Genomic DNA, 57,671 nt, shown 5'->3' with positions numbered 1-57,671 from the left:
GGACTGCGCCGAGAAGGTGTTGACCCGGAAAATGTTGATCCCATTGAGAATCTCCCGGTGCACGTCCCGCGACAGCAGATCCTGCATCACGGTGTTCTCGACGTAATTGTTGAACGCATTCTGGTCGGCCGCGGTATTGGCAAAGCCGTCCCCGATCACGACGAAGTTGAACTTCGACGCCCGCGGACCGCTCCGGAACAACTGCGTCACCGTCGGCGCCGGCAGCCCCGCCGCCAGGGAGGCCCCGCCTCCCGTCCGTCGCGGCTCGGTCTCCCTCGCCACCTTGACCAGGTCATCCCCGGTGGTCCTGCCGATCGACTTGAAGCTGTCCTGGTGCTTCGCAAACGTCTCCGGATCCAGAACCTCGATTTCCGCCGGGCCCATGTACCGGAAGAACTCGATCGTCATCCCCTGAAGCGCCGTGTCCTTCTCCAGCACCGGAATCGGCACCCGCACATCGGCCGCGGGCTGTTCCTCGCTCCCATGCGATCCCCGATATGGCGGCGGAGGATCGTACGACCGGATCTCGAACGGATTGTCCAGGGCCCCGATGAAATAGATCTGGTTCAGGAAACGCTCCCGATCGGCCACCGGCGACCGCACCACCCATACCAGCGAACCCACGCTGGGGTGTTTCGGCCAGTGGGGGGTCTCCACCAGAAGCGGATCCAGCCGCCACGCGTCGCCCGCCACCAGGGCCGCCTCGACAATCGCCACGCCGCCGTCCGCCTTCACCTCCAACGCGGCCCTCAGGTGCCGGCCAGGCTCGACGAAGTTCGGGTTGATCTCCTGCGGCAATTCCTTCTCCGGATCCGGCACCTCCACCCGGAACACCTTGTCCGATGTCGATCCCGGCTCCGGCGGTTCCAGCGTGAACGCCTCCGGACGCGGGAAATTCGGGATTCCCTCGAAGCCGTCCTCGATCTTGCCCCGGCCAATGTCCGCCGGGTCGTCCGGAAGCTCCCGCTCCTGGAACCGCTCGATCCCGCTCCATCGCTCCGGCAGCGCCGGATCGTCCTTTTCCGGCGGGGTCGTCCAAACCCTGAAACCCCGGCTGGCCAGCGCCTCCCCGATCTCAACGCCCTCCATCTCCCCCGGCTCCCACGGTCGCCACGGATCGTACGGCTCGGTGGGAAACACGTCGCTTCCCAACTGCCGCCTCAGCGAAGCCAGCACCACCCCCGTCGGCGCGGCCTGGCCGACCTTCAGCACCGTCGCCTTGCCATCGTCCGTAACAACGATGTCGTAGGGAGTCACACTAAACCGGTAGAACCGGTACGGTACGGCCTTGGTCTCTTCCCCCTCGTGAGTCGGCACCGCCATCGTGACAGGCAGGCCCGCCGAGATGACCGGCTCACCCACATCCACCCACCGCGGCGTCGCCGGACTCTCCGAGGTTTGTAGCTGAATCACTGAGTCCGCCGGCGCGGACATCACCAGTTCTACGAATCCGCCTGAGCCGAATTCGTCCTCGTAGGGCGCAATGCGTGGAAAGACGGGCAATGCGTCCTGCCCAGTTACAGTAGGACTCAGGCCAAGAAGGCCCGCCGCCACGAACAACACCTGGGCACGGCAAAGGAATGAAGTGGAGTCTGTCATGAGTTCCTTGGTTCAACCGCCTTGTGGCCCGGGAAAGCCCTTGCTGTGATTGGCAACGAGTCCCCGGCTTGCCGGCCACCGTAGTGATTCGAATCCTGACGTCAAGAAAAGCTGCTCCCAAAACTCTTTCACATCGATCCGGGGTGGCTTCAACCCACCGGGCCTTCCGCCTCTCCTCCGTGCCTGGGTGTATCCGCTTTTTCCCGTGCCCCTTCCTTCCATCCGGCGATACCCTCCCCGCACGATGTCGTGTCTCCTCCGCTGGAGCCTGTTCTGCGTCCTTCTGGGTGCCTCCGTGCCATCCGGCGCCGAAGTGCTCTTCGATTTCCAAACCCCGTGGCGCTGGCGCAAGGCCACTTCCGAGCCGTCCTCCCCCGATCCCAGCGCCTGGCGGACCCCCGGGTTTCAGGACACCGCCTGGAACATCGGCCCCGCCCCGTTCTACTACGGGGAACCCCTCACCGGCACCCTGCTCGGCGACATGCGCGGCAATTACACCGGCATCTACCTGCGGAAAACCTTCGTCGTGGACGATCCAGCCGCCTTCACCGGACTTCGCCTCCACGCTCTGTCCGACGACGGCTTCGTCGCCTGGCTCAACGGTCATCCAGTCGTCCGCTTCAATGTCCCGGATGGCGAAATCCCCTTTCGCGGCACCTCCCGACCCGCCCTGGCGGAACCGATCCCCACGGAGTCCCACGAGATCCGGAACTTCCGCGAAATCCTGGCGCCGGGCCCCAATGTGATCGCCGTCCATGCCCTCAATGCGTCCCTCGGCGACAGCAGTGACTTCGTCTTCCAGGCGTCGCTCGAAGCGGACATCGACACCGATCCTCCGCAGGTGCTCGCGGTCGTTCCGGCCCCCGGCTCGCGTGTCCGCGAGCTTTACCGGCTGACGGTGATGTTCAATGAACCCGTCACCGGGGTGGATGCCGGCGACCTGCTCCTTGGAGGGCAGGCGGCCACGAATCTCATCGCCCTCGACGCCGATCAGTACGTGTTCGAGTTCCCGGCGGCGCCACCCGGGAACCTTGCCGCCGCATGGGTTCCCCACCATGGCATCCGCGACACCGCCCCTCTCGCCAACGCCTTCGCCGGCGGTTCCTGGGAATACACCGTCGATCCGGATCTGCCCCCTCCGGCGGTTTCCATCAGTGAGTTCATGGCCTCCAACCGGCGCACCCTGAACGACGAGGATGGAGACGCCTCCGACTGGATCGAGATCGCCAATCCCACCGCGGAACCGGTTTCGCTCGAAGGATGGACCCTGACCGATTCGGCGGCTCAATGGGCGAAATGGCGGTTTCCAGCCGTCACGCTCCCGGCCGAGGGATTCCTGGTGGTGTACGCCTCCGGGAAGGACCGCCGCGATCCGGCCCGACCCCTGCACGCCAATTTCAGCCTCGACCGCGCCGGCGAGTATCTCGGGCTCTACCGCCCCTCCGGGCAGGTGATGTCCGAGTTCGCCCCCGCTTTCCCCCCGCAGGAGGAGGACATCTCGTACGGACGCCTGCCCACCGACCCGCTCTTGTCCGGATACTTCGTGGAACCGACACCCGGAGCCCCCAACACCGAGGGTGGACCCGGATTCGCCCCGGCCGTGCGCTTCTCCCGGATCGGGGGGACCTTCACCCAGCGCTTCACCCTGGTCCTCTCCGCCGAACACCCGGAGGCCACGATCCGGTTCACCACCGACGGTTCCCTGCCCACCGGTCAGTCGCCCGCGTACGACTCGCCCCTGACCGTTTCCACCACCCTGCGTCTCCGGGCCCGGGCCTTTGTTCCCGGACTCCTCCCGGGACCGCCCTCGGCGGAATACTACGTGCAGGTCAACGCCTCGGCCCTGGGTGTCACCTCGCACCTGCCGCTGGTCGTCATGCACGGCTTCGGTCGGGGTACCGTGCCGGCCGATGGCGAATACCCTGCGTTCTTTTCCCTCTACGAACCCCGGGGCGGCGTGAGTTCTCTGACCAACGCCCCGGACCTCCGCACCCGCGCGCGCCTCAACATCCGCGGCTCGAGCACGCTGGGGCAGCCGAAAAAGAATTACAGTGTCGAGTTCCGGGATGAACTGGATGCCGCCCGCAACCTCTCCCCGCTCGGCATGCCCGCCGAGTCCGACTGGATTCTCTACGCCCCCAACAATTTCGAACCCATCCTCATCCACAACCCGTTCATGTACCAACTGAGCAACGAACTCGGCTGGTACGCCTCCCGCACCCGCTTCGTCGAGGTGTACTTCCAGCCCGGCTCCGGCGCGCTCGGGTCCAGTCAGTACGCCGGCATCTATGTCCTCATGGAAAAGGTCAAACGCAACGCCAGCCGCGTCGCCATCGACCGCCTCCAACCGGAGCACATCCTGCCTCCCCAGGTCACCGGCGGTTACCTCCTCAAAATTGACCGCCTCGACCCCGGCGATTCCGGACTGGGCGCCGCCGGCCAGACGATCGCCTACGTCGATCCCAAGGAGCGCGACATCCGCCTGCCCCAGCGCGTGGCCCAGCGCAACTACATCCGCGATTACCTCAACGCCTTCGGCACCGCCCTCAACGCCCCCAACTGGCAGCACCCAACGCTCGGCTGGCGGGCCTACGTGGACCAGGAATCCTGGCTCGATCATCACCTCCTCAACGTCCTCGCCTTCAATGTCGATGCCCTCCGCCTCAGCACCTTCTTCCACAAACCCCGCGAGGGGCGCCTGACCTTCGGCCCCATCTGGGATTTCGACCGCGCCCTCAATTCCACCGACGGTCGCGACGCCAACCCCCGTGTCTGGTCGGCCTCCGGCGGGACGGACTTCTTCAACTATCCGTGGTGGGGCCGTCTCTTCCGCGATGCCGACTTCTGGCAACGCTGGATCGATCGCTACCAGGAACTCCGCCTGACCTCCTTCTCCCAGGACCGCCTCTTCGCCCTCGTCGACGATCTCACCGACGAAGTGCGTCCCGCCCAACCCCGCGAAGCCGCCCGCTGGCCCGGTTTCACCACCCCGCGCGGCAGTTACCAGAACGAGATCCAGATCCTCAAGACCTGGCTCTCCCGCCGCCTCGCCTTCATGGACACCAACTTCCTCGCCGCCCCCACCCTCGGCCGCCAACCCGGTGTCGTCCCCCCCAACTCATCCCTCACCCTCTCGGGTCCCCCCGGCGCCCAGATCCACTACACCCTCGACGGCTCCGACCCGCGCGCACCCGGCGGCGCCGTGTCCGCATCCGCCCTGACCTACGCCGGCCCAATCCCGCTCGGCACCCGGGCCCTGGTCACCGCCCGCGCCCGCAATCTGTCGCACCGCAATCTGACCGGCTCGGGCAATCCGCCGATCTCGTCCCCATGGTCGGGCAGAACCCAGGCGCGCTTCTCCACCCTGCCCGCACCCGAACCCGGCGAACTCCGCATCACCGAGATCCATTACCGACCCTCGGCGCCCTCCGCCTCCGAACTGGCGGCTCTCCCCTCGCTCTCCCGCGGCGACTTCGAATTCATCGAACTGGCCAATCTCGGAACCCGCACCCTCGATCTCATCGATCTCCACGCCGTCCAGGGTATCCGCTTCGCCTTCGCCACCGGAACCCTCACCGTCCTCGGCCCCGGCGAACGCCTCGTCCTTGTCCGCAACCCCGCCGCGTTCACCCTCCGCTATGGCGCCGTCCCCCAGGTCGCCGGCGCCTTCGAGGGCGGACTCGACCGCACCGGCGAACGTCTCCGGTTCGCCACCTCCTCCGGACAGGTCATCGCCGAGGTCGAGTTCCGCGACGGCTGGCACCCGACCACCGACGGCTTCGGCTTCTCCCTCGTTCCCGTGGACGAATCCGCCCCGCCCCCGCCGCCAGGCCGGTTCCCGGAACTCTGGCGGCCCAGCGCCTTTCCCGGCGGTTCCCCCGGCCTCCCCGATCCCGCCCCCGTCCGTCCCGCCTCCGTGGTGATTCACGAAATCCTCACCCACACCGATCTGCCCCAGCGCGACGGCATCGAACTCCACAACCCCGGCCCCTTCCCCGTCTCCATCGGCGGTTGGTATCTCACCGACGACCGCACCGTGCCCGCCAAATACCGCCTCCCGCCCGGAACCGTCCTTCCCCCCGGCGGCTATCTCTGGCTCGACGAGGGCGATTTCGCCGATCAGGCCGCCCCACTCCCCGGTTTCCGCCTCGATTCCACCGGCGAATCCGCCTGGCTCTTCGGCACGGACCCCTCAGGTCAACTCACCGGCTACGCCCACGGATTCCGCTTCGGCGCAGCCGCCAACGGAGTGAGTTTCGGCCGCGAATTGACCTGCGACGGCCTCGAACGTCTCGTGCCCCAACGCGCCTTCACCCCAGGCGCCCCCAACGCCGGCCCCCTGCCCCCTGCCGTCGTCCTGTCCGAAATCCACTACCGCCCGCCGGACATCCGGCTTGGCTCCTACGGCCTCAATGACACCACCCTCGAATTCGTGGAACTGGTCAACGCCTCCCCACATCCCGTGCCCCTCTTCGATCCCGAATTCCCAACCCACACCTGGCGCCTCACCGGTTCCATCGACTTCACCTTTCCCCCGGACATCACCCTGCCCCCGGGCGCCATCCTCCTGCTCGTTCACTTCGATCCGGAGACCAATCCCCAGGCCCGCGTGCAATTCCAGACCACCTTCAACGTGCCTCCTTCCATCCCCCTCTTCGGACCTTTCGCCGGTTCCCTCCCCAATTCCGATGGAACCCTGGAGCTCGTCCGACCCGACCGCCCCCAGGGTCCGACCTCCCCGCAACCCGGCATGATCCCGGCCATCGTCGTGGACCGGCTGAACTATACGGACCGCGCTCCGTGGCCCGCCTCCGCCGATGGCGGCGGCCATTCCCTTCAGCGCGTGGAATTCGATGCCCTGGGCAATCAACCCCGCGTCTGGATCGCCGCCCCGCCCACCCCCGGACGGCTGCCCCCGCCCAACCTCGATTCCGACGGCGACGGCCTCCCCGACGCCTGGGAGGTCCGTCATTGCCTCGATCCCATGGACCCCGATGACGCGCTCCTCGACACCGACGGCGACGGGGCGACCAATCGCGACGAGTTCCTCGCCCGCACCCATCCGCAGGATCCGGACGATGTGCTCCGCTGGACCCATGCCGCCGCCACGCCTGACCGGCTGACCCTGTCCTTCATCGCCAAGGCCGGCCTCGCGTACCGCATCGAATCCCGGGACGGTTTCGAAACCTCATGGCAGACCTGGCAGCTCATCCCCGCCGCACCCGGGGACCGCACCCTCGAACTGCCCGATCAGCCTCCCGCCGCCGTCGCGCGCTTCTATCGCATCCGCATCGATCCCGCCCCTTGACCCCGCAGGATCGCACGGCCGCGGCCGCGCAAGTCCTCCAGGCTTCGACAACTCGAAGCCTGGTGCATCCCGGTCAGCACCTGCCCGGCAATCGTCGGTGCCATTCTCATCGCGAACGATGCCGGCATACCTCTTCCGGTCGGTTTGCGCTTTACCGGATGGATCGACGTCTATTCCATGCGATGAACTTACTCTCACCATGAGCGCAACCACTTCCACCCTTGAAGCTTCGGCATCCGTCACGCCGGTGTTTGCCCCGTCCGTTCAGGCGGGCGTATCGCCTGAACCGGACATCGTCGCGTTCCTGGCTTCGCCGCGTCCATTGTTGATCGACGGAGAATGGGTGGAGGCGGCGTCCGGGCGCACGTTTGACACCTTCAATCCAGCGACCGGCGAAGTTCTTGCCCGGGTTGCGGAAGCGGACGCCGAAGATGTGGATCGCGCGGTTGCGGCGGCGACCCGTGCCCTGAACGGCCCCTGGGGGAGTGTCACGCCTTCGGACCGATCTCGGATGCTGTGGCGATTCGCCGACTTGATCGAGCAGCACGCCGTTGCCCTGGCCACGCTGGAATCGCTCGACAACGGCAAGCCCTTTGCTTTGGCCCGACATGGGGACATCCCGTTCGCGGCCGACACGATCCGGTACATGGCGGGTCTGGCTCGGGGTCTCCACGGCGAAACCGTGCCGCTCTCGGCCCCGTTTCAACCCGGTCAGCGGTTCCTTGCCTACACCCTCAAGGAGCCGGGCGGCGTGGTTGGACAGATCATCCCTTGGAACTTTCCGATCCTGATGGCGGCCTGGAAACTCGGACCCGCCCTGGCCGCGGGATGCACGATCCTCCTCAAGCCCGCGGAACAAACACCTCTCACCGCCTTATACCTGGGCCAACTCGCACTTGAGGCGGAAATCCCACCCGGCGTGCTCAACATTCTCCCCGGCTACGGCGAGACCGCGGGAGCCGCGATCGCCGCCCACCCCGGCGTCGCAAAGGTCGCGTTCACGGGTTCGACCGAGGTGGGCAGGCGGATTGTCCAGGCCGCGGCCGGAAATCTGAAGAAGGTCACGCTCGAACTCGGCGGCAAGTCCCCCAATGTCATCCTCGAAGATGCCGACGTCGCCACCGCGACCGAGGGCGCGGCGGGCGGGGTCTTCTTCAATTCCGGCCAGGTCTGCACGGCGGGATCGCGGCTTTTCGTGCACACGCGACACTTCGATCAGGTCGTCGATGCCCTCGTTGCCGGCGCCAGGGCGACGCGTCTCGGTCACGGCTTCGACCCCCAAGCCACGATGGGACCACTGGTCTCGCGCGAGCAACTTCAGCGCGTATCGGGTTACGTGGATCACGCGGCCCGCGAAGGAGCCCGGGCGGCGGTCGGCGGCCGGAAGGGCGGAAGTCCGGGGTATTACTACGAACCCACCGTCCTGCTCCAAACCAACCCGGGCCACCGGATCGTACGCGAAGAGGTCTTCGGTCCCGTGGTCGCGGCGATCCCTTTCCGCGAAGTCGAGGATGTCATCGCCGCCGCCAATGACACCACCTACGGCCTGGCGGCCGGTGTGTGGACCCGCGATGTCCAGAAGGCTCACCGCGTCGCGCACGCGCTCCATGCGGGCACGGTCTGGGTCAACACCTATCACGTCTACGACAACGCCCTCCCGTTCGGCGGATACAAACAATCGGGGTGGGGTCGTGAACTTGGGAACGACGCCCTCGAAAACTACACCGAGACCAAGTCGGTGGTCGTCGCCCTGTAACCCGCCGCTCCAATCGTTCGCCAACCACCTCACACCATCCAATCCAAACCTCAACTCAACGGATTCATGAGACGATTCGCATCGCCGTGAAGACGCCAATGGCCGAAGAAGCTCTCTTCCAGGTCGCGGCACTCCTGCCCGCCGAGGAGCGGGCTGCCTTCCTCGACCGCGAATGCGGGGGGGACGGTGCCCTGCGCGCGCGCCTGGCCGCCCTCCTCGCGGCTCACGATCAGCCCGAAACCCTGGAGTGCCTCGGATCGGGCGGCCACCGGCCCACGATTGCCCTGGACCTGCCTGCCAACCCGGGCGCCGCCGATGATTCGGTCGGCCTTGTCATCGGCCGCTACAAGCTTCTTGAACGCATCGGCGAAGGCGGCTGCGGCGTGGTCTATGTCGCCGAGCAATCCGAACCCGTCCACCGCCGCGTCGCGCTCAAGCTGATCAAGCCGGGCATGGACTCCAAGGCGGTCATTGCCCGGTTCGAGGCGGAACGCCAGGCGCTGGCGATGATGGACCACCCGGGCATCGCCAGGGTCTTCGATGCCGGCACCACCAACGCCGGCCGCCCCTACTTCGTGATGGAATTGGTCCGTGGCATCCGAATCACAGAGTACAGCGACCAGGAGAAGCTCCCCCTCCGCGACCGGCTCGACCTGTTCATCAAGGTCTGCCAGGCCATCCAACACGCGCACCAGAAGGGCATCATCCACCGCGACATCAAGCCCTCGAACATCCTGGTCACCCTTCACGACGGGGTGCCGGTGCCCAAGGTGATCGACTTTGGCATCGCCAAGGCGACGGCGGGACGACTGACCGACGCGACGGTGTACACGCAATTGCATCAGTTCATCGGGACGCCAGCGTACATGAGCCCGGAGCAGGCGGAGATGAGCGGGCTGGACATCGACACCCGCAGTGACATCTACAGCCTTGGCGTGCTGTTGTACGAGTTGTTGACCGGGGTGACACCCTTCGACGCGAAGGAACTGATGTCGCAAGGGCTCGATGCGATGAGGCGCACGATTCGGGAAAAGGAACCGCTGCGCCCGAGCACCCGGCTCACACAGCTTCAGAGCGCCCGGTCCCATACCCCGTTCCCGATTCGCGATTCGCGATTCCCCTCCGACCTCGACTGGATCGTGATGAAATGCCTGGAGAAGGATCGTATCCGACGGTATCCGACTGCACAGGATCTGGCGGCCGATCTTCGGCGGCACCTCGGTCACGAACCGGTACAGGCTCGCCCTCCCAGTGCCTGGTACCAGGTTCAAAAAGCGTGGCGCCGACATCGACTGGTGTTCGCATCGGGCGCGACGGTGGCGGCCGTCCTCGTGGCGAGCGTCGTGGTGTTGTCCTGGGCGCTGCAGGATCAGAAGCGCGCACGCAGGGATGCGGAAGACGCGGAGATTGAGCAGTCCCGACAGCGCGCCCATGCGGAAGCCGCTGGAAGGACAGCAACCGAGGAACGCGACCGCGCGGCGCGGTTGCTGTCCGTTTCCCAGGCCGAACAGGGGGTCCGTTTGTTGGAACAAGGGGACCCCATCGGGTTGCTGCATCTTCTGGAAGCCCGCAGGACGGTCGACCATCTCCCGGAGGAACGCATCCGCCGCACGCTGCTTTGGAGCGGTTGGATGAACAGCCTGCCAAAACCGGAATGGCGTTGGTGGAGCCCGCAACCGGCGGGCGCCACACCGGACAATTGGGTCGCCCGACCTTCGACACCGGGTGCGGGCCTTCCCTGGATTGCCAAGGGCGGCACCGAGGGGGATGTCACCCTTTCGGATCCGGACACAGGCCGGGCGATCGCCCGCTTCTCGACGGGTGGCCGCCGGGTTGGATCGCCGGGGCTCAGCGCCAACGGAACGCTGCTGATCGTCAATGTGGAGGGTTCCTTCCAGTTATGGGACCTCGCTCCCGTTCGTTCGAACCAACCGCCGCGTCCGTTGCTCGACCGCATTCTTCGATTTGCGATGGACCCCGTTCGCCGGCGGCTTCTTACGTTCGACAACCCGGCGGTTCCACTTCCCGGTCGGCCATCCGTCCAAAGTTCCGACCATGCGCCGGACGCCCGATACCGGCTGCAGATTTGGGACTCGACCACGGAAGATCCCTTGGTCACCACCTGGTCCGGAGATCGACAGGACCTTGTCAATCACGAGTTCGCTCTGAGCGCAGACGGTTCGCGTGTGGCTGCGGGCTTTCATACGCTGACCCTCTGGGATGCGAGGTCCGGTGAACCGGCGTCGCCACCGCTGGGAACGAATGGGACGGGCGTGGCGCATGGCCCGTCAGATCCATTTTGGTTTTCGCCGAGCGGCCAGGGGCTGTGGGTTGTGAATGGCGCGGTTTGTGCCCTCTACGACATGAACACGGGCCGTCCGAAAGGCGCTTCCACCGCGGGCCTGCACCGCTTCCAACGGCCGTGGGTGTCCCCGGGAGGCGACCACCTTGTGTTGTCCCTGACCAACGGCTTCCAAGTCATCCACCTCGACCGGGGTGAACCCATGGGACCGATTATCGCCATTTCAGACGACAACGTTCGCGCGCTGGCGCTCAGCGCGGATGGTCTGCGGCTTGCCACCTCCGGACCCGATCGCGCACTCCGGGTGTGGGATACGAAGACCGGGCGGCAATGGGGACCGACTCACATGCCTCCCCGGATGGTCACCTCGGCGGCTTTTACTTCCGATGGATCCTGGCTTTGGTTCGATTCCGTCCAAACGGAGTTCAATACCCGGGAGCTATCAACGACCTCTCAGTCCACCGGATCCGGAATGGTCTCATTGACCATCCCGCCGGCGGACTGGGTCAAGGATTGGCAGGGTGTCCGTGTCCTGGGTGTCCGGGATGACGGGGAAGTGTTGACCTACAGCAATGCCGACAAGGCCATGGCCTGGCGGAACCCGGCTTCCGACCGGATTTCACGGGAATGGCCCGTCTCCGACAGCGGCGCCATGATCGGATCGGCGCTCAGTCCCGACGGCGCGATGGTGGCCGCCGCCTTCCAGTCCGGTCGGGAAGGTTCCGAAGTGCGTCTCTGGGACTCCATCACCGGCCGGCAGTTGGAACCGTCCATCACCTGGACCAACCAGGGCTCACTGGCCTTCAGTCCGGACGGCCGGACACTTGCGGGACTCGTGGGCAACGATGGTACCGGCTCGATCCAGTTGTGGGACGTTGCCACCCGGCAATCCGGCGCAATTCTACCCTCGGCGCCCAAGCAGATCACTTGGCTGGCGCTGTGGTTCAGCCCGGATGCCCGGTTCATCGCTGCCCGCAATAGCTACGCCATCTCGGTGTGGGACGTGGCCGCCGGGCGGTTGGCCTCGGGATCCCCCATGGACTTCTACCTGGCCATCAGCGACGACTGGAAATGGGCGATCGGCCTCGAGTTGCTCGATTTCACGGATCCGAGAGATCCCCGACCGCCGCCGAATCCAGTGGCGTCCCGCGATCTTCAATCCAAGCGCGCCGGCCTGGCGTTGAGCCCGGATGGTCGATGGCGCGCGGCGCAGGCGGGCGACCTGTCGCTGCGCCTCTGGGATAACACGACCGAACGTCCGGTCGGCCACGAAATGAAGCTGTCCGGGTTGCCCCGTCAGGCTGTGTTCAGTCCGGACGGACGCTTCCTGGTCCTTTTCGAATCGTCGTCCTCCGGTGGACGATCAGGCCAGGGGATGAACCTTCGATTCTGGGAGACTTCGACCGGGTTGCCGCTTGCGCCCGCCGTGGCACTACGCGATCAGCCGGTGGAATTCCTGTTCGACCGCGATTCACGGATACTCACACAGAAGGCTCCCTTTGAGACCAGCCAAACCCTGGTCATCCTCCTTCCGGAACGCGAGGTTCCCCTTGCCGAGATGGAACGTCAGAGCTGGAAGCTCAGCGGTTGCCGCCTCGACGATTCAGGGAACGTGGACATCCTCACACAACGGGAGCTTCAACGCCTGGAAACCGTCGTGCCTCCGTCATCCGCCGGATCGCCCTGATAACGCCGACTCATGAAGACCTCCTACGTGAACGATCTGAACACCGACGCCATCGGATTGCTGATTGAACGGTGCCGCCAGGTGCCTTCACCCCAGAGCCACGTGGTGCTTTACACCCCGGGCGGGGCGGTCGGGCGCGTGCCGGCGGACGCAACGGCGGTCTCCTATCGCAACGCCCTGCATATCCTGCTGTGGGTGGGCATGTGGAATTCGACCGACGAGGATGAATCCAACCGGGCGTGGATGCGGGAATCCTGGGGGACCGCCGAGAGGTTCGGTTCCGCCGGATTCTATCCGGACTACGAAGCCGAGACCGCTCCCGAACGCATGACTGCGGCGTTTGGCGCGGCCAAGTTTCAGCGATTGGCCGCGTTGAAGGCCAGGTTTGATCCATCCCACCTGTTTCGGCTGAACCAGAACATTCCATCGGCGAGGGTTTCGCCAGGATGGAGATGGGTCTGATCCTGGCCACGTGGCTCCGTCGATTCCGGTTCGAACCGACGGCGTCGGCCCCGGTTCCCAATCCTGCGTTCATGCTTCGACCGAGGAACGGGGTTTCGCTGCATGTATGCCCGAGATAGCCGCGGACTCGCATGTGGAAGTCGTAGAGCTCGCGGGTTGAATGATAACGTTCACCTTGGTCAGTCTGATCGATTCTGTGCCGGACTGGGGAACGCTGGCGGCAGCGGCAGCCGGTTTTGCGCTGATCAGGGAAACGATCCCAAGTCTGCTGGTTGGAAAGGCGCTTCGACGGTTCTCGGTCTGATCGTCCCGGAAGGCCGGGGCTGGCTCGGTCCGCTGCATGTCCTCGACATACTTGTCGCGCGGGATTTGCGCTTCTATGAGTGGCATCCCATGTCAACCAACGGCACCACCACGAGCGCTCGAGCGGCAATCTCCAATATTTCGCAATTCGAGCGGACGGCCCGATCCACCCCCGTTGGCGGTTCCGTTTACGGTGAGGGCAGCGAGGCAAGCCGTTCACGATGGCTGGGAATCTTCGCACGCATGGCCTTGGCGCGGGGTCGAGACGTCCAAGCCGACGGACTGCAACACCTGCCTTCGGAGGGCGGGGCGCTCCTGGTCTCCAACCATGTGTCCGCCTCCGATGCCTTGATCATTGCCGGCGCCCTCCGGCGGCGCGTGCTTGTCGTCTTGAGGGAGGACGACCCGGCGTTGCGAGTGGCCGGCGCAGGGTCGTCTCGCTGCGAGGCGATCGTCCTGCCCCGCGCCGCGTCGCCGCGCGAACTTCAGGACCGGTTTCGGCAGGTCGCCGAGGCCCTTCGCGGAGGCCAATGGGTCTGCGTGTTCGGCGAAGGGCAGGTAAGTCGGACGGGCCAGATGTTGCCCTTCGGGACAGACAGCGAGGAGATCATGAAAGGAGTGGAGGCTCCCATCGTTCCGGTGGGGCTTGTGATCGCCCCGGGCCGGGGGTGGTCCCGGTGGCGGGAATCGGTCTGGGTGCACTTCGGAAACCCCGTTTCCTCCGCCACGACCGCCGTTGAGATCCGGAACGCGGTGCAGGAGGCGGTGAGCGAGGCCTGGCGGCGGCGGGCACAAGTGTGCGAACCTCTTCACCGAGCCTTTCGGCGGACCGCACGGCGTCACCCGTTCCGGTTCGCCATGGGCGATGCCCGAGTTCCTTCTCTCGGATTTCTGGCCGCGCTGGCCGGCGCGATCCACCTGGCCCGAAAGCTGCGAAGTCACTGGGCCGCGGAGGAGAAGGTCGGCATCCTCCTGCCTCCCTCTGTGACAGGTGCTCTGGTCAACTTCGCCGCGCTGCTGGCCGGGAAGGTCGTGGTGAACCTCAACTACACGAGTTCGAGCCAAACCATCGCATCCTGTCTGAGCCAGTGCGGAATCCGCACCTTGATCACCTCCCGGCTCTTCCTGGAGAAAGCGAAGGTGAACCCGCCCTGCCCCGTGTTGGCCCTGGAGGACGCTGTCGGAAAACCGCGATGGGGCGAACGACTCGTTGCGTTGGCCATGGGCGGGCTACTTCCGGCTTCCTGGCTGGAACGGGCTCTGGGGCGAACCCAGCACGCCCGCCCGGACGACCTTGCCACCATTATCTTCTCGAGCGGTAGCACCGCCGATCCCAAGGGCATCCCGCTCACCCATGCCAACGTGGCCGCCAACATCGCGCAGTTGGCGCAGGTCTATCGACTGAACTCCCGTGATCGGATGCTCGGGGTGTTGCCCTTCTTCCACTCGTTCGGCTACACGGCCACGCTCTGCCTCCCGGCAACCTTGGGGCTGGGCGTTGCCTACCATCCGACTCCGCTGGATGCGGCGGCCGTGGGTCGCCTGGTTCGCGATTACGGGCTGACCTTCCTCCTCGGCACCCCGACCTTTCTTCAGCTCTACCTCAACGGCTGCCGCCCGGACGATTTCGGCAGCCTGCGCGTTGTCATGGTCGGCGCCGAAAAGTTGCCGGATCGCCTGGCGACGGCGTTCGAGGACAAGTTCGGCATCCGACCTTTCGAAGGCTACGGATGCACGGAATGCGCGCCTGCGGTGGCGGTGAACACCCACGATTTCCGCACCACGGGCGTCCTGCAGGTCGGTGCGAAGCGGGGGAGCATCGGCCATCCCCTCCCTGGCATCGCGGTTCGCATCGTGGATCCCGTGACGGAACAGCCCGTTCCAGCGGGGCAACCAGGCCTGTTGCTCGTGCGCGGCCCGAATGTGATGCAGGGGTACCTGGGACGCTCCGACCTCACGGCGCGTGCCTTCCGCCAGGGCTGGTACGTCACGGGAGACATCGCCACGATGGATGACGACGGCTTTCTGCGGATCACCGACCGCCTGAGCCGGTTCAGTAAGATTGGCGGCGAAATGGTGCCGCATCTCCGGGTGGAGGAATGTCTGCACGAGTTGGCCGCCGTCACCCAGTTGACGTTTGTCGTCACCAGCGTGCCAGACGAACGCAAGGGCGAACGCCTGGTGGTTTTGCATACCCTGCCCGACGTGCCGTTGCGCGCCTGCCTTGACCAACTGGCCAAAGCTGATCTTCCCAACCTTTGGAAGCCGAAGCCGGACGCCTTCTTCCGTGTTGAAAGCTTCCCCCAGCTCGGATCGGGTAAGCTTGACCTCCGTCGCATCAAGGAACTCGCCAGGAGCCTTGCCTCGTGAACCTGCAGCGGACCCAGAAACCGTACGTTTTTCGGCCGCCCCGGTCGGCGCGCTGGTTTCGCCCATTGCTTCACCTGATTTCGGCCGGGTTCCTCCGGTTCCGGTTTCGCATCCGACGCCTGTCGGTCAAGGGGGAGCAGGAGCTCATTCGCCTCGCCCGGAAAGGTGAGTCCGTCCTGGTGACTCCCAACCATGCCGATCATGCCGACCCCTGTCTCCTGGTTGAAGTCGGCCGCCGAGTCGGGCTCGCCTTCCAGTTCATGGCAGCCCGGGAATGCTTCGAGCGGGGCCCGCTCAGCCGATTTGTCCTTCAACGCTCGGGCGCCTTCTCCGTCGATCGCGAAGGCAACGATCTCGCTGCCCTGCGGACCGCGATGAGCCTTCTCCGCACGGGGCATCATCCACTGGTGATCTTCCCGGAAGGCGAGATCTACCACCACCACGAGGAACTCGACTTGCTCAATGAGGGACCCGCGACGATCGCGTTGCGCGTCGCGGGGAAACTACCCCTCGGGAGGCGGGCCTACGCCATCCCCACTGCCATCCGCATCCGGCATGATCCGGCAGTGGAAGGGACATTCGCGCGCCGATTGGAGGTCCTGGAACGCCGCATCACCTGGAAACCCCAGCGGCATCTCGGCGTGACCGACCGTATCCTACGAATCGGAAGCGTCCTCCTTTCCATCAAGGAGGAGGAATTCCTGGGTGAGACACGCCGCGGCGACCTACATGAACGCATCGTTTGGCTTCAGGAATTCCTCGTCGGGAGCGTCGAACGACGGCACGACCTCCAACCCATGGGATCCGAACTTTCCCCAAGGATCAGCACCCTTCGCCACCGCATCCGCCTCGAGTTGCTCAGCGACGCCGCGAGCCGCCATCCCCAACGAAGGGAGCAGCTCGATGACGATCTGGATCGCCTGTTCGCCGCCCAGCAACTGTACAGTTACCGAGGCCGTTATCTGGAGAGTCGCCCCACCCTCGATCGCATCGCGGAGACCCTCTTCAAGCTCGACGAAGACGTCCTCGGGGCGGGCACCTACCCCGCGGCGCGATTCGCCGAAATCTCGTTCGGACATCCGATCGAGATAGGACCCTCTGGACGCGAAAACGGACGCAACCTCCGTGCCTCCGCCGCCGTGTTGACGCGCGAGCTCCGTCAGCGAATCCAGGACATGCTGACCGTCGACGTGCCCGTGCCCCTTCAGGAACGGAGCGAAATCCTCGGGTCCGCCACAGCGTCGTGTCGCGCCCGATAACGATCTCCGCCCCGCACGCTTCATAATCCCATCCACAGCATTCCTTCGATGCACGCCCCGAAAGAATGGATGCACGCTCCCGCTCGCAGATCGGCACCTTTTGCCGCCATGCACACCGGATCTGGTGGGGGCCGGATTCGGATGGCTTTGCTGCCGTGGAATTGGCGCTGTGAGGAACCGATGCGAACGACCATGATCCAACGACCCATCCCAACCCCAGGGGACCGCGATGCGGATCGCGGAGCCGCACATGAGCTTCCCGGCGAGACACGGTCACGAAGCGCCTGTCCTGATTGTCGTCCTGCCGTTTACGGCGCGCTCCTGGGTGCGCTGGGAACCTCCCTCGCCATCTCGTTTCCGCTCATCGTGGGCTTCCTGGTCGCCGCGCTCTCCGGTGAAAGTGAATTCATGGATTGGATCGGCTTCTTCGGCACCGTGTTCGCGAGAGCTTTTCTCGGGGGATATGGACTGGCTGGGGGTGCGTTGGGCGCATGGCTGGCCCATCGATGGGCCCGGGTCCGAAGCCGGGAGGTTGCGGACGGTCCTCAGGAATCCACAGCCGGTGTGCCGGATGCGTCCGCAACAGGCAGTTCGGGCGAGCTGAAGTTCGCCTGCCTCCAGTGCGACCAGAAGATCGCCTGCCCATCGGAATGGGTCGGACGCGAAATCCGCTGTCCCTCGTGCCTGGAGGCGCTCACCGTCCCACCGCCGCCAGGGCCGGCGGGCGATAGGTGGCGCTCGCGGAACATCGTCGCTACTTCCGGAGCCACCCTCAGTCTCGCCCTAACTTTGGCCGCCTGGACCACCATCCTCCTTGCCTGGGCCTGGGTAATTACCAGGCCGCCCGGCACGTTCAACGATCAGGGCGGCATGGTGATCACGTTCCTCATTCTGCCCCTGACCCTGGTCGCATGGCTGGTCGGAGGCCCATTCGCCTCGGCACTCGCGCATCGCGTCCGAAGGCAGGTCGGTACCACCGCATCCCTGCAGCGTACTGGATCCCTCGCATCGGCGGCCGCCTTCCTCGCCCGGGTGCTGACCTGGACAGGCATCGCGGCCGTCGGCTACGGCCTGGTGCGAGAATTCACGAGTTAAGACCCCCGCCAGACTTCCTTCCAACCCATGTACCATCTCTCCGGAATGTCGGGCGCTGTCTGCATCCTGGCGTCGCTGTTCCTGGTCATCGAACTCTGCAAAGCCCCTCTAATCGGAGACGCCGAAGTCAATACCCTCGCTTACGGCCGCCTCGCGTTCTTTGGTATCGTCGCCCTCACCTCGGCGACTGCCTCCATCCGGCTTCATCGCTCGTCGAATCTCGATGTCACTCGCCATCCATCCCTGCGCCTGCGGCTGGTCGAGGGGATTCTCTTCACACTCGTCGGAGGGATCGTGATGACCGGCGGCTTCTTGTGGCTCCAGATGTCGGGGGGATTCATGGGGTTGCACCTGATCGGCTTCCTCCTCGGTGGTGGTCTCTTGCTGCTCGGTCTGCGTAGACTGGGAAGGCGCCTTTGAACGATGCCCCGAGGGAGCTCCCGAAACACGTTGACGTCCGCAACATGAACCCCGCGTTCTCGCTGCGATTGGCGCATGAGGCAGATGTGGCGACTTGACGAAAGCACGCCCGTCAGCGCCAGCTCATGGCAGAATCCTTGGCCAGCAATCTCCAACCGCAAAGTGGCTCCTTGCCCGGCCGCGAGCACATGGTGCCCGAGGCGCGAAATGCCTCAGATTTTCTCCCCGTGGTCTACGACGAGTTGCGGCGACTGGCGGCCCATCGACTCGCCGGGGAATCCCGGGAACGCACGCTCCAACCTACAGCCTTGGTCCACGAAGTCTGGGTCCGTCTCGCCGGCGCGGGTGACCGAACATGGCAGGATCGACAGCATTTCTTCGCTACCGCAGCGGAGGTCATGCGCCGCATCCTCGTGGATCGTGCTCGGCGGCGGCAGGCGGCCAAGCGGGGGAACCACCCCGCGAGGGTTGACTTGGACGACCTCGAAGTCGCGGCGCCGGAAGAGGACGACCGGCTGCTGGCGATGAACGACGCCCTTGAAAGTCTTGCGCTTGTGGATGCGCGCAAGGCGAAACTCGTCACCCTGAAGTATTTCGCAGGGCTGAGCTTCGAGGAGGCTGCGGAGGTTCTGGGGATTGCGGTTCCCACGGCGAAACAATGGATGGCCTACGCCCGCGCGTGGTTGAAGGTCGAAATGACGCCCTCCCCCGCCGTATCGACGCCACCGTCCACGGGTGATCCTCGCGGCCGGGCCTGATGCCGAGGCGGACCTTCCGTGTCGGTCCGGGCGTGCTGACCCGAAGCAGGTCATTCCCGGTCCCTTGGTCAGCCTGCCCGTCACGACTTCACCCATGGGTTTGGCCTCTTCTGGCGCCGGGAATTGGACCTCCTGCAGCCGCCAACGCCCGGCCATGGATCGTCAAGCCGGAGCGGATGCCGTCACCAACGAGCCCGGCGCCCACGGAGTCGGACGGACGTCTGCACCTGCCCGGCGATCGTCGGTGCCATTCTCATCGCGAACGATGCCGGCATACCTCTTCCGGTCGGTTAGCGCCTTACCGGATGGATCGACTCCTGTCCCCTGCGGTCCATCTACCCTAACCATGAGTGCATTTGCTTCGAACCCTTTTCAACCTTAAACTTCGTGCATATGCACAGAATTTCGGTCCATTCTCGCCTCACCCCCCCCCCGTCCCTCCCACCCCTCCGACCCAGACCCGCATGCGCCCCTGGTCAACAATCAACATCACTCTGTCTGTCTCATTACTTTTTACCGAAAAAGCCACCTTGGAATCGCCTTAAAACTTGTTCATATGCACAGAATTTCGGTCCATTTTCACCCCACCCACCCCACCCACCCAGACCCGTGTGGATACCCGCTCAATGGTCAATAGTAATGTGTCTGGCTGATTACTGATTATTTACCCTGCACCCACGTCCCCGTTCGATGGATCGGCCGGACGGCCGGGCAATGGGGTGAATGGGGTGCGTCGGCCGAAGGCCCTCACGGTCGTTCCCCTCGACACCTCATGCCCGGCCCTTACCCTCCTCCGGTGCCGTTGCCGCCCGATTACCACATGCACACCCAGCTCTGCCATCACGCCGAGGGGGTGCCCTACGACCTCGCTCTCAGCGCCGCCCGGCGCGGCCTGACCGAGATCGGCCTGTCGGAACACAATCCCATGCCCCGCGACGACTTCGACAACTGGCACATGGCGCTGGCGGCCCTCGACGGCTACCTCGACGGCATTCGCCTCGCACGCGAGCGGGTTCCCCAATTGACCCTCCGCGCCGCCCTCGAGGTCGATTACATCCCCGGCCACGAAGACTGGATCCGCCAGCTCGCCGCCCGGCATGACTGGGACTACTTCATCGGCTCGGTGCACTACATCGACGGGGGATGGGACATCGACAACCCCGCCAAGCTCGATCAGTGGCGGGCGCGGGATGCCTTCGACGTCTGGGCCAAATACTTCGACCGACTTACCGCCGCCGCCTCGAGCGGACTCTTCCAGATCATTGGCCATCCGGATTTGCCCAAGAAATTCGGGTTCGTCCCCGGATGCGACTGCACGCCGCTCTTCGAAACGTTCCTCGATGCCGCTGCCCGCCACGGCGTCGCCATCGAGATCAATACAGCCGGCCTCCGCAAGCCGTGCCGCGAAATGTATCCCGCCCCGGCCTTTCTCCGCCTGGCGCGCCAGCGTGGCGTCCTCCTCACCTTCGGCTCCGACGCCCACCACCCCGACGAGGTGGCCGCCGACTTCCCCGCCGCCGTCGCCCTGGCCCGGGACTGCGGTTACACGGAAACGGTCCGGTTCGAACAACGAAGGCCCATCCCGGTGCCGCTCTAAGCCGTATCCATGCAGTAAGGAGGAAAGCGATGGTGCCGAAGGCTTTCGGGCATCGACCTGAAGCGAGCGAGGCGCGGCTCGGAGCGGAGTGTCGCAACGAGCGAACGACGAGGCTCTTGCCCGATACGTCCAAGCCAGCGCTCCCGACCTTGCTGCCGGGCTACGGCTAGGCACGAAGCCCTCCCGGGGCTTCCCCTCCTCCTCCCCAGCCCCAGCCGCAACCGTGTCATTCCCCGCCCGGCTCTCCATCCTGCACGAAGACGCCGACCTTCTCGTCGTAAACAAGCCCGCCGGTCTCGTCTGCCATCCGACCAAGGGCGACGCCTGGTCCAGCCTCATCAGCCGCCTGCGCCTTCATCTGCCCGACACCGGGGTCACTCTTGTCCACCGTCTCGATCGCGAAACCAGCGGCGTCACCGTGGCCGTCAAGTCCCGCGAAGCCGCCGCCGAACTGGGACGCCTCTTTCAGTCGCGCGCCGTCCACAAGGAATACCTCGCCATCGTCCACGGCCACCCCGCGGCAGAAACGTTCACCATCGAGGCGCCCCTCGGCCCCGATCCCGACAGCCCGGTGGCCATCCGGGATACTGTCCGGCTCGATGGCGCGCCGGCCGCCACCCGATTCCACGTCGTGTCGCGCTTCGAGCGGCGGAACGCACCCTTCGCCCTGCTCCGCGCCGAACCCCTCACCGGCCGCAAGCACCAGATCCGCATCCACCTCGAACATGCCGGGCACCCGATCGTCGGTGACAAGATCTATGGCGGCGATCCCCTCCGGTACCTCCGCTTCGTCGAAGGACGCCAGACCGACGCCGATCGCGCTGCGCTCCTCCTCGAATTCCAGGCCCTCCACGCCGCAGCTCTCGCCTTCTGCTGGCGCGACCGGGACTGGCGCTTCGAGGCACCCCCCGAACCCGCCTTCGCCGCCTTTCCCCGCTTCGCCACGCCGTAGCGCCCGCGCCCGCGCCCCCCCCCGTTCACGGCGCCATCAGGCGCCGACGCGCCTCCGCCATGGACATGCCCTGCTCGCGACAGACACGTCCCAGCCGTTCGCCCTCTTGAACACCCTCCGGCAGGTTCAGCCGCCGCCGCAATGCCTCGATCGGAATCCCTCGCGCCACCGCGGCCTCGGCCAACGTCATCGAACCGCGCAACACCTCCTCCCCATCCTCGGCCTCCACGGGCACCCCACCACGACGCTGCATCCCATGGTCCCCACCCTCCGAAGACCCGGCTGCTTCCCGCACCTGGCGGCGTCCCAACTCCATGCCGCCCCAAAGGACCAGCGCCAGCATCAGCCCGAGCGCCACGCCCCACGTCGCAGCCCGATGTGGCCGCGCCGCTGCACCTCCCACCTCCCCTCCACGCGCCAGGCGCCCGCCAACCGCCCACACCCACGCCCAATGCAATGCCACATGCACCAGCACCACCCCTCCCAACCCGACCGCCAGCCAGAAATGCCAGTCCCCCCACCCGTGCCGGTTCAATCCCCACAACTCCAGCCGGCTCCCGCTTCCCGCCGGCAGGACGAACCGGATCACCAGTCCCGTCGCGATCATCCCCACCATCAGCACCGCCGCCACCCCATCCACCCAAAAATTCAAGCTGCTGCGCTTCATCGAGGCCTCGCTTTCATCCCCACTTGGGGTTTCCCATCCACTTCGCCCAACGGAGCCAGCCCGTAAATCCTTTTGGGGTGAATCGCCCTTGCTCAATCCCCACTCGCCAACCCCCGGCCGTCCGCGCACCCTCCCGCCTCATGCGCGTCGTTCCCTGCCTGCCGTCGCTCCTGAGTCTGCTGCTCCTGGCCCCGGGCGTCCGACCGGATCTCCAGGCCGCCGAACCGTGGCCCCAGTTCCGCGGCCCCCGCGGCGATGGCACCAGCCTCGATACCCGCATCCCCGTCCGTTGGAGCCCCACCGACAACGTCCTCTGGAAAACGGTCGTCCCCGGCGAAGGCCATTCCTCCCCGATCGTCTGGGGCGACGCCGTCTTCCTCACCTCCATTCTGCCCGACTCCGGACACCGCGTCCTCATGCGCTTCAATGCCACCAGCGGCCGCCCGGTCTGGCAGAAGACAGTGCTCGAGGGCGACCGCGACGCGATGCACCGCGAGAACAGCAGCGCCTCGTCCACCCCGGCCACCGACGGCTCCCGGGTCGTCACCTCGTTCCAGGCCGGTGACCGTGTTGATCTCCGTGCCTTCGACCTCGACGGCAGGGAACTCTGGGCGGTCCAACCCCTCCAGTTCGAAGGCGAACACGGCTACAGCTACTCCCCGATCTTCCATCGCGACCTCGTCCTCTTCGATTGCCGTCAGGAAGGGGAGGCCGCCGTCCTCGCCCTCGATGCCGCCACCGGACGCGAACGCTGGAGGGCCACCCCGGGCAAACGGCGCATCTCGCATATCCCGCCCCTCGTCGTCCGGGAAGGTTCCCTGGACCAGGTCATCGTCGCCGGCAGCGACGAGATCCGCGCCTATGAAGCCCTCTCCGGCGATCTCCTTTGGTGGGTCCGCGGCCCCAGCGATGTCGCCGTCGCCGGCCTGGTCCACGGCGACGGCATGGTGTTCGCCTCCGCCGGCTATCCCAACCGCTCCCGAATGGCCGTCCGCCTCTCCGGTCGTGGCGACGTCACCGAATCCCATGTCGCCTGGTCCGACTGGCGCCAGGCCTCCTACGTCCCCTCGCCCGTCTTCCACGATGGACACCTCTACGTCGTCGTGGATGAGGGCATGCTCTTCTGCCTCAATGCCCGCACCGGAAGGCCGGTCTGGGATCACCGCCTCGGCGGGCGCTTCCGATCCTCCCTCATCCTCGCCAACGGCCACATCTATGCGACCGACATCGAGGGAAAGACCACCGTGTTCGAGGCCAGCCCGGCTGCCTTCCGCCCCGTCGCCACCAACGACCTCGCCGAGTTCTGCTACACCACCCCGGCCCTGTCCGGCGGACGCCTGTTCCTGCGCACCGGCAGCCATCTCTACGGCCTCGGCACCCGCTGATCATTGCATTGGCGTCCGCAACGTCCCCCGCCGTACCCTTGCCCTCCCATGCAGGACTGGCTTGACCGCTACCGGGCGCAACAAAAGGCCGCCCTCGATTCCATCCCACTCCCCGCCGTCATGGCCGTCTTCGAGTCGCTGAAAGCGGCGCTCGCCGAAGACCGCCAGATCTTCGCCATCGGCAACGGCGGTTCCGCGGCCAGCGCCTCCCATTTCGTCACCGACCTCGGCAAGGGCGCCTCCGACGCCCTCGGACGCCGCTTCCGATGCCTCTCCCTGACCGACAATCTCCCGTGGATCACCGCGCTCGGGAATGACTACGCCTACGAGGACATCTTCGTCCGCCAGCTCGAAAACTACGCCCGCCCGGGCGATGTCCTCATCGCGGTCAGTGTCAGCGGCAATTCGCCCAACCTCGTGAAAGCCCTCGCCTGGGCGCAACGCGAGGGCCTCCGGACCGTCGCCCTGGTCGGCGCCAAACGCGGGCGCCTGGCCGAAATCGCCGCCCAGGTGGTCGTCGTGGACGATGCCCACTACGGGCGCGTCGAGGACGCCCACATGGGCATCCTGCACATGCTCTGCTACGCCTTCATGGAGCAAGCGGAGCCGGCAGAAGCCGCCAGGGCCTGAAGTTCGGCTGGCGGTTTTCAGCCTCCCTTCTCCGATCGGCGTCGGGGTCGGCATCGGGGGCAGGACGGTTGGGTGTACACGCTTCAGCGTGAGCCTCCCAAGACCACCCAGCCACGCTGAACCCGCATTCCGTCTCGGACGGATCTGGCGAAACGTGAAAGCCCGATTCCGACCACGATTTCGAGTTCGACGGTCCGTGGCGGGTGAGGGCGCACAGCGCCGCGAGGGTCCCTGACGCCTCCCCATTCTTCCTGCGAAGCGGGTCCCTCTCTACGTCCCCTACGTCCCTTTCGTCCCTTTCGTCCCTTTCGACCCCGACCCCGGCTCATGGCCGCCCCACTTCAGGCCAGCACTTCCTCGCCTTCGAGAAAGCCCTGGAGCTGCCGGATCCGCGTCGGATGCCGCATCTTCCGGAGCGCCTTCGCCTCGATCTGGCGAATCCGCTCGCGGGTGACCTTGAACTGCTTGCCCACCTCCTCAAGCGTCCGGCTGTAGCCGTCTACCAGCCCGAACCGCAGCTCCAACACCTTCCGTTCCCGCTCCGTCAGCGTGTCCAGCACGTTGTTCAGCTTGTCCTTCAACAGGCTGTAGCTGGTCATCTCCGACGGATTCTCCGCCGACTTGTCCTCGATGAAGTCCCCGAAGCTGGTGTCGTCGCTGTCCCCCACCGGGCTCTGCAACGAAATCGGCTGCTGCGCCATCTTCAAGACCGCGCGCACCCGGTCCACCGGCATCTGCATCTCGTCGGCGATCTCCTCCGGCGTCGCCTCCCGCCCGAAATCCTGGACCAACTGCTTCTGCACCCGCATCAGCTTGTTGATCGTCTCGATCATGTGCACCGGGATGCGGATGGTCCGCGCCTGGTCCGCGATCGAGCGGGTGATTGCCTGCCGGATCCACCACGTGGCGTAGGTCGAGAACTTGTACCCGCGCCGGTACTCGAACTTCTCCACCGCCTTCATCAGGCCCATGTTCCCCTCCTGGATCAGGTCCAGGAACGACAACCCGCGGTTCGTGTACTTCTTCGCGATCGAAATCACCAGGCGCAGGTTCGCCTCCACCATCTCGGTCTTCGCCTGCAGCGCCTTCTTCGAGAAATCCTGCAGCTCCCGGTACGCCCCCAGGTACTGCTCGCACGACATCCGCACAAACTCCTCCAGCGCCGCCACCTTCCGCCGCTCCGCCTCGATCATCATCTGGAGCTGGGGAACCTTCTTCTGCGGCTCCAGATCGTGGATCGTCTTCAGGCTCATCTGGAACTTGTCGTGGACGTTGTCCGCCACCAGCGCCATCTCCTCGATGACCTTCTGCTTGTAATAGAACTTCGGAAACGACTTCTGAAGCTTGGCGTCCAGCTTGACGAATTCCTCCCGCGACTTCTCCTGCTTCGCCTTCTGCGTCGCCCCCAGCAATTCCCGGTACTTCTCGTCCACATGCTGGTCGATCCCCCGCACGTCCTTCACCAGCTTGCGCAACACCTTGAGATGCAGATCCCGGCTGTCGATCTTCTTGTCGATGATCACCCGGTCGAAACGCTCCTTCGGAGGCTCCGCCACCAGCTTCTCCGCCAGCGCAATGTGCTCCTTCCCCGAAAACCCAAAGCTGTAGATGATCCGCTTGACCTCGTTCTCCGCATCCTCGATCCGCTTCGAGATCTCCACCTCCTGCTCCCGCGTCAGAAGCGGCACCTGCCCCATCTGCTTCAAATACATCCGGACCGGGTCGTCCAGGATGTCCAGCCGCGCCTTCTCGTCCTCCTCCTCCACCTCCGGCTGCTTCACCCGGTCCACCTCGGACTGATCGACAATCTCAATCTCCAGGTTCCGCAGCTTGATGTAAATCTCGTCCAGCTCCTCCGGGGTCACCATCCCGTCCGGCAACGCATCGTTGATGTCGTTGTACGTCAGGTACCCCTGCTCCTGCGCCAGCTTGACCAGCTCCTTGACCTTGTCCTGGACGTTGAATTCCCCCGGCCGCGCCGCCGCCCCTTCCTCCCCCCCCTCCATCCGCTCCAGCACCCCCGGCCCCGGCCCCGTGCTCCACGACGATCCAGCCTCCGATTCCATCGCCCCCGCCGCCCCCATCCCCGGCTCCACCCCGGTCTTCACCTCGGCCGACACCGCGCCGGCGGTCTCGGTCTTCTTGCGGGATTTGGAAACGGCCTTGGCGGGAGGGGCTTTGCGCGCTGTCGTGCGCGCCTTGGGCTTGGTCATACCGGACGTAATGGACTGAATGAACACCGAAAAGGTCGGGCACCATGACAACCCTTCGCCCCAACGTCAAGAAGTCAGAGAAGTATCTTGGCTTCATTCGGTGCATCCCGGCGGTCTGGGCGGGAAGCCAGCGACTCGGAGGGACGAGCTCCGCGAGTCCCTAACCCCCAAAGCACCCCACCCTTGCGGCCTCACCGTACCCCGCCATCGAGACCACGCTCCGCGAAACTCACACCTCCCCCACCACCCCCGCGAATCCGCCAGGCGTCATTCCACCCCTGCATCCCACCCCATACCCCCGGGCCGCCTCCGAATTCTCAAGCCAATTTCTGGGCCGATCATGGCAAGGTTCGGTTGGTGGCCCCTTTCTGAGTTGGGTTTGGCTGCCGCCCAGTAATCCCAAGGATAAGCCCCTGACAGGCCCAAACTCCTCCCAATCGCCGTTCCCGATCCGGTGACCACCGCCCCCCAACAACCCGCCCCTCCCCGCCGGCTCCCCGGCTGGCCACACGCCCTCATCGCCCTCGTCGGCCTGGCTACCCTCGCTCTCTCCGGTCTGCTCGTCTCCTGCTCCACGTCCACCCCGAGAACCGTGGTCATGCCCCACGTCATGGGAGGCGCCACTTACGCCGGCTCGGAATCCTGCGCCCAATGCCACGAGGCCATCACCCTCCACTTCCCAACCGCCGCCCATGCGCGCCTGGTCGCCCGGGGACCCAATGCCATCCACGTCGGCTGCGAATCCTGCCACGGCCCGGCCAGCATCCATGTCGAAAGCGGCGGCGCCGCCCGAACCCTGGTGAACCCAGACCGCAATCCCGAGAGCTGCTACCAGTGCCATGCCCACCTCCGCGGCCAGTTCGCCCTCCCCCACCGTCACCCGGTCGGCGATGCCCACGCAGCCGTACACGCTGGACGTGGCTCCATGGGTTGCAGCGCCTGTCACAATCCTCACCGTGGCGATGCCGTCCGCGGTGGTGCAGCCCTCCTCGCCGCCAATGCCACGTGTCTCGAGTGCCACCCAGCCCAGCGCGGACCCCATATCTTCGAGCATGAGGCCATGCGCGAAGGCTGTGTCGCCTGCCACCAACCCCACGGCTCGGTCAACGCCAAAATGCTGACCGAACGCAACGCCATCCTCTGCCTCAAGTGCCATTTCCAGCATCAACCCGCCCCGGGCCGCATCGCCATCGGAACCATCGACCACACCGCATTCCTCTCCCGCGGCACCTGCTGGAGCGCCGGCTGCCATGAAGCCGTCCACGGCTCCCAGGTCAGTCAATCCCTCCGCTTCTAACCCGTCACCCCCAACCCCATGAACACCCCCGCAGGCTTTCCCACGCCGCCCGCCGAACGCCCTCGGGTGACCCCATGGCTCTCCGGGATCCTCGCCGTCGCCCTCCACGCCCACGCCATCGGCGCCTCCCCGGAACCCGCCCCCCAGGAAGGCGCGCCCGACGCACCGCAACCCGGCCCGCCCCCGACCGCCACCGAACCCGTCGATCTCCCCGACGAAGATCTCCCCGACACCGAACTTCCAGAACTGGACCCGGTTCCCGGCGACTTCCGCAACTGGCTCGATGTCTCCGTCGGGGGCCTCATGGTCCATGGCGATGCCGCCGCCGCCCAGGGCCGCCTCGGCCTCCCCGCCACCGCCTTCGGAGGCATCGAGTCCTTCCGCTTCGAACAGGATGTGGGCAAACGCGGCCTCTTCCGCATCGATGCCCACTCCCTCTTCGCCTACGAAGATTACCGGGTGCGACTCGAGTACACCGACCTCGACTGGGGCTACGTCCGCGTCGGCACCAGCCGCCGTCTCGAATTCGATGATCCATCCGGCGGCTGGTTCCCCGCCAATGCCCAGTGGATCGACCTCTACGACGACCCCCTCGAACTCGCCCGTGGCTCCGCCGAATTCGAGGCCGGCCTTCGCCGCGAAGGCCTCCCGGACATCACCCTCCGCTACCGCCACCTCTACCGCGATGGCCTCCGCAGCTCCACCCACTGGGGCGACACCGGCCTCACCGGCGGCTTCGGCGTCCGGGCCATCGTCCCTTCCCTCCGCCGCATCGACGAAACCACCGACATCGTCTCCCTCGATGTCCGCCAGGCCCTCGGAAACACCACCGTCGGAGCAGGCTTCACCTACGAAACCTCCGACCTCGATTCGGCCCTTCTCCTCCGCCGCCGCCCCGGGGAATCGTCCGACCGCCACATCACCCAGACCGAACGGATCGAGCGCGACCTCTACGGAGCCCGCGCCTTCGTGGACACCCTCTTTCACGACCGCCTCCGCCTCTCCAGCGCCTACCTTTTCACCACCCTGGACACCACCTTCGGCGGCAGCCGTATCGCCGGAGCAGGTCATGACCCCATCTACGACCCCATCTTCGGACGACGGGATGTCGGCTTCCTCGATCTCACCGGCGGCGCCCAACTCGACCAGCACGTCTGGAATCTCAACCTCCTCTGGACCCCGTTCCCCCACCTCGCGGTCATCCCGTCCGTCCGCATCGAGCACCAGACCCTGGACGGCTCCTCCTCCTGGCTCGACACCGGCACGGTCCCCATGGACCGCCAGGCCGCCAATGCCCGGGATACCCTCGACCTCTCCCAGCACCTCGAAATCCGCTACACCGGCATCACCAATGTCGTCCTCTACTCGCGTGCCGACTGGACCCAGGGCGACGGAAACCTCCTGGAAATCCAGAGACTCCCGGCCTACGACGAAATCGAACTCCGTCGGGATACCGACTTCGACCGCTTCTCACAGAAATACACCGCCGGCCTCCTGTGGTACCCCCTGACCCGCCTCAACCTGCATGCCCAATACTACCGCAAGGCACGGGATAACCGGTACGGCGAAACGTCCGCCCTTCACATCAATCCCTTCGGCCTCTACCCCGCCTTCATCCGCGAACAGGACTTTGTCACCGACGACGTCAATCTCCGCGTCACCTTCCGCCCGCTCCGCAACCTCACCCTGATCAGCCGCTACGATTATCAGCACAACACCTTCGAACACCGCGGCACAGGACTTGACTTCCACACCGCCGCCGCCAGCACCGCACACATCTTCAGCGAAACCATCACCTGGACCCCCTTCCCCCGCTTCTATCTCCAACCCTCCGCCCACTACGCCCTCGATCGCACCCGCTCCGCCGCCACCGCCGCGTCCGTCCTCGCCCCGGCCGATAACGACTACCTCAGCCTGAACGCCACCGCCGGATTCGTGCTGGATCACCGGACCGATCTCCAGGCCCAGTACCGCTACTACCTCGCCGACAACTTCGAAGCCTGGCTCCTCGATTCCCAGCCCTACAATTCCGGCCTCGAGGAACACGGCGTCCTCGCCACGATCACCCGCCGGATCCACCCCCGGCTTCGCGTCAACCTGCGGTACGGCTATTTCCAGGCGCGCAGCACCCAGTCCGGGGGGAACAACGATTACCATGCCCACCTTCTCTACAGTTCCGCCCATTACCTGTTCTGACCCGCACCCCACCCCGGCACTCAGTCAGCCTTCCACAATAAAAACCATAACAAGAAAATGAAGCACCTCATCATCGTCGCCCCCCTCGCCGTCGCCATGCCCGCCATGGGCGACTTCACCGATGCCGAACTCAAGGCCGTCACCGCCAACTACACCAAACATTGCGCCTCATGCCACCATCGCGAAGGCACCGGCAAGACCACCATGGGCCGCAAGGTCGGTGCCAAGGACTTCACCGATCCCAAGGTCATCGCGGAGTTCACCGACGAAAAGGCCCTCAAGAATCTCAAGGAGGGCGTCAAGGATCGACGCGGCACCGAAATCAAGAAGCCTTTCACCGACAAACTCAGTGAGGAGGAAATGCTCGCCCTCATCAAGTACACCCGGACCTTCGCGAAAAAGTAGCGCCCCGCGCCGCGTCCCTCTCATGGCCCGGCGCCGCGTCTCCCGGACGGCGACCGGGCCTCCCACCCCCACCAAACCGCGAAATCCGTCCCGCGGCCTTCTCCGATCCAGCCCCGTGCCTGACGCGCATTCCATGACGGCATTCCCGAACCCCGCAGGTATCCCGATTCCATGAAGACCCCCTGGCTCGACAAGACGCGGCTCTTTCGCAACTGGCTCAGCGCCGCGGGTGCCATCCTCGCAACCGCCGCCTTCTTCGCCTTCCTGCTCCTCTTCGCCGTCGATGTCTTCAACCGCCAGAGCAATCCCTACGTCGGCATCCTCGCCTACATCGTCACACCGGCCTTCTTCTTCGCCGGCACCCTGATGCTGTTCGTCGGGTTTCGCATCCATGGCCGCCACGTCCGCAAATCCGGTGCCGCCGCGCATCCCCTGATCATCGACCTCTCCCGGCCCCGCGACCGCCGCATCCTCCAGTTCTTCGTCGCCGGCGCCGTCGCCTTCCTCCTGATCACCGCGGTCGGGGTCGTCCAGACCTATCACTACACCGAATCCACCCAGTTCTGTGGCACCGCCTGTCACGAACCCATGCACCCCGAATACACCACCTACCTGATCTCGCCCCATGCCCGGGTCGGATGCGTGGACTGCCACATCGGTTCCGGTGCCGAACACTACATCAAGGCCAAGATCAACGGCGTTCACCAGCTCCTGGCGACGTTCACCGACAACTACAGCCGCCCGATCCCAACCCCCGTCCACAACCTGCGTCCCGCCCAGGAAACCTGCGAGCAATGCCACTGGCCCGAGAAGATCTCCGGCAACCTCGAACGGACCTATCACCGCTTCCTCTCCGACGAGGACAACAGCCCCTTCACCGTCCGCATGCTCCTTCTTGTCGGCGCCCCGGACACCCACCCCACCCTGGGCAATGGCATCCACTGGCACATCAATCTCACCAACAAGGTCGAGTACTACGCCTCCGACCCCCAGCGCCAGACCATCCCCTGGGTCCGGGTGACCCACCCCGACGGCACCCACACCGTGTACCGGACCCCGGACTACTCGGGCGACCCGGATCCCGCCCAGGTGCGTCGCATGGACTGCCTCGACTGCCACAACCGCCCCGCCCACCGCTTCCGCAGCCCCAACGATTCCATGGACCTCGCCCTCCATTCCGGCCAGATCAATCCGGCCCTCCCCTGGGTGCGCTCCAATGTGGTCGCCCTCCTCACCCGCGACTACACCTCCAATGCCGAGGCCATGCAGACGATCGGCGAGGCGCTCCGCGGGATCTACCGCGGCTACTCCGGCATCGAATCCCTCGTCTCCTCGGCCCAGCAGATCTATCAGCAGAGCTTCTTCCCGGCGATGAAGGCCAACTGGCGGGCCTACCCCGACAATCTCGGCCACAAGGACTGGCCCGGCTGCTTCCGTTGTCACGACGGCAGTCACACCACCGCCGACGGACGCCGCCGGATCGGTGGAAGCGAATGCAATTCCTGCCATGTCATCCTCGCCCAGGGCTCGACTCCCGATGAACTGCGGAATCTGAGCGCCGATGGCCATGTCTTCTTCCACATCGACTCCGAATACACCGATCTCTCCTGTCACCAATGCCACACAGGAGGGCTGATGCTCGATTGAGTTCATCCCAGGACAAACCATGAAGCCCGCGACCCACACACGCCACGCGCACCTCCATTCCCTCGCCCACGCCGTGGCCGTGGGCCTCCTGATCCATCTCGGTGCGCCGGCGTTCGCGGCGCCGTCCGCCCTGCCCCGGGAACCCCTCCCCGCCGATTCCCTGGTGCTCCATCCGTGGCGCGGCGGCGTGGACCCCCGCCCCGCCATCACCGGAATCCAGAAGGGCGACGGCGACCTGGAACTTCTCCTGCGCTGGAGCGGCCTCGGCGGTCCTTACCGGATCGAGCAACGCTCCAGCCTCGACGCCGATTCCTGGACGGCCGTGGGCAGCCCCACCACGGATCATTCCCTCTCCGTACCCGCCGATTCCGGAACGGGGTTCTTCCGAATCCAGGCGCCCCGCCCCGACTACCTCGGCGACACCGTGTGCCTCGCCTGTCACCGGTCCGCCCACCAGGGTTGGGCCGAATCCCCCCACCGACAGGCCCTGGAAACCCTCAAACGCATCGGCCAGGCCTCGAACCCGACCTGCCTCCCCTGTCACACCGTCGGCTACGGCCTCCCAGGCGGCTTCGTCAGCGATGCCGCCACCCCGCGCCTCGGCGGCGTCCAGTGCGAAAGCTGCCACGGCCCCGGAGGCCGCCATGTCGCCGATCCCGGCGACCTCCTCGCCCGCCCCGTCGTCAGTCTGGCCTCCATGACCTGCGGTGGTTGCCACAACGACTTCCATCACCCCTTGTACGATGACTGGCTCACCTCCGGGCACCGCGCCGTCACTCCCAGCCTCGCCGCGGACTTCCAGCACACCAATCCCGCCACCGCCGAGGCCCGGATGCGGTCCTGCGGCGCCTGCCATTCCGGCGCCGTCCGCCTCGCCATGCTGAAAGGTCTCAAGGACGAGGACACCCCGCCGTCCATGCCCGCCCAAACCCACGCCGCCCACACGGCGATCACCTGCTCCGTCTGCCATACCGCCCACGAAAAAACCGCCTTCGGCTCCCAGTTGCGCAATCCGCCCCACTCGATGGACTTCTTCTCCTACAGCACGTCCACCAACACCACCTTCGCCGCGCAATACCGCGAAGACATCAATCTCTGCGGACAATGCCACAACCAGCGCGGAGCCCGCTGGCAGGACACCTCCCGTCCCCCCCATCACTCCCCTCAATACAACTTCCTCGTGGGCGATGTCGGCTTCTCCCTCGGGACACCGCGCCATTCCTCCCACCGCGATATCGCCAGGCAATGCACCCATTGCCATACCGCCGGCTTCGAATTCGGCGGGCCGTCCGAGGAGGAGTTCCACCTGACCGGACACTCCTTCAAACCGCTGTCCGTCAACTGCGCACCCTGTCACACTCCCGAGGAAGCCGAAGCCTTCGTGGGCTTCACCCAGCGCCTCGTCCGCAACCAGATCGCCGAAGTCAAAGCCCTCCTCGACACCTGGGGTGAAACCAGGGCCCCGGAACCGCTCCGTACCCAGTACGGCAAACTCACCTGGGAATACAATGTGGCCGGCCAGATCAGCCAGCGCCCCGACCTTCCGTCCCCGCGCGGCCCAACCCCCGCCGAGCAGTCGGTCGTCCCCGACGCCATCAAACAGGCCCGGTTCTTCCTCTACATGGTGGAACACGACGGCAGCTACGGCGTCCACAATGGCATGTACGCCCGTCACCTGCTCGATGAGGCCAGGAAGCTGGTGACCGCTTCCATGGCCGAATGATCCCCGGGAACGGGGGCAGCGGAACGGCCGGCAGGCTTCCAACCCTGACCGGCCGTTTCCATGTTGGATCCCCCCGGGCCCGCTCACCCCGGATTTCCCGCATCCCGCCCCCGCTTTCCAGCAGCTCGCCCCAATCCTCGTCAACCCTCCCCCTCCCTTTGCATACTGCCGCGTCCCACCGGACCGGCCTTGCAGGATCGAACGTGCCACGGTTGGGCCCACCGTTATGAGCGACGCCCCAACCCCACCGCCGCAGACGCCCTCCGCCCGGCGGAAGTACGTCCCCGCCATCGGCCCCCGCCTGCGCTGGGTCCTGTATGCGGTCTTCGTCCTGGTCGCGGTCCTCGGCGCCAATTCGGCCTATCTCGGCGCCATCACCTTCCTCGAATGGCTCCATCGCCCGACGCTGTACCAGACCTACTTCTATCAGCTCATGTTCGGGCTCCACCTGCTGCTGGGGTTCCTGCTCCTCGTCCCGTTCCTCGTCTTCGGCCTGATCCACATGCGCAACGCCCGGGGACGCTCGAACCGCCGCGCCGTCCGCGTCGGCTACGCCCTCTTCCTCACCGCCCTGGTCGTCCTGGTCAGCGGCGTGGCCCTCACCCGCATCGATCTCTTCCAGTTCAAGAATATCGGACTCAAGGATCCCCAGCTCCGCTCGTTCGCCTACTGGGCCCACGTCATTACCCCCGTCCTCTGCGTCTGGCTTTACATCCTCCATCGCCTCGCCGGTCCCCGCATCCGCTGGAAGGGCGGACTCATCGGCGTCGGCGCCGTCGGGGCCGTCGTTCTGGCCATGGTCTTCCTCCATTCCCAGCACCCCCAGAAATCCCAGCTCGCCTCCGCCGAAGGTCGTCAGTACTTCCACCCGTCCGCCGCCAAAACGGTCTCCGGCAATTTCATTCCGGCCGGGACGCTGATGATGGACGACTACTGCCGGAAGTGCCACGAGGACGTGTACCAGGGCTGGTTCCACAGCGCCCACCGGTTCTCCTCCTTCAACAACCCGTTCTACCTGTTCAGCGTCAACGAGACCCGCCAGGTCGCCCTCCAGCGCGATGGCAACGTCAAGGCCTCCCGATGGTGCGCCGGCTGTCACGATCCCGTCCCCTTCTTCAGCGGGGCCTTCGATGACCCGCACTTCGACATGAACCACCACCCCACGGCCCATGCCGGGATCACCTGCACCTCCTGCCACGGCATCGTCTCCGTGGACAGCGCCATCGGGAACGCGGACTACACCATCGACGAACCGGTCCACTACCCCTTCGCCTACTCCACCAACCGCGTCCTCCAGTGGATCAACAACCAGCTCGTCAAGGCCAAGCCCGAATTCCACAAGCGCACCTTCCTCAAACCCTTCATGCGCGAGGAGGAATTCTGCGGCTCCTGTCACAAGGTCTCCATCCCGCATGAGGTCAATCACTACAAGGAGTTCCTGCGCGGCCAGAATCATTACGACGCCTTCCTCCTCAGCGGCGTCGGACACGGCGCCCGCTCCTTCTATTACCCGCCCACCACCGAGCAGAGCTGCAACGCCTGCCACATGCCCCTCCAGCCGTCCCAGGATTTCGGCGCCAATTTCTTCAATCCCACCAATCCCTCCCAGCGCTACATCCACAGCCATCTCTTCCCCTCGGCCAATACCGCCCTCCCCCACCTGCGCGGCGAAACCGACATCATCGAGGCCCATCGCCAGTTCGGCACCAACTCCCTCCGCGTGGACATCTTCGGGGTCAAGGAGGACGCCACCATCGACGGCCGCCTCATCGCCCCCCTCCGCCCCGAGGTGCCCGCCCTCGAACCCGGCCGTTCCTACCTGCTCGAGGTCGTCCTCCGCACCCTCCGCCTGGGACACCTGTTCTCCCAGGGCACCGTCGATTCCAACGAGATCTGGGTCGATGTCCTCGGACGCAGCGGCTCCCGCGTGGTCGCCCGCAGCGGCGGCCTAGGACCCCACGGCGAAGTCGATCCCTGGTCCCACTTCGTCAATGTCTACATGCTCGACCGCGACGGGAACCGCATCGATCGCCGCAATCCCCAGGACATCTTCACCCCCCTCTACAACAACCAGATCCCCCCCGGCGCCGGGTTCGTCGTCCATTACGCCTTCACCGTCCCCGACGACCTCACCGAACCCCTCGAGTTCGAGGTCAAACTCAACTACCGCAAGTTCGACACCATCTACTTCAACTACGTCTTCGGCACCGGCTACACCAACGGCGATCCCTTCCAGGTCACCAACGACCTCCCCATCCGCATCATCGCCCGCGACGCCATCCGCTTCCCCATCGCCGGACGCGACCACAGCCCTGTCGAAAACCCGCCCTCCGCCATTCCCGAATGGCAGCGGTGGAATGACTACGGCATCGGGCTCCTCAACAAGGGCGACAAGGGCAGCGAAAAAGGCGAACTCATCCAGGCCACCCACGCCTTCGAACAGGTCGAACGCCTCGGTCGCTTCGACGGACCCGCCAACCTCTCCCGGGTCTTCTTCAAGGAAGGCCGCCTCGCCGACGCCGTGACCGCCCTCCAGCGGGCCGGCGAACCCGGTCGCTTCGATCCCCCGGCCCCCCGCTGGACCCTCGCCTGGCTCAACGGCCTCGTGAACAAACAGAACGGCTTCCTCGACGAGGCCATCGCCGAGTTCACCAGCATCCTCGAGGATCGCTACCCCGAACTCGACCGGCGCGGCCTCGACTTCAGCCGCGATTACGAGGTCATCAACGAACTCGGCCAGGCCCTCTTCGAACGCGCCAAGATGGAACGGGGACCCGCCCGCCGCGATGCCCGCGAACACTACCTCCGCGAAGCCGTCCGCCGCTTCCGTCGCACCCTCGAAATCGACCGCGAAAACGTCACCGCCCACTACAACCTTTCCCTCCTCCACGCCCAGCTCGGCGAAGATCAGCTCGCCGCCGAACATCGCCAGGCCCACGAACGCTACCGGCCCGACGACAATGCCCGCGACCGCGCCATCACCCTCGCCCGCCTTCGCGACCGCGCCGCCGATCACGCCGCCCAGGCCATCGTCCTCTATTCCCTCCAGCGCCCCGGCGCCCTCGAACTCCCCGCCCACCCCGGCTTCGTCCACGCCCCCGAATAGGCGCTCCCAGGCGCTGTTTGTGAGGAGGCAACGAATCGGAGGGACGAGCTCCGCGAGTCCGCAACCCAACGCCCCACACCCTTGCGGCCTCCTGGAACCCGGCCCTCCGAAGCCACGCTTCGCGAGGCACCCCCCTCTCCCGCCCTCTCTTGACGCGACCCGCCCCAACCCCTTGAACTTCGCGCATGCGTTTCCCGACCGGCCCTCTCCTTGCGGCCCTCTGCTTCCTTGCCGTTCCGGCCCTCGCCGACTGGCCCAACTGGCGCGGCCCGGGTCACAACGGCCATGCCCCTCCCGACGCCCCCGCCCTCCCCACCCTCCCCACCGATCCCGCCGTCCTCTGGCAGATCCCCGCAGGTGAAGGACTCGCCTCCCCGGTGGTGTCCGGCGGACGGGTCTTCGCCTTCGACAACCAGGGCGGCCGGGAAACCCTTCGCGCCCTCGATGCCGCCACCGGAACCGAACGCTGGCGCGCCGACATCGACGAACCCTTCTCCGATTCCCAAGGGCCCACAGGTCCCCGCAACACTCCCACCGTCGATGGCGACCGCGTTTATGCGGTCTCCTGCCGCGGCGAACTCCAATGCCGCCGGGTCTCCGACGGGTCCCTCGTCTGGCGTGCGAACTACGTGAAGGACTTCGGCGCCGAGTTCATCGGCGAACGCGGCCTCGCGCCGGGCGCCGCCCGCCACGGCAACAACGGCTCCCCGCTCATCGATGGCGAACACCTCATCGCCCCCGTCGGCGGCCGGCCCGGCGCCGGTGTCGTCTGCTTCGACAAGCACTCCGGCGCCGTCCTCTGGAAAAGCACCGACGACCAGGCCGGCTATGCCCCCGCCGTGGTCGGCACCCTGCACGACATCCCCCAGGTGGTCTGCTTCACCGCCATCGGCGTTGTCGGACTCGACCGCCGCTCCGGCCGGGAACTCTGGCGCGTTCCCGTGAGAACCTCCTACGCCCGCCACGTCACCACGCCCGTCCTCCATCGCGACCTCGTCATCGTCTCCTCCCATGAAGCCGGACTCCTCGGCATCCGCGTGTCGCGCCAGAACAACGAATGGTCCGCCGACCTCGCCTGGACCTCGAAGGACGCCGCCATGAACTTCGCCAGCCCGGTCGCCGTCGGCGATCACCTCTACGGGGTCGGTCCCGCCCGCGACCTCGTCTGCGTCGAGATGACCACCGGACGCCTCCGCTGGTCCCAACCGGGCATCCTCACCACCTCGCCCGGCAACGCCTACGCCGGGTTCATCGCCATGGAGGACCGGATCCTCGCCCTCACCGACGGGGGCGAACTCCTCCTCTTCGCCGCCAGCCCCGCCGCCTACCAGGAGCACGGCCGCGCCCAGGTCTCCTCGCTCAATTGGTGCAATCCCGCCTACTCCGCGGGCGTGGTGTACCTCCGCGACGGCCTCAGGCAGACGGGCCGCTGGAGGGCGGTCCGGGTGGCGGACTGATCGCCATGCTCGCGTCGATCCAGTCCAGGTACCGCTCGCTTCCCGCTCCGACCGGCAGCACCACGAACTCGGGGGTGTCGTAGGGATGCCGCTCCATCACCAGCCGCTCCAAAGCCGCCAGGCGGTCGCGCCGGGTCTTGAACATCACCAGCAGTTCGCCGGAGATCTCGATCCGGCCTTGCCACCAGTAGTGGGATTCCACCTGGGGCACGACATTCGCACAGGCAACCAGTCGCGCCTCCAGGGCCGCCCGGGCCAGCCCCCGCGCCACCTCCGCGTCCGGCGCGGTGACCCACACCACGCAATGATCCGCCGTTTCCTTCATGACACCTTGGACACCCCCGGGTTCCGACCAATCCACCCGCCGCCCAGCACGAGGTCGTCCTGGTAGAAAACACACGCCTGCCCCGGCGTGATGGCGCGCTGCGGCTCGGCCAGCCGCACCGTCGCCGTGCCGTCCGCCCGCGGCTCGAGGGTCGCGGCCGTCCCCGGATGGTTGTACCGGATCTTCACCGTCGCCGTGACCGTCTCCGGCGGACCCTCGAACGGGATCCAGTTGCACCGTTCCACCACGAACTCGTCCCGCTCCAACGCCCCCGCGTCGCCCACCACCACCCGGTTCCTGGCCGCATCCAGCTCGACCACATACAACGGTTGGGCTGCGGCAATGCCCAACCCCCGCCGCTGCCCGATGGTGAAAAACTCGATCCCGTCGTGCTGCCCCAGCACCCGGCCGTGCAGATCCACAATGTCCCCCCGATGCCGCTCGACCAGCCGGGCCTGTTCCAGGAACCGCCCGTAGTCGTTGTCCGGAACAAAGCAGATCTCCATGCTCTCCTCCTTCTCCGCCGTCTTGAGCGCCGAACTGCGCGCCACATCGCGCGTGTCCGACTTCGTCAGTTCGCCCAGCGGAAAAAGGGTCCGGGCCAGCTGCTCCTGGCGCAGCGAAAACAGGAAGTAGCTCTGGTCCTTGCGCGGGTCGCGCCCCTTGCGCAGCAGATGCCGCCCCCCCTCCCCGGCGCCATGCTCGACCCTCGCGTAATGCCCCGTGGCCACCCATTCCGCCCCCAACTGCCGCGCCCTCCGGATCAACGTGCCGAACTTCAGCTTCTCGTTGCACATCACGCACGGATTCGGCGTCCGCCCCGCCCGGTACTCCTCCGCGAAATACCCGATCACCTGCTGCTGGAATTCATCCGCCTCGTCCACCAGATAGAACGGAATCCCCAGCCGGTGCGCCACCGCCCGCGCATCCGTCACCGCCTGCGGCCCGCAACACTTGTCCTCCGCCCTCGATACGCAGTCCTGGGGCCACAGCTTCAACGTGATCCCAACCACTTCGTACCCCTCCTTCAACAACAGCGCCGCCGCCGCCGAGGAATCCACCCCGCCGCTCATCCCCACCACCACCCGCCTGGTTCCGTTCTTCATCACCGCCCGCCACCCTAGGTCCCCCTCCCCGGACCTGTAAAGCGACCTCACCCGCCACCGGGATGCACCGCTCCGTCGCCCCCATCGCAATTGCGTCTTGCTCCCCGACTGCCAACGATTAGCCTCCGCACACTCCTGTAGCAATCAGCCTTATCCCAAGAGGCACACCTGACCGCGCCTTGGCGTGGGCTGACGGAGGGAGCCATTCGAGTTCAAACCCAATCAACCAAGGGAGATTGCATGGAATCAGCACGATGGCCATCGGGACGGCAGTCCCTGCCCAAACCCGCCCGCCGACACATCCCATCAGCCTGCCTCGCAGTCGCGATCGTGGCCGTCGGCCATGCCATGGCCGCCGAACTGATCTACCAGGAGGGCTTCAACGACGATGGCGAGGCCGCCACCCCCAAACGCTACACCACCACGGGCAGGTTCACCTCGGAAGTCCCACATGACCCTGGGCTCGTCGCCTCCAGCGGAGATCAGGTCGGGCCGGTGTACTGGGCCCATCGGTCCGAGGTCTCCATCGTCGGGGTCTATGGCCCAACCCCCGAACGCCGCGCCCTCCTCGCCTGGGATGCCGCCATTCAGGAGGAGGACGTCTCGCCCCAGTTCTGGACCCTCTTCGATGCCACCATCCACTGGCTCCTGCGCGGCAAGGCCAGCGCCACCGTCCTCATTTCCGCCGACAGCACCTCCGCCCAGTCGCTCGCCGATCGACTCGCCACACGGGGCCACACCGTCGTCGATGACGACATCAGTATCCCCGACTCCGCGGTCGTCGCCGACCTGATCATCAAGACTCCCAATAATCTCGGGACCCCGGGCCGGTTCGCTCGTACGGGGAAGCCGCTGCTCACCTTCTCCGCCCTCGACCACGATGATCTCCTCGTCTCGACCATCGGCGCCACCGCCACCTTCGAAGCCGGAAATGGCACCGTCGTCGATGCCGCCCACCCCGCGGCCGGAGGCCTGACCGGATCCTTCCCCGTCGCTACGGGCTCCTACACCTGGCAACTTGTCGGCGACAATCTGCCCGGTGGAGCCATCACCGTCGCCACATTGTCCCGCAGCATCCCGCCGACGGCCGCCAGCCTCGCTGACGTGGATGCCATGATCGCGGGATCGAAACCCTCCGACCGTTCCGAGGAGACGGTGGACACCCTCGACTTCTCCGACGCCTCTCCCGGCGATTGGTTCTGGGATTATCCCGTCCCCGGAGGAGCCACCGGAGTCTGGGGCCTCCAGGCCCGCGGCCAGATCCAGGTCACTGCCAATGGCACCTACAGCTTTGCTCTCGGCATGGACGACGGCGCCCGGCTCCGCATCGACCGCGACGGCAACGGCTTCTCCGAGGCCGACAACGTGATCGTCGAGGACGCCGCCGGCGGGCACCGGGCCCGCTACGGAACGGTCCAGTTGAACACCGGCACCTATCCCTTCGAGGTGGTTGCCTTCAACTCGGGCGGCGGGGGTTCCCTCGAATTGTCGGTGTCCACCGAGACCGGCGCCCCCGACACCAGCCCGATCTCTTCCGGAACCTGGGAACTGCTGGGGGAAACGTCCGGCAATGTCCGCCTCCAGGGCGCCATCACGGCCGCCTCCTACGTGCCCACCGGAGACGCCGAGACGGTCACCGTCCCGCTCCTCGTCCTGCTCAACGGTCCCGAAGATTCCCCCGCCGGATCGGTGTACGGCGGCGGCGCCTTCACCGGCTACGAGGGAACCGGCTTCTTCGCCGGCGCGGCCCTCAACAAGTTCGACTCCGACGGGTCCGGCACCACCAAGACCCTCACCCTCCCGCCCGTGAATGTCGCCGGTAAGGAAAATGTCCGCGTCACCTTCGCCGCGGCCGCAACCTTCCTTGACTTCGAAACCGACGATTTCCTCGACCTCTGGATCGATCCCAACAATTCCGGGAACTTCAGCCAGCTCGTCCGCTTCACCGCCCCATCCGGGAACGACAAATACTTCGATGACCGCCTCACCAACCCCTCCAATCCCACCCAGTTGGGGCTGGCCTTCAAGGACGTCACCTACCCCATCCCCCAGGGAGCCACCGACCTGGTCATCCAAATCCGCGCCTTCACCACCTGGTTCAACGAAATCGTCGCCTTCGATGACATCCGCATCACCGCCGGGGACCAACTCCGCATCGGCTCGATTGCCCTGGCCCAGGACACGGTAACCATCACATGGACCGGCGCCGGCCGTCTCCAATCCGCCCCCGACGTCAACGGCCCCTTCTCCGACGTCGCCGGCGCCTCCAGTCCCCACGCCGTTCAGGTCTCCGCAGCCGAACGCCGCTACTATCGGCTGGTCCAGTAGATCGTCGCCGCCTCCCTCCCAACGCGCCGGACGCGTCAGCGTCCGGCGCTTTTCCATGCCGGAACCCCGCGCTGCCCGCCCGCGCACAAACCCCCCTTCCAGCCTTCAGACAGGCTCCTACCCGAAATACCCGCCGCGCCACGCCAACCACAAGCCCACCCCCACCGCCCCCAGAAGCAGGCACGCCAACCGCCACCGCCCCAGGCTTGCCTCCGCCTCCTCCCATCGCTTCGCCTGTTCGCGAAACCGATCCTCCGCCTCTTTCCGTCGCGTCGTGGCCTCCGACAACCGGCCCTCCGCCTCCCGCAAATCCGACTCCAGCCCCTCCGCCCGCGCGGTCGCCTCCCGCAACTCCCTCCGCAGATTTCCCACCAGCCCGCGTTCGGCCTCCTCGCGGACACCCACCGCCGCCGCCACATACTCCCGCACCCCAGGCGGCACCACCGCCGCGTGCCGCACCAACAATTCCTCCAGGTCCAGCAGGCGTCCCCCCGCCGGCAATCGGTCCCCCGGACATCCCGCCTCCCGCCACGCCACCTCCTCCCGACGCAGCGCCTCCATCGCCCGTGCGTCATCGCGATCCTCTTCCAGCCAGCCCTTCAGCCGCGGCCATCGTGTCACCCAGATCTCGTGCGCCACCTGAAGCCGGTTGCACGCCGGCCCCTCCCCCTCCTCGTCGCCGCCTTCCCTCCCCCTGGTCCGGTCCGAAGCCAGCGCCGGAAACCGCGTGGCCAGCAACAGCCGCGCCTCCTCCCACTCCTCCAGGACCCCCTCCAGCAGGCTCCGATCCGCGCCCAGTTGTTCCAGTTCCGACTCCAGCACCGGCCGGCACAACTCCTCCATCAACGGCTCCGGCCGGACAAAATGCACCGCCAGCAACTGCCGCAGCAGCCTCGTCCCGTCCGCGCCGAATCGCGACTCGATGCGCCGGTACTCCTCCTCTCCCCGCGTCGCCACCGCCCCCCCAAGGCTCCCCATCGCCCGGTACGCCTCCAGTGTCAGGGCCAGGCGGCCGCCCCGATCCTCCCGGCGCCGGTAGAGTTCCTCCATGCATTGCCCCAGCAAGGCCACCTCCATCCCCTCCATCCGCCAGTCCTCCAGAATCCGATCCGTCAGGCCCTCCTCCATCTCCAGGCCGACCTGGTGCGCCGGTCCCTCGATCGCCCGACGCGCATCCCGCGCGCTCAACACCCCGAGCTGCAGCAGATCCCCGGTGATCCAGCGGTTCCACTCCGTGTCCGCCGCACACGCCGCCAGGGCCGCCGTTCGCGGGACCACCAGCATCCGCACCCGGCCACCCGGCGTTCCCGCCGCCGCCGCCAGCAGTGCCATGAACCGGCGGCGCACCCCGTCGTCCCGCGTGGCCACGAACAACTCCTCGAACTGGTCGATCACCAGCAACAACCGGTCCTTCCGCAGATCGTCCAGAATCTGGTCCGCCAACACCCCCAGAATCGGCAGTCCCGCCTCCCGCAGATGCTCCCGGATCTCCCCCATGCGCCAACGCAGGTTCTCCCGCTGCAGCCCCCACAACACCCGCGCCAGCCGGTCGAGAGGATCCGGCCCGGGCGTCATGACCTCCGTTGCCCAACCCTGCGCCCGCAACTCCGGCAGAACCCCCGCCCGCACCACCGACGTCTTCCCCACCCGCGCCGGCCCCGCCAGCGTCACCACCGACGACCCGCTCAGGCGCAGCAGCACCCGCTGCACCGCATGTTCCCGCCCAAAAAACCGGTAGGCGTCCTCCTCCCGGTACCCTCGCAATCCCCGGTACGGACACGCCGCCGCGTCCAGCACCCCCGGAACGCTGTCCGGTGCTCCCCCCGTCACATCCCCCGCCTTCCGGATCGCCGCCGCCAAAGCCTGCAAGGCCGGAACGTCCCGGGCATCCCGGGGAAACGGGATCCATAGCCGCCTCTGGAAGGACATCGGCAGCCCCTGCTGCTGTTCCGCTGTCACCCCCGGCAGGATCACCGGAATCAATGTCAGCTCGTTCTCCCGCATCCCCGCCGCCATGAACGCCTGCGCCGTCTCCCCACCCCATCGCGCCGCGCTCTGCGGTCCCACCATCACCACCAGACACCGGCTCCGCCGCAGCGCCGCCGCCCGATCCCCACGCCGCAACGCCCCCGGGTCCAGTTCCCCGTAGTCCAGAAATACCCCCAGCCCGCCCGGCTCCGTCAGCCAGTTCCGCACGGATTCCACCACCGCCTGGTCCGCCCGGTCGAATGCCAGGAACGCATCGTAACCGCCGCGGGTCGGGTCAGGCATCGTCCATCCCTTCGGTTCACCAGCCGCTACAGCGCCGCATACACCCGGTGCACGTCGTCATGGTCATCCAGCGCGTTCAAAAACGATTCCACCTCACGCCGCTGGTCGTCCGTCAGGGCGGTCGACCCCTTCGCCGCATACCGCATCTCGCTCGCCGAGACCTTCCATCCGGCCGACACCAGCCACTTCGACACCGCCGCCAGCTCCTTCGGCTCGGTCAGAAACCTCGCCCCCACCCCGCCCGACTCCTCCTTCTCCTCCGCCTCCAGCGCCTCGACATTCTGCGCGCCGGATTCAATCGCGTCCGCCTCCGGATCGCGGCCCGCATCGGCATGCGTCGCCTCCACCACCCCCACATGCTCGAAGAAGAACCCCACACTCCCCGGCGTCCCCAGTGCCCCTGCCTTGAACAGGTTCCGAATCTCCGGCGCCGTCCGGTTCCGATTGTCGGTCAGGCACTCCACAATCACCGGCACCTTGTGCGGCGCAAACCCCTCGTACAGCACCGTCTCGTACTGGATCGGCTCATCCGTCAGGCCCGCCCCCTTCTTGATCGCCCGCTCGATCGTGTCCCGGTACACGCTCGCCTTCCGCGCCTTGTCCACCGCCGCCGCCAGTCGCGGATTCAAGTCCGGCTCCGGCCCCCCCAGCTTGGCCGCCACCATGATCTCCCGGGTCAGTTTGCTGACGAGCTGGCCCTTCTTCTGCGCGTTGGCTTCGCGACCCGCCTGCTTCCATTGTGCGCCCATGACAGTGGCAGCCTACCCGGCACCCCCGGAAACCGCGAAAGAGAAATAGCGAAGTGATGGCACAGCTGGCTCCATGTCGGTTGCTCCCCGTGCATCCCGGACTTGTAGGTAAAGGCGCGAACTTCGCGAAGCATGGCCTCGGAGGGCCGGGTTCCACGAGGCCGCAACGGTGTGGAGCGTTCGGTTGTGGACTCGCGCAGCTCGTCCCTCCGATTCCCTGGCTCGTTACCGACAACTTGGGGAGCACCGTCGCCCCGGAGGACCGGCAGCTTCCCCTGCGATCGGGTCCCAACTCGCACACGACCCCGCCAGGGGTCGCACCACCCATCCGTGAGGGCCGAGCTGACCCGACGCTCCCTCCTCCCGCCACGCCACCGCCCAACCGCTCGCCCAAACCACCCCTCGCACGACTCGTACTCAGCCCGAAGGGCGGTACTCGAACCTGCCTTCAAACCCGCAGGCACACCTTCTTCGAGCGTCGCCTCGTGGCGGGTGTGATGGGCTTGATATTTCTCGAAGCTCCAATTCAGCGTGGGAACTGGGGTGGGCGATTAAGATTAAGATTAAGATTAGGATTAAGACTACGAGTACGAGGGGATCGCCTTGCGGGAATGCGATCAGTCCACGTCGCTCTCGGACAGGATCCGCCGGTACACCGCCCGGGCATGGTCGTACGCCGACCGCGCATCCGCCATTTCGGCCGCCGCAATGAACCGCTCCTTCTGGCTCCAGCACTGGTCCACGCCCTTCAAACACCACTCCGCACTCCGTCGCGATGCCCGCACCGGCCGGTCGCCCACGTTCACCCAGATCGGGTTGGTATGGGAACTGGGCAGGATGCGCAACGCCACCCAGCTGCTCCGCTCGATCGCCACCTCCCAGCGCATCTCCCGCAACGTGCCGTCCGCCTCCAGCATCTGCTTCGCCACCGGCTGCCCGTTGACCACCACCTCCACCGGTACGGAACGGCTCTCCCCCACCCGCGCCCGCTCCAGGTGCCAGTACGGCTGCTCGGTGTACTTCCGGCCACGAATCACGTTGTCAGGCGTTTCGTTCAGTCTCGCCGCCACCCGCGCCGTCACCGTCACGTTGCCGGGCGCCCCCAACCGCACCTCGCTCGCCCCCACCCCGATCGCCACCCCGTCGATGGCGAAGTCCAGCAGATGACTCCGCCCGTCCCCGACATAACTCCGTCCGTTCCGGATCCCCTCGCACCACGCATCGTAGTCGAGCGGCCCGTCGAGCTTCACATAGCTCCGCCCAAGGCCGACCCGCTCGCCGTAGATGCACGGGAAATCCGTCTCCCCGCTGATCCTCGTCCGGAACCCGCAGTTCAACGTGTGATACCAGATGTTCAATTCCCACACGTACGGCGTGTCCACCGTGCTGATGAAGTCCACCGCCGGCACCAGTCTGCCGTCCGGACCCGGCACTTCGTGGGTCACATTCACAATGTGCTCGTTGGCGCCAATGCCATCAAACGGCGGCACCACGTAGTTCGGCAGGGCCTCCGTGTCCACCTGCAGGCCCCAGCCCGAATGCGCCGGCCCGCACACCGCCCCCTGCCGCTTCGCCCACTTCAACGTGTTCAACCCCAACGTCGGCCAGTGATGCTTCGAGTCCCCTCCCTCCGGCATCTGCTCCTGCAGGCGCAACAGGCACAGATGTCCCGACTGGTGGGATCCGAACCCGCTCACCTCCACGTCGTAGCGCAGCAGATACGGATACCGCGACACCTTGTCGATGGTCCCCGTGAAAAACTGCTTCTGATAGTCGAAGCACGGTCCCCACGTCAGGTTCGCCCCGATCTTCAGATCCTCCCCCACGCAGTGCCTCAGCATGTCGATCGCATGCACCCCCTCCGTCGGCCGGCTGTAATGCGCGCATCCCGCCGCGTGAATGTGATGGTCCCCCGACCACCAGCCGTCCGCCGCCGGATCAATCCACCGCTCCATCTGGAACCGCACGGTCTTCGCCTCGCGCCCCACTTCCAGAATCTCCCGCCGCGTCAACGATTCCGGACCCCGCGACACCTCGACGCGGTACCGCCCGGGGGGCAGTCGCAGACTCTCACCGTGCTCCCGATAAACCTGCTGCTGAAAAAAGAAGTCCGGCGCCAGCCGCTTCGCCTGCGACGGATAAATCCGACCCTGCTCGTCCCGGACGAGAAATGCCGCCGTCGTCGGCTGTCCCCGGTCGTCCAGCACCTCGAGCGTCACCTCGGTCGCCGGACGACACTCGAACAGCAGATCCACCTCGCTCCGGAATCCCAGATCCTGCGTCCCCTGCCCCACATGGAACCCCACCCGCGCGTCCCGCCTCCCTGCATCCCGGCTGTACAGATGGATCAGCCGGTACTCGATCTCCAGCCCGCTCAACCGCGGCGCCATCGGCGGCCGCTCGTACAACTCGATCTCCAGCCATCGGTCCAGCACCTCCTCGGCCGGCGAGTCGTGCAGCCGGCGCGCATTCGGACTCTCCGCCCGCAACCGCGCCGTTGTCCCCGCCTCGTTGTGAACCTTCACCAGAAAGACCCGCCAGCCCCCCTCGTCCAGTTCCGGCCGCGCCGGTCCCGCCGCCACCTTCACCCGCATCTCGGGGTTGATGTGGACGCCGTACAGGGACCAGCCGTCCAGAAGCTCCTGCAACCGCGCGATCCCCTCGCGTCCGGGACGTCGCAAGGCCGCCTCCACGGCTTGCCGCTCCGCGGCCGGCGGCGGCGCCCCCACCGCCTCCATCGATTCCAGCACCCGCCGCACCTGGGCGGCGAACGGCTGAAACTCAACGTCCCGCACCATCGGCCACTCGGCCGCCCCTGCGTTCCGAACCAGGGCCGTGGCCCCGGCAAGGGCCAACCCAAGGATCCTCAGCGTCCGTTGCATGATGTCGCTTCAAGTCTCGTGGTTCAGGAATCGTCCCCCGACCTTCGGCACCGTCCCCGATCAAAGCCCAAACGCCCGTTCCATCTGCTGGCGCACCAGCGTCAACCGCTCGAGCCCGCCCCCGCCCACCTCGGCCGTCGCCCAGCCCGCAAATCCAATGTCGTCCAGCGCCCGGCGCACCTGGTCCCAGGGCAGATCGTCCCCTTCCCCCGTGATGTCCACGAACTTGTCCTGCGCCCGGCTGAACCCCTTCACATCCAGCTTCACGCAGCGGTGGGCAAACCCACGGATCCACTCGCCCGGCTGCCCGTACTTCCAGTGGTTCCCGATGTCGTAATACATCCCCACCCACGGGCTCCGGAAACTGTCCACAAACCGGATGAACCGTTCCGGCCCCTGGTCCGGCGGCGCGTCGTGGTCGTACATCATCTGGTTCCACACATTCTCGATCAGGATCGGCTGCCCCAGCGCGGCCGCCAGCGGGATCAACTTCCGGATCTCCTGCCGGCACCGCTCCTCCACCACCTCCGCCGGACCGTCCCCGCCCCGCCCCACCACAATCAGCACCCCGCTGCCCCCCGCCGCATGCGACACCCGCAGGCAATGCTCGATGTTCGCCCGGCCCCGGTCCCGCTCCTCCTCGCTCGCACTCGTCAGCCGCTGGCTCCAATGCGCGTGGTTGATCGCGTTGTGCACAAACACCCCCGACTGCCGCACCGCCTCCCGCGCCTGCTCCGCCGTGAATTCCCCGGCCTGGTCCAGATCCACGCCGTCCAATCCCGCCGCCGCCGCCATCCGCAACCGCTCCGTCAACGTCAGCGCCCGCCCCCCCTGCTCCTTGGTGATCATCCCCAGCTTGCACGACAGCAGAATCCGCCGGTCCGTCCGCGGACGCACCACCGCATTGGCCGCCGCCGGGGTGCTGTGCGCCTGCGCCGCCGCCCCCCCGGCCAGCAACGCGGCACTGGCAGCCCCGGTGGCCAGAAATTGACGACGATTCGAAACGGCGGTGGATGCGTTCATGGGAGCATTCAAGTGGACATGGATGGCGCGCCGCACCGTGCGTCGTGCCTGTGGTGAGCCGCTTGGTTACTGCCCCCGCCGCACGAAGTCAACGGAAGCCGTCCCCCGAACGGCCGCGGGAGCGCATCCCGGAGTTGTGGGTGAGGAGGCGACGAATCGGAGGGACGAGCTCCGCGAGTCCTCGTCCCATCGCTCCACTCCCTTGCGGCCTCGTGGAACCCGGCCCTCCGAAGCGCCGTTTGGCGAAGTTCGCACCGCTCCCCATAACTCCGGGATGCACTGCTTCAACCGCTTCGCCCCGCCCGCGGCTTGTCCTACCCCGCTCCCTTCTGCTTCGCTGTCCCATCGCGTCCGTCCTGCCATGAACATCCAACTCGCCTACGGCCAGGGCCACCTCGAAGTGGACCTCCCCGGGGACCGCACCACGGTCATCGAACCGTCCCATCGCCCCGGCCTCCCCGACGAAAAGGCCGCCGTCGAGGCCGCCCTTCGCGCACCCATCGCCTCCGCCCCGCTCCGCCAACGCCTCAAACCGTCCGACCGCGTCTGCATCCTCTTCACCGACATCACCCGCGCCACCCCCAACGACCGCCTCATCCCCTGGCTCCTCGATCACCTCGCGGATCATCCCCCGGAAAACATCGTCCTGCTCAACCAGACCGGCACCCACCGCCCCAATTCCTCCGACGAACTCGCCCGCATGCTCACCCCCGAAGTGCTCCGCCGCTATCGGGTGTTGAACCACGAATGCGAACGCGACGAGGACCTCGTCCCCCTCGGGGTCACCCATGACGGCACCCCGGCCCTGCTCAACCGCCACGCCGTCGAGGCCGACCTGCGCATCGTCACCGGCTTCATCGAACCCCACTTCTTCGCCGGCTTCAGCGGCGGACCCAAGGGCCTCATGCCGGGCGTGGCCGGCCTCCATACCGTGATGAGCAACCACGGTTACCGGAACATCGGCGATCCCCGCGCCACCTTCGGCGTCACCGAGGGCAACCCCCTCTGGGAGGAACTCCGCACCATCGCCCTTCGCACCGGCCCCTCCTTCCTCCTCAACGTCACCCTCAACGACCACCGCCAGATCACCGGCGTCTTCGCCGGCGACCTCATCGAGGCCCACCGCCAAGGCATCGCCCTCGTCCGCACCTCCGCCATGCAGCGCGTCAAGGCGCCCTTCGAGGTGGTGGTCACCACCAACTCCGGTTACCCCCTCGACCTCAACCTCTACCAGGGCGTCAAAGGCATGAGCGCCGGCGCCCGCATCCTCACCGAAGGCGGCCTCCTCATCCTCGCCTGCGAATGCCGCGAAGGCGTCCCCGCCGCCAGTCCCCTCGACCACCTCCTCCGCAGCGGCCAATCCCCGGAGGCCATCCTCGCCCTCCTCGCCAGCCCGGGCTTCGTCCGGCCCGAACAATGGCAGGCCCAGATCCAGGCCCTCATCCAGCGCCGCGCCCGCGTCCTCATCCATTCCTCCCTCCCCGACGACGTCGTCCGCGCCTGCCACCTCGAGCCCTGCCCCGACATCGGCGCCGCCGTCCGCACCGAGCTGGAACGGCTCGGTCCCCAAGCCCGTGTCGCCGTCCTCCCTCTCGGTCCCCTCACCATCCCCTACCTCGCATGAAACACCGCACCCCCTCGCACTCCCGCTTCCACTCCGCCCTTCCCCGGCGTTCGCCGTTCGCAGGCGCCGCCGCCGCCGGAACCCTCCTCGCCGTTCCACTCGCCGTCTCCGCCCAAAACCAGTCGCTCTCCTTCACCGGCGGTGTCCTCCTCAATACCCAGGTCCACTTCCGCCACCTCGGCTCCCACGTCTCGGCCTCCCAGCCAGGCCCAGACTCCGGTTCCGCTGTCAACCGGACCTACGACGACGGCTACAACCGCGTGGATGCCGCCGGCAACGAGGACGGCACCACCGCCCACTGGGGATATCGCAACTCCGCCCAGATCCGTCCCGACGGCATGGCCTTCCACGCCGCCACCGATCCCGCCACCGTGAGTGCCAGCAACGTCGGCGATTTCATCTCCCCCTCCGCCAACCTCGAATACCGCGGCAGCCTGGGCCCCGTCGGAACCGCCGACTGGGGCGTCCTCCTCGGCTTCGGCTACCACAGCGTCGGCGGCACCTTCCGCACCGCCGTGTCCACCCCGGTCACCATCCTCCAGGACCTCTACTCCTTCGCCGACACCGATCCCGCAAGCCTCCCTCCTCCGCCCTACTCGGGTCTCGCAGACAGCCCCGGCCCGCGCCTTGGCTCCGTGCCGGCCCGCTCCACCCGCCTCGATCCCGCCGGCCGCTTCCTCGAAGGCACCTGGGAACTCGAAACCGATCTCTTCCCCATAACCGGTGGCGTGTACCTCGAAGCCCAGCTCGCCGGCCGCCTCAACGGCGTCGCCTCAGCCGGCATGCTTGCCCTCCTCGTCAGCGGCAACCACCGCTACTCCGAACGCAGCACCGTCGATCCCCTGCCCCCGGTCACCGCCGGGGCGCGCCATAGCTTCAGCGACTTCCTCATCGGTGGCTTCGTGCAGCTGGGCCTCGACTGGGCCCTCTGGGAACGCGCGAGCCTCGTCGCCTCGGCCCGCTGGCAGCCCGCCCAGAAATTCCATCACCGCGCCAACGGCCGGGAAGCGGAAATCGACTTCACCACCTCCTTCGCCGTCCACGCCGGTTTCTCCATGCGCTTCTGACGCCATCCAGCGCGCGCCCGCCGTAATCTCCCGGCCCGACCGGCCTGCCCCCCCAAACGCATGAATCCCCGTTCCCCCGTCGCCCCAGGCGCCTGCCTCGCCGGCCTGGCCATCCTCCTCGCCCCCCACGGACTCCGCCTCCCGGCCGCCGATCATCCCCAGTTCGGTCACGCCTGGACCCGCAACATGGTCTCCGCCGAACGCCCCCTCCCCGACCGCTTCGATCCCGGGACCGGCCTGAACCATGTCTGGTCCGTGCCCCTCGGCACCGAATCCCATTCCACCCCGGTCATCGCCCATGGCCGCATCCTGATCGGTACCAACAACGGCCAACCCCGCGACCCGAATCACCACGGCGACCGCGGGGTCCTGATGTGCCTCGACGAACTCGACGGCCGTCTCCTCTGGCAACTGGTCGTCCCCAAGCGCATCGAGGATGCCTACTTCGACTGGCCCAACAGCGGCATCTCCTCGACCGCCACCCTCGAAGGCGACCGCGCCTATGTCGTTGACAACCGCGGCGTCGTCCTCTGCCTCGACCTGAACGGCCTCGCCAACGGCAATGACGGCCCGTTCCTCAACGAGGCCATCTACTTCGCCCCCCAGCCCACCAACACCCTCGCCCGCGGCGCCCCGGCGGCATTCGCCCCGGACGGTTCCCTCCTCCCCGACGCCCCCGCCCCCAACCGCATCACCCCCGGTCCCCTCGATGCCGACATCCTCTGGATGTTCGACCTCACCAGCGGCGCCGGCATCTGGTCCCACGACGCCGCCCACAGCTCCATCCTCATCCGCGGCGACCACCTCTACCTCAACACCGGCACCGGCGTGGACAACACCCATCGCCACCTGCGCCGCCCCGACGCCCCCAGCCTCGTCGTCCTCGACAAGCGCACCGGACGTTACCTCGCCCGTGACGACGAGGGCATCGGCGCGGCCATCTATCACTCGACCTGGGCCCCGCCCTCCATGGCCACCGTCGCCGGCCAGGACCTCATCCTCTTCGCCGCCGGCAACGGCGTGATCTACGCCTTCGATCCGCTCCCCGTCTCCCCGGACCCGCGGCACCCTCGAACCACCCACCCCGGCAATCCCTGGCGGCTCGCCCACCGCTGGCACATCGACTTCGATCCCGAAGCGCCCAAATCCGATGTCCACCGCTTCCATCTCAACCGCCGGGAAGGACCCAGCAACTTCTACGGCGCCCCCGTGGTCGTGCAAAACCGCCTCTACATCGCCGGCGGCGGCGACCTGTGGTGGGGCAAAAACCAGGCCTGGCTCAAGGCCTACGACCTCGACGGACCCGAACCCCGGCTCCGCTGGTCCCATCCCCTCGTCCGCCATACCTTCTCCACCCCGGCGGTCCACGATGGCATCGTGTACGTCACCGACTGCGCCCAAAACCTTCACGCCGTCGATGCCGGTTCGGGACAGAACCTCTGGACCTGCCCGCTCCAGGGCGAAACCTGGGCCTCCCCGCTCGTCGCCGACGGGCGCGTTCATGTCGGCACCCGGCGCGGCTGGTTTCATGTCCTCGCCGCCGGCCGCACCCTCCAGCCCGTCTTCGAACACCGGTTCGACACCGGCATCAGCGCCACCGCCGTGGCCGCCAATCGACGCCTCTACGTGACCACCATGACCCACCTCCACGCCTTCGCCCTGACACCCTGACACCCGTTCCATCGCGCTTCGCCACACGTCCTTCACGCGCCCCTCACGCCCCACACGTCCGCCGTCCGCCGGCTCGCATGGACCTTCTCATCGGCACCGATGCCGACCTGCCCCTCCTCGTCGCCGAACTCCACCGCGCCGTCCCGTCCCTCCGTCTCGAACGCCTCCCCGGCTCCTATCCCATTCCTGACCCCGCCCCATCCGCCCCCGACACCCCGCCCGCCGCCCGGCCCCGCCGCCTCTCCTCAGCGCCGCCACCTCCCGCGTCCCCGCACCTCTCCATCCTCCGTCTCGAAGGCCTCCCTGCCCCGCACCAACCCCTCCCGCTCCTCGTCTTTGCCCGCCAATGGCTCCCCGACGCATGTCCCCACTCAGCCGCCTCCATCCGTGACTGGAGCGATCTCCTGTTCGAAGCCGTCTCCCAGCGCCTCCACGACAACCCGCCCTGGCGCCTTCACCTCGTTCCCCGTTATGGCGACAGTCCGGCTGCCGGCCATCAACGCTGCCGCCTGATCCGCCAGGCCCTCGTCGATCGGCTCCAACGTCACCGCCGCCATCTCCTCCGTCGCCTCACCCAATCCACAGCCCCATTCACACCGGACGATGCCCTGGTCCAGCTCCTCCTCACCTCCCCCGGGGACGGCTACCTTTCCGTCGCCCCGCCTCCCATCCCCGCCGTCCAGCGGGCCCGTCTCTCCCCGTTTCCGCTCGGCGACGTGCCCGTTGCCTCCGACAAATCCGCCCCCTGCCGCGCCTTCGCCAAACTCCTCGAAGCCGAAGCCCGCCTTGGCCACGCCATCCAACCCGGTGACCGCTGCGTCGATCTGGGCGCCTCCCCGGGAAGCTGGTCGCACGTTGCCCTCACCCGCGGCGCGCACGTGACCGCCATCGACCGCTCGCCGCTCCGCCCCGACCTCATGCGCCATCCGCGGCTCGCCTTTCGCACTGGCGACGCCTTCGCCTTCACGCCCGACCGCCCCGTGGACTGGCTGCTCTGCGATGTCATTGCCCCCCCCGAACGCACCCTCGATCTCCTCCGCCAGTGGCTCGACCGCGGCGCCTGCCGGAACTTCATCGTCACCCTCAAGTTCAAGGGCACCGCCGGCTATCCCGCCCTCGACCGCGTGAAATCCTGGCTGCCACCCCTCGCCGATCCCTTCGTCCTCACCCGCCTCTGCGCCAATCGGAACGAAGTCTGCGCCGCCGGCGTCCGCCCCGATCCAGCCGGAACTCCGAACCTGCCCCGGCCGCCTCGCTGACCCCAACCGTTCGGTGTCCACGCCTTCAGCGAGCACGAGGACGCGTACGAGGCTTGCTGCAAGAAACCCGGAGGGTTTCCAGAGATTAGCCGGGGGTCGAACCCGGCTCCGCGGGTTCGACCCCCCGGGCAGAAGTCCCACCCCGCTCACGACCCCGCCAGGGGTCGCAGAACCCATCCCTCTGGGGCCAGCAGCCTCGACGGTCCCGCTTCACGCCGCTCGCCCACCCGAAGACGTGTTCAGCTCACCCCCCGAAGGGCCCATCCGGCAGACCAACGTTCCTGCAACCCGCCCAAGCCATCCCCCTCCTCGGAACTCGTCCTCGAACCCCGGGAACCCAACCAAAACGCAGCAGCACCATCGAAATCCACCCCCATCGATCACGAGTACGATAAGCCAGAACGCCCAACCCGGACCCAACGCGCAACATCCCCCCCAACGCCTCGCCACCCCCCAATCGTTCGGTGTCCACGCTTCAGCGTGTCCCCCCCGGCACCCAAAACCACCCTCCCCCTTCCCCATCCCACCGTACTCGAACCCGCAGACACACCGCATCGAGCATCGCCTCAAGGCTGGCCCGATGGGTTCGATCTTGATGTTGATCGGACCTCCCATTTCGCATGCGAACTAGTCGGGGCGATTTCGCTCACGAAGACGCGTACGAGGCTTGCTGCAAGAAACCCGGAGGGTTTCCAGAGATTAGCCGGGGGTCGAACCCGGCTCCGCGGGTTCGACCCCCGGGCAGAAGTCCCACCCCGCTCACGACCCCGCCAAGGGTCGCAGAACCCATCCCTCCGGGGCCAGCAGGCTCGACGGTCCCGCTTCACGCCGCTCGCCCACCCGAAGACGTGTTCAGCTCACCCCCCCCGAAGGGCCTATCCGGCAGACCAACGTTCCTGCAACCCGCCCAAGCCATCCCCCTCCTCGGGACTCGTCCTCGAACCCCGGGAACCCAACCAAAACGCAGCAGCACCATCGAAATCCACCCCCGTCGATCACGAGTACGATAAGCCAGAACGCCCAACCCGGACCCAACGCGCAACATCCCCCCCAACGCCTCGCCGCCCCCCAATCGTTCGGTGTCCACGCTTCAGCGTGTCCCCCCCACCCAAATCCACCCTCCACCTTCACCCCGGACTCCCCTCATCCTCCAGCAGCTCATACGGCCTGTCCTCGACCCTCGCCTGTCGGGGGCGCCGCGCCTCACCTGAACCCGAACCCACCCGATACTCCACAGGTTCCTCCCGCAACGGCGTTCCGTCATCCAACGGACTCAGAACCGCCAGTCCAGGACGGTTCATCACGTGGGTATAGATCTGCGTCGTCTCCACGCTCTGATGCCCCAACAGCTCCTGCACACTCCGCAGATCCGTCCCCCGCTCCAGCAGGTGCGTCGCGAAACTGTGCCGCAACGTATGGCACCCCACCGGCTTCGAAATCTGCGCCATCCGTGCCGACGCCTTCACCGCCCGCTGCACCGCCGTCTCGTGCGCATGATGCCGCCGCTCGATCCCCGACCTCGGATCCACCGAAAGCCGCTTTCCCGGGAAAACCCACATCCACGACCACTCCTTCCCCGCCTCCGGATACTTCCGCTCCAGGGCATCCGGCATCCACACCCCTGGCAATCCCGACGCCCGATCCGACTCCCAAAGAATTCGCACCCGCTCCAGATGCTGCACCCATCCACCCCGCACCGCCTCCGGCAGCATCACCGTCCGGTCCTTGTCCCCCTTCCCCTCCCGGATCGTGATCATGCCCCGCTCGAAATCGACATCCTTCACCCGCAACCGCAGGCACTCCATCAACCGCATCCCCGTCCCGTACAACACCCGCGCAATCAACCCCAGCGTCCCCTCCATCCCATTCAACAGCCGGTGAACCTCCTCCCGGCTCAGCACCACCGGCAACCGCCCCGCACGACGCGCCCGCAGCACATCCTGCAGATCCCCCAGCGGTCGTTCCAGGACGACCCCGTACAGAAACAGCAGCGCGCTGAACGCCTGGTTCTGCGTGCTCGCCGACACATTCCGTGCCACCGCCAGATACTCCAGAAACTCCCGCACCTCCGCCTCCCCCAGCGCCCCCGGCTCCATGCCCCCGTGAAACCGCAGAAACCGCTCGATCCAGTCCTGATACGTCTGCTCCGTCCGGATCGAATAGTGCCGGAGACGGATCACCCCCACGAAACGCTCCTTCCATCCCGCCCCGCCCCGCCCCCCTGCCCTCCCATTCGCGTGCGGAACCCGCTCCACCGCCTCCTCCCGCACGACACCAGGCTCCGACTCCGGCCCCCGCCCGCCCAGCCCTTCCCCTGCCGCCTGCACCCTCACGCGGAATGCCGGACGTCTCCACCCCTGCTCGTCCGGCCGGAAGTGCCAGTTCTCGATTCCCCGCCCAAAAACCTCCAGAGCCTGCCGCACCTGATCCAACTGCCACGCGCTGGGCGCCGGCTCCCGCAGACGCTCATCCGCCAGAAACTCCTCCGCCAGCACCCCCACCGGACCCTCCCTTTGGTGCTTCCGAACGAACCCCAGGAACCGCTGCACGTGAACGCTCCACCAATGCAGCCGCTCCGGCGAAAGCGGCACACGCTGAACCCCCCACAATCGCTGCAACCACGCCGGATCCTCGTACCCCCTCCGACCCTCACCCCCACCCTTTCCCCCATCCCGTCCTTCATTCGATCGTTCCTCCATGAATCACCCTTTTTGCAGCCTATCTACCCAACCCAATCCATCGTTGACAACCACAAACCCTTTCTACCAACCT

Annotated in this window: 36 protein-coding genes (1 of these 36 running past the window's edge); 26 read left to right on the top strand and 10 right to left on the bottom strand. The window is 66.6% G+C overall.

The features are described 5' to 3' along the window. Nucleotides 1-1,323 carry the 5' portion of a VCBS repeat-containing protein gene (locus tag KF833_11870; GenBank protein ID MBX3745995.1) on the bottom strand. Its footprint begins 1,905 nt before the window's first position, so 1,323 of the gene's 3,228 nt are visible here — the first part of the coding sequence; its start codon is at nucleotides 1,321-1,323; its stop codon lies beyond the left edge, outside the window. A gap of 520 nt (nucleotides 1,324-1,843) precedes the next feature. Here KF833_11870 and KF833_11865 point away from each other — a divergent pair. The 12 genes from KF833_11865 (at nucleotide 1,844) to KF833_11810 (ending at nucleotide 21,868) form a co-directional block, all read left to right on the top strand. After that, a complete protein-coding gene (locus KF833_11865) occupies nucleotides 1,844-6,907 on the top strand; it encodes a CotH kinase family protein (GenBank protein MBX3745994.1) in 5,064 nt (1,687 codons plus the stop codon). Nucleotides 6,908-7,106: 199 nt separating this feature from the next. Then, nucleotides 7,107-8,663: an aldehyde dehydrogenase family protein gene (locus tag KF833_11860; GenBank protein MBX3745993.1), complete on the top strand. Its 1,557-nt coding sequence runs from the start codon at nucleotides 7,107-7,109 to the stop codon at nucleotides 8,661-8,663. A 98-nt stretch (nucleotides 8,664-8,761) separates the two neighbouring features. Next, entirely contained in the window at nucleotides 8,762-12,652 is a 3,891-nt protein-coding gene (locus KF833_11855) for a protein kinase (GenBank protein MBX3745992.1), read from the top strand. A gap of 12 nt (nucleotides 12,653-12,664) precedes the next feature. After that, nucleotides 12,665-13,114, top strand: a complete 450-nt coding sequence (locus KF833_11850) for a BBE domain-containing protein (GenBank protein MBX3745991.1) — start codon at nucleotides 12,665-12,667, stop codon at nucleotides 13,112-13,114. Then, nucleotides 13,105-13,233: a hypothetical protein gene (locus tag KF833_11845; GenBank protein MBX3745990.1), complete on the top strand. Its 129-nt coding sequence runs from the start codon at nucleotides 13,105-13,107 to the stop codon at nucleotides 13,231-13,233. Before KF833_11850 ends, KF833_11845 begins: the two co-directional genes overlap by 10 nt. 427 nt (nucleotides 13,234-13,660) lie before the next feature. After that, the gene (locus KF833_11840; protein ID MBX3745989.1) at nucleotides 13,661-15,787 is read left to right on the top strand and encodes an AMP-binding protein; all 2,127 of its coding nucleotides are present in this window, start codon (nucleotides 13,661-13,663) and stop codon (nucleotides 15,785-15,787) included. After that, nucleotides 15,784-17,046, top strand: a complete 1,263-nt coding sequence (locus KF833_11835; GenBank protein MBX3745988.1) for a 1-acyl-sn-glycerol-3-phosphate acyltransferase — start codon at nucleotides 15,784-15,786, stop codon at nucleotides 17,044-17,046. The genes KF833_11840 and KF833_11835 overlap by 4 nt, the downstream gene beginning before the upstream one ends. Before the next feature lie 408 nt (nucleotides 17,047-17,454). Continuing rightward, nucleotides 17,455-18,141 (top strand): hypothetical protein, encoded by a 687-nt coding sequence (locus KF833_11830; protein MBX3745987.1) that lies wholly within the window; start codon nucleotides 17,455-17,457, stop codon nucleotides 18,139-18,141. Nucleotides 18,142-18,186: 45 nt separating this feature from the next. Beyond that, nucleotides 18,187-18,561: a hypothetical protein gene (locus KF833_11825; protein ID MBX3745986.1), complete on the top strand. Its 375-nt coding sequence runs from the start codon at nucleotides 18,187-18,189 to the stop codon at nucleotides 18,559-18,561. Nucleotides 18,562-18,749: 188 nt separating this feature from the next. Next, a complete protein-coding gene (locus KF833_11820; protein ID MBX3745985.1) occupies nucleotides 18,750-19,319 on the top strand; it encodes a sigma-70 family RNA polymerase sigma factor in 570 nt (189 codons plus the stop codon). Between the two features lie 796 nt (nucleotides 19,320-20,115). Next, nucleotides 20,116-20,916 carry a histidinol-phosphatase HisJ family protein gene (locus KF833_11815; protein MBX3745984.1) on the top strand — a complete coding sequence of 267 codons (801 nt, stop codon included), beginning with the start codon at nucleotides 20,116-20,118 and terminating at the stop codon, nucleotides 20,914-20,916. A 223-nt stretch (nucleotides 20,917-21,139) separates the two neighbouring features. Then, nucleotides 21,140-21,868: an RluA family pseudouridine synthase gene (locus KF833_11810; protein ID MBX3745983.1), complete on the top strand. Its 729-nt coding sequence runs from the start codon at nucleotides 21,140-21,142 to the stop codon at nucleotides 21,866-21,868. Nucleotides 21,869-21,893: 25 nt separating this feature from the next. Here the strand turns inward: KF833_11810 and KF833_11805 are convergent, their stop codons facing one another. Next, nucleotides 21,894-22,535 carry a DUF4405 domain-containing protein gene (locus KF833_11805; protein ID MBX3745982.1) on the bottom strand — a complete coding sequence of 214 codons (642 nt, stop codon included), beginning with the start codon at nucleotides 22,533-22,535 and terminating at the stop codon, nucleotides 21,894-21,896. Nucleotides 22,536-22,675: 140 nt separating this feature from the next. Here KF833_11805 and KF833_11800 point away from each other — a divergent pair, with 140 nt between their 5' ends. Beyond that, nucleotides 22,676-23,920 (top strand): PQQ-binding-like beta-propeller repeat protein, encoded by a 1,245-nt coding sequence (locus tag KF833_11800; GenBank protein MBX3745981.1) that lies wholly within the window; start codon nucleotides 22,676-22,678, stop codon nucleotides 23,918-23,920. 48 nt (nucleotides 23,921-23,968) lie between these two features. Continuing rightward, nucleotides 23,969-24,550, top strand: coding sequence for an SIS domain-containing protein (locus KF833_11795; protein MBX3745980.1), 582 nt, complete (start codon nucleotides 23,969-23,971; stop codon nucleotides 24,548-24,550). A 341-nt stretch (nucleotides 24,551-24,891) separates the two neighbouring features. On the opposite strand, the gene rpoD is transcribed toward KF833_11795, so the two are convergent. Continuing rightward, nucleotides 24,892-26,763 carry an RNA polymerase sigma factor RpoD gene (gene rpoD, locus KF833_11790; protein MBX3745979.1) on the bottom strand — a complete coding sequence of 624 codons (1,872 nt, stop codon included), beginning with the start codon at nucleotides 26,761-26,763 and terminating at the stop codon, nucleotides 24,892-24,894. Nucleotides 26,764-27,373: 610 nt separating this feature from the next. Between rpoD and KF833_11785 the strand changes: the two genes are divergently transcribed. The 7 genes from KF833_11785 (at nucleotide 27,374) to KF833_11755 (ending at nucleotide 38,594) form a co-directional block, all read left to right on the top strand. Beyond that, complete coding sequence (locus tag KF833_11785) at nucleotides 27,374-28,060, top strand: hypothetical protein (protein MBX3745978.1); 687 nt, start codon at nucleotides 27,374-27,376, stop codon at nucleotides 28,058-28,060. An 18-nt stretch (nucleotides 28,061-28,078) separates the two neighbouring features. Then, on the top strand, nucleotides 28,079-30,256 hold the full coding sequence (locus KF833_11780) for a hypothetical protein (GenBank protein ID MBX3745977.1): 2,178 nt from the start codon (nucleotides 28,079-28,081) through the stop codon (nucleotides 30,254-30,256). Nucleotides 30,257-30,313: 57 nt separating this feature from the next. Further along, nucleotides 30,314-30,661, top strand: a complete 348-nt coding sequence (locus KF833_11775) for a c-type cytochrome (protein ID MBX3745976.1) — start codon at nucleotides 30,314-30,316, stop codon at nucleotides 30,659-30,661. Nucleotides 30,662-30,832: 171 nt separating this feature from the next. Beyond that, on the top strand, nucleotides 30,833-32,308 hold the full coding sequence (locus tag KF833_11770) for a NapC/NirT family cytochrome c (protein ID MBX3745975.1): 1,476 nt from the start codon (nucleotides 30,833-30,835) through the stop codon (nucleotides 32,306-32,308). A 19-nt stretch (nucleotides 32,309-32,327) separates the two neighbouring features. Next, nucleotides 32,328-34,031, top strand: coding sequence for a hypothetical protein (locus KF833_11765; GenBank protein ID MBX3745974.1), 1,704 nt, complete (start codon nucleotides 32,328-32,330; stop codon nucleotides 34,029-34,031). Between the two features lie 226 nt (nucleotides 34,032-34,257). Next, on the top strand, nucleotides 34,258-37,137 hold the full coding sequence (locus KF833_11760; GenBank protein ID MBX3745973.1) for a hypothetical protein: 2,880 nt from the start codon (nucleotides 34,258-34,260) through the stop codon (nucleotides 37,135-37,137). A 185-nt stretch (nucleotides 37,138-37,322) separates the two neighbouring features. Further along, nucleotides 37,323-38,594 carry a PQQ-binding-like beta-propeller repeat protein gene (locus KF833_11755; protein MBX3745972.1) on the top strand — a complete coding sequence of 424 codons (1,272 nt, stop codon included), beginning with the start codon at nucleotides 37,323-37,325 and terminating at the stop codon, nucleotides 38,592-38,594. Here the strand turns inward: KF833_11755 and KF833_11750 are convergent. Both KF833_11750 and mnmA read right to left on the bottom strand, forming a co-directional pair. After that, on the bottom strand, nucleotides 38,551-38,919 hold the full coding sequence (locus tag KF833_11750; protein MBX3745971.1) for a divalent-cation tolerance protein CutA: 369 nt from the start codon (nucleotides 38,917-38,919) through the stop codon (nucleotides 38,551-38,553). The two genes, KF833_11755 and KF833_11750, sit on opposite strands and share 44 nt — an antisense overlap. Further along, nucleotides 38,916-40,025 (bottom strand): tRNA 2-thiouridine(34) synthase MnmA, encoded by a 1,110-nt coding sequence (mnmA, locus tag KF833_11745; GenBank protein ID MBX3745970.1) that lies wholly within the window; start codon nucleotides 40,023-40,025, stop codon nucleotides 38,916-38,918. The genes KF833_11750 and mnmA overlap by 4 nt, the downstream gene beginning before the upstream one ends. Nucleotides 40,026-40,265: 240 nt before the next feature. On the opposite strand from mnmA, the gene KF833_11740 reads away from it, so the two are divergent. Further along, the gene (locus KF833_11740) at nucleotides 40,266-42,353 is read left to right on the top strand and encodes a hypothetical protein (GenBank protein MBX3745969.1); all 2,088 of its coding nucleotides are present in this window, start codon (nucleotides 40,266-40,268) and stop codon (nucleotides 42,351-42,353) included. A 117-nt stretch (nucleotides 42,354-42,470) separates the two neighbouring features. Here KF833_11740 and KF833_11735 read toward each other — a convergent pair whose 3' ends face one another. The 4 genes from KF833_11735 to KF833_11720 all read right to left on the bottom strand — a co-directional run bounded on the left by KF833_11735 (nucleotide 42,471) and on the right by KF833_11720 (nucleotide 49,278). After that, entirely contained in the window at nucleotides 42,471-44,624 is a 2,154-nt protein-coding gene (locus KF833_11735) for a TIR domain-containing protein (GenBank protein ID MBX3745968.1), read from the bottom strand. A 26-nt stretch (nucleotides 44,625-44,650) separates the two neighbouring features. Then, nucleotides 44,651-45,373 (bottom strand): YebC/PmpR family DNA-binding transcriptional regulator, encoded by a 723-nt coding sequence (locus KF833_11730; GenBank protein ID MBX3745967.1) that lies wholly within the window; start codon nucleotides 45,371-45,373, stop codon nucleotides 44,651-44,653. Nucleotides 45,374-45,990: 617 nt separating this feature from the next. After that, nucleotides 45,991-48,255: a CehA/McbA family metallohydrolase gene (locus KF833_11725; GenBank protein MBX3745966.1), complete on the bottom strand. Its 2,265-nt coding sequence runs from the start codon at nucleotides 48,253-48,255 to the stop codon at nucleotides 45,991-45,993. A gap of 60 nt (nucleotides 48,256-48,315) precedes the next feature. Beyond that, nucleotides 48,316-49,278 carry a sugar phosphate isomerase/epimerase gene (locus tag KF833_11720; GenBank protein MBX3745965.1) on the bottom strand — a complete coding sequence of 321 codons (963 nt, stop codon included), beginning with the start codon at nucleotides 49,276-49,278 and terminating at the stop codon, nucleotides 48,316-48,318. Between the two features lie 361 nt (nucleotides 49,279-49,639). Between KF833_11720 and larA the strand changes: the two genes are divergently transcribed. The 4 genes from larA to KF833_11700 all read left to right on the top strand — a co-directional run bounded on the left by larA (nucleotide 49,640) and on the right by KF833_11700 (nucleotide 54,899). Continuing rightward, nucleotides 49,640-50,902, top strand: a complete 1,263-nt coding sequence (gene larA / locus KF833_11715; protein ID MBX3745964.1) for a nickel-dependent lactate racemase — start codon at nucleotides 49,640-49,642, stop codon at nucleotides 50,900-50,902. Further along, a complete protein-coding gene (locus KF833_11710; protein MBX3745963.1) occupies nucleotides 50,899-51,969 on the top strand; it encodes a hypothetical protein in 1,071 nt (356 codons plus the stop codon). The genes larA and KF833_11710 overlap by 4 nt, the downstream gene beginning before the upstream one ends. Before the next feature lie 60 nt (nucleotides 51,970-52,029). Continuing rightward, a complete protein-coding gene (locus tag KF833_11705) occupies nucleotides 52,030-53,640 on the top strand; it encodes a PQQ-binding-like beta-propeller repeat protein (protein MBX3745962.1) in 1,611 nt (536 codons plus the stop codon). Nucleotides 53,641-53,717: 77 nt separating this feature from the next. Continuing rightward, complete coding sequence (locus tag KF833_11700) at nucleotides 53,718-54,899, top strand: hypothetical protein (protein MBX3745961.1); 1,182 nt, start codon at nucleotides 53,718-53,720, stop codon at nucleotides 54,897-54,899. Nucleotides 54,900-56,026: 1,127 nt separating this feature from the next. On the opposite strand, the gene KF833_11695 is transcribed toward KF833_11700, so the two are convergent. Then, nucleotides 56,027-57,598: an integron integrase gene (locus KF833_11695; GenBank protein ID MBX3745960.1), complete on the bottom strand. Its 1,572-nt coding sequence runs from the start codon at nucleotides 57,596-57,598 to the stop codon at nucleotides 56,027-56,029. Nucleotides 57,599-57,671 lie beyond the last annotated feature (73 nt).

This window comes from Verrucomicrobiia bacterium, assembly GCA_019634625.1.
Classification (GTDB): Bacteria; Verrucomicrobiota; Verrucomicrobiia; order Limisphaerales; family CAIMTB01; genus CAIMTB01.
This window is presented reverse-complemented; position numbering and strand designations above follow the sequence as displayed.

Coding starts and splice junctions, on each gene's coding strand:
- KF833_11845 (MBX3745990.1), top strand. CDS start 13,105: ATGGGTCTGATCCTGGCCACGTGGCTCCGTCGATTCCGGTTCGAACCG.
- KF833_11840 (MBX3745989.1), top strand. CDS start 13,661: ATGGCCTTGGCGCGGGGTCGAGACGTCCAAGCCGACGGACTGCAACAC.
- KF833_11855 (MBX3745992.1), top strand. CDS start 8,762: ATGGCCGAAGAAGCTCTCTTCCAGGTCGCGGCACTCCTGCCCGCCGAG.
- KF833_11755 (MBX3745972.1), top strand. CDS start 37,323: ATGCGTTTCCCGACCGGCCCTCTCCTTGCGGCCCTCTGCTTCCTTGCC.
- KF833_11720 (MBX3745965.1), bottom strand. CDS start 49,278: ATGAACGCATCCACCGCCGTTTCGAATCGTCGTCAATTTCTGGCCACC.
- KF833_11730 (MBX3745967.1), bottom strand. CDS start 45,373: ATGGGCGCACAATGGAAGCAGGCGGGTCGCGAAGCCAACGCGCAGAAG.
- KF833_11825 (MBX3745986.1), top strand. CDS start 18,187: ATGTCGGGCGCTGTCTGCATCCTGGCGTCGCTGTTCCTGGTCATCGAA.
- KF833_11710 (MBX3745963.1), top strand. CDS start 50,899: ATGAAACACCGCACCCCCTCGCACTCCCGCTTCCACTCCGCCCTTCCC.
- KF833_11800 (MBX3745981.1), top strand. CDS start 22,676: ATGCGCGTCGTTCCCTGCCTGCCGTCGCTCCTGAGTCTGCTGCTCCTG.
- KF833_11750 (MBX3745971.1), bottom strand. CDS start 38,919: ATGAAGGAAACGGCGGATCATTGCGTGGTGTGGGTCACCGCGCCGGAC.
- KF833_11795 (MBX3745980.1), top strand. CDS start 23,969: ATGCAGGACTGGCTTGACCGCTACCGGGCGCAACAAAAGGCCGCCCTC.
- KF833_11785 (MBX3745978.1), top strand. CDS start 27,374: ATGGGAGGCGCCACTTACGCCGGCTCGGAATCCTGCGCCCAATGCCAC.
- KF833_11780 (MBX3745977.1), top strand. CDS start 28,079: ATGAACACCCCCGCAGGCTTTCCCACGCCGCCCGCCGAACGCCCTCGG.
- KF833_11850 (MBX3745991.1), top strand. CDS start 12,665: ATGAAGACCTCCTACGTGAACGATCTGAACACCGACGCCATCGGATTG.
- KF833_11735 (MBX3745968.1), bottom strand. CDS start 44,624: ATGCCTGACCCGACCCGCGGCGGTTACGATGCGTTCCTGGCATTCGAC.
- rpoD (MBX3745979.1), bottom strand. CDS start 26,763: ATGACCAAGCCCAAGGCGCGCACGACAGCGCGCAAAGCCCCTCCCGCC.
- KF833_11770 (MBX3745975.1), top strand. CDS start 30,833: ATGAAGACCCCCTGGCTCGACAAGACGCGGCTCTTTCGCAACTGGCTC.
- KF833_11700 (MBX3745961.1), top strand. CDS start 53,718: ATGGACCTTCTCATCGGCACCGATGCCGACCTGCCCCTCCTCGTCGCC.
- KF833_11865 (MBX3745994.1), top strand. CDS start 1,844: ATGTCGTGTCTCCTCCGCTGGAGCCTGTTCTGCGTCCTTCTGGGTGCC.
- KF833_11695 (MBX3745960.1), bottom strand. CDS start 57,598: ATGGAGGAACGATCGAATGAAGGACGGGATGGGGGAAAGGGTGGGGGT.
- KF833_11830 (MBX3745987.1), top strand. CDS start 17,455: ATGGATTGGATCGGCTTCTTCGGCACCGTGTTCGCGAGAGCTTTTCTC.
- KF833_11740 (MBX3745969.1), top strand. CDS start 40,266: ATGGAATCAGCACGATGGCCATCGGGACGGCAGTCCCTGCCCAAACCC.
- KF833_11805 (MBX3745982.1), bottom strand. CDS start 22,535: ATGAAGCGCAGCAGCTTGAATTTTTGGGTGGATGGGGTGGCGGCGGTG.
- KF833_11760 (MBX3745973.1), top strand. CDS start 34,258: ATGAGCGACGCCCCAACCCCACCGCCGCAGACGCCCTCCGCCCGGCGG.
- KF833_11725 (MBX3745966.1), bottom strand. CDS start 48,255: ATGCAACGGACGCTGAGGATCCTTGGGTTGGCCCTTGCCGGGGCCACG.
- KF833_11765 (MBX3745974.1), top strand. CDS start 32,328: ATGAAGCCCGCGACCCACACACGCCACGCGCACCTCCATTCCCTCGCC.
- larA (MBX3745964.1), top strand. CDS start 49,640: ATGAACATCCAACTCGCCTACGGCCAGGGCCACCTCGAAGTGGACCTC.
- mnmA (MBX3745970.1), bottom strand. CDS start 40,025: ATGAAGAACGGAACCAGGCGGGTGGTGGTGGGGATGAGCGGCGGGGTG.
- KF833_11775 (MBX3745976.1), top strand. CDS start 30,314: ATGAAGCACCTCATCATCGTCGCCCCCCTCGCCGTCGCCATGCCCGCC.
- KF833_11860 (MBX3745993.1), top strand. CDS start 7,107: ATGAGCGCAACCACTTCCACCCTTGAAGCTTCGGCATCCGTCACGCCG.
- KF833_11705 (MBX3745962.1), top strand. CDS start 52,030: ATGAATCCCCGTTCCCCCGTCGCCCCAGGCGCCTGCCTCGCCGGCCTG.
- KF833_11820 (MBX3745985.1), top strand. CDS start 18,750: ATGGTGCCCGAGGCGCGAAATGCCTCAGATTTTCTCCCCGTGGTCTAC.